Annotated in this window: 51 protein-coding genes and 1 tRNA gene (2 of these 52 running past the window's edge); 35 read left to right on the forward strand and 17 right to left on the reverse strand. The window is 63.3% G+C overall.

All coding sequences use genetic code 11. The annotated features are described in order from the left end of the window. From HY556_01665 to HY556_01680, 4 genes are all read left to right on the forward strand, one after another. On the forward strand, positions 1–502 hold the 3' portion of the coding sequence (locus tag HY556_01665) for a hypothetical protein (protein MBI4392493.1). Its footprint begins 497 nt before the window's first position; 502 of the gene's 999 nt are visible here — the last part of the coding sequence; its start codon lies beyond the left edge, outside the window; it ends in the stop codon at positions 500–502. Continuing rightward, positions 499–1,224: an SMC-Scp complex subunit ScpB gene (gene scpB, locus HY556_01670; protein ID MBI4392494.1), complete on the forward strand. Its 726-nt coding sequence runs from the start codon at positions 499–501 to the stop codon at positions 1,222–1,224. Before HY556_01665 ends, scpB begins: the two co-directional genes overlap by 4 nt. 281 nt (positions 1,225–1,505) lie before the next feature. Further along, positions 1,506–3,587, forward strand: coding sequence for a hypothetical protein (locus HY556_01675; GenBank protein ID MBI4392495.1), 2,082 nt, complete (start codon positions 1,506–1,508; stop codon positions 3,585–3,587). 39 nt (positions 3,588–3,626) lie between these two features. Continuing rightward, positions 3,627–4,814, forward strand: coding sequence for an HD domain-containing protein (locus tag HY556_01680; protein MBI4392496.1), 1,188 nt, complete (start codon positions 3,627–3,629; stop codon positions 4,812–4,814). Between the two features lie 135 nt (positions 4,815–4,949). Here HY556_01680 and HY556_01685 read toward each other — a convergent pair whose 3' ends face one another. From HY556_01685 to HY556_01695, 3 genes are all read right to left on the reverse strand, one after another. After that, positions 4,950–5,840, reverse strand: coding sequence for a hypothetical protein (locus HY556_01685; GenBank protein MBI4392497.1), 891 nt, complete (start codon positions 5,838–5,840; stop codon positions 4,950–4,952). Positions 5,841–6,023: 183 nt separating this feature from the next. Continuing rightward, a complete protein-coding gene (locus HY556_01690; protein ID MBI4392498.1) occupies positions 6,024–7,052 on the reverse strand; it encodes a carboxypeptidase regulatory-like domain-containing protein in 1,029 nt (342 codons plus the stop codon). Between the two features lie 180 nt (positions 7,053–7,232). After that, complete coding sequence (locus HY556_01695) at positions 7,233–9,167, reverse strand: hypothetical protein (GenBank protein MBI4392499.1); 1,935 nt, start codon at positions 9,165–9,167, stop codon at positions 7,233–7,235. A gap of 227 nt (positions 9,168–9,394) precedes the next feature. On the opposite strand from HY556_01695, the gene HY556_01700 reads away from it, so the two are divergent. Next, complete coding sequence (locus tag HY556_01700) at positions 9,395–10,579, forward strand: site-2 protease family protein (GenBank protein MBI4392500.1); 1,185 nt, start codon at positions 9,395–9,397, stop codon at positions 10,577–10,579. A 130-nt stretch (positions 10,580–10,709) separates the two neighbouring features. Next, positions 10,710–11,357 carry a DUF115 domain-containing protein gene (locus tag HY556_01705; protein MBI4392501.1) on the forward strand — a complete coding sequence of 216 codons (648 nt, stop codon included), beginning with the start codon at positions 10,710–10,712 and terminating at the stop codon, positions 11,355–11,357. Here the strand turns inward: HY556_01705 and HY556_01710 are convergent. Next, the gene (locus HY556_01710; GenBank protein MBI4392502.1) at positions 11,348–11,779 is read right to left on the reverse strand and encodes a divalent-cation tolerance protein CutA; all 432 of its coding nucleotides are present in this window, start codon (positions 11,777–11,779) and stop codon (positions 11,348–11,350) included. The genes HY556_01705 and HY556_01710 overlap by 10 nt on opposite strands. A gap of 117 nt (positions 11,780–11,896) precedes the next feature. Between HY556_01710 and HY556_01715 the strand changes: the two genes are divergently transcribed. From HY556_01715 to HY556_01730, 4 genes are all read left to right on the forward strand, one after another. Then, on the forward strand, positions 11,897–13,378 hold the full coding sequence (locus HY556_01715; protein ID MBI4392503.1) for a site-2 protease family protein: 1,482 nt from the start codon (positions 11,897–11,899) through the stop codon (positions 13,376–13,378). Between the two features lie 134 nt (positions 13,379–13,512). Then, on the forward strand, positions 13,513–13,899 hold the full coding sequence (locus HY556_01720) for a DUF3198 domain-containing protein (GenBank protein ID MBI4392504.1): 387 nt from the start codon (positions 13,513–13,515) through the stop codon (positions 13,897–13,899). 1 nt (position 13,900) lies between these two features. Further along, the gene (locus HY556_01725; protein ID MBI4392505.1) at positions 13,901–14,701 is read left to right on the forward strand and encodes an RNA methyltransferase; all 801 of its coding nucleotides are present in this window, start codon (positions 13,901–13,903) and stop codon (positions 14,699–14,701) included. A gap of 183 nt (positions 14,702–14,884) precedes the next feature. Next, positions 14,885–15,142, forward strand: coding sequence for a translation elongation factor-like protein (locus HY556_01730; GenBank protein MBI4392506.1), 258 nt, complete (start codon positions 14,885–14,887; stop codon positions 15,140–15,142). A 97-nt stretch (positions 15,143–15,239) separates the two neighbouring features. Here HY556_01730 and HY556_01735 read toward each other — a convergent pair whose 3' ends face one another. The 4 genes from HY556_01735 to HY556_01750 form a co-directional block, all read right to left on the reverse strand. Next, positions 15,240–15,911 (reverse strand): hypothetical protein, encoded by a 672-nt coding sequence (locus HY556_01735; protein MBI4392507.1) that lies wholly within the window; start codon positions 15,909–15,911, stop codon positions 15,240–15,242. A 134-nt stretch (positions 15,912–16,045) separates the two neighbouring features. Beyond that, on the reverse strand, positions 16,046–18,349 hold the full coding sequence (ppsA, locus tag HY556_01740) for a phosphoenolpyruvate synthase (protein MBI4392508.1): 2,304 nt from the start codon (positions 18,347–18,349) through the stop codon (positions 16,046–16,048). After that, the gene (locus HY556_01745) at positions 18,346–18,780 is read right to left on the reverse strand and encodes a helix-turn-helix domain-containing protein (protein MBI4392509.1); all 435 of its coding nucleotides are present in this window, start codon (positions 18,778–18,780) and stop codon (positions 18,346–18,348) included. The genes ppsA and HY556_01745 overlap by 4 nt, the downstream gene beginning before the upstream one ends. Positions 18,781–18,974: 194 nt before the next feature. Further along, positions 18,975–19,493, reverse strand: coding sequence for a 50S ribosomal protein L16 (locus tag HY556_01750; GenBank protein MBI4392510.1), 519 nt, complete (start codon positions 19,491–19,493; stop codon positions 18,975–18,977). 438 nt (positions 19,494–19,931) lie between these two features. Here HY556_01750 and HY556_01755 point away from each other — a divergent pair, with 438 nt between their 5' ends. Next, complete coding sequence (locus HY556_01755) at positions 19,932–21,038, forward strand: hypothetical protein (protein MBI4392511.1); 1,107 nt, start codon at positions 19,932–19,934, stop codon at positions 21,036–21,038. A gap of 60 nt (positions 21,039–21,098) precedes the next feature. Further along, positions 21,099–21,470, forward strand: coding sequence for a response regulator (locus HY556_01760; protein ID MBI4392512.1), 372 nt, complete (start codon positions 21,099–21,101; stop codon positions 21,468–21,470). Positions 21,471–21,557: 87 nt separating this feature from the next. Here HY556_01760 and HY556_01765 read toward each other — a convergent pair whose 3' ends face one another. The 3 genes from HY556_01765 to HY556_01775 all read right to left on the reverse strand — a co-directional run bounded on the left by HY556_01765 (position 21,558) and on the right by HY556_01775 (position 23,010). Beyond that, a complete protein-coding gene (locus tag HY556_01765; GenBank protein ID MBI4392513.1) occupies positions 21,558–22,469 on the reverse strand; it encodes a polymer-forming cytoskeletal protein in 912 nt (303 codons plus the stop codon). Between the two features lie 56 nt (positions 22,470–22,525). Beyond that, complete coding sequence (locus HY556_01770; protein ID MBI4392514.1) at positions 22,526–22,705, reverse strand: hypothetical protein; 180 nt, start codon at positions 22,703–22,705, stop codon at positions 22,526–22,528. A gap of 110 nt (positions 22,706–22,815) precedes the next feature. Beyond that, the gene (locus HY556_01775) at positions 22,816–23,010 is read right to left on the reverse strand and encodes a hypothetical protein (GenBank protein ID MBI4392515.1); all 195 of its coding nucleotides are present in this window, start codon (positions 23,008–23,010) and stop codon (positions 22,816–22,818) included. A 303-nt stretch (positions 23,011–23,313) separates the two neighbouring features. Between HY556_01775 and psmA the strand changes: the two genes are divergently transcribed. The 13 genes from psmA to HY556_01840 all read left to right on the forward strand — a co-directional run bounded on the left by psmA (position 23,314) and on the right by HY556_01840 (position 40,584). Continuing rightward, a complete protein-coding gene (gene psmA, locus HY556_01780; GenBank protein ID MBI4392516.1) occupies positions 23,314–24,033 on the forward strand; it encodes an archaeal proteasome endopeptidase complex subunit alpha in 720 nt (239 codons plus the stop codon). 8 nt (positions 24,034–24,041) lie between these two features. After that, a complete protein-coding gene (locus HY556_01785) occupies positions 24,042–24,746 on the forward strand; it encodes a ribosome assembly factor SBDS (GenBank protein ID MBI4392517.1) in 705 nt (234 codons plus the stop codon). A gap of 11 nt (positions 24,747–24,757) precedes the next feature. Further along, positions 24,758–25,759: a hypothetical protein gene (locus HY556_01790; GenBank protein MBI4392518.1), complete on the forward strand. Its 1,002-nt coding sequence runs from the start codon at positions 24,758–24,760 to the stop codon at positions 25,757–25,759. 21 nt (positions 25,760–25,780) lie between these two features. After that, a complete protein-coding gene (locus HY556_01795) occupies positions 25,781–26,599 on the forward strand; it encodes an exosome complex exonuclease Rrp41 (protein MBI4392519.1) in 819 nt (272 codons plus the stop codon). Further along, the gene (locus tag HY556_01800) at positions 26,599–27,396 is read left to right on the forward strand and encodes an exosome complex protein Rrp42 (GenBank protein ID MBI4392520.1); all 798 of its coding nucleotides are present in this window, start codon (positions 26,599–26,601) and stop codon (positions 27,394–27,396) included. Before HY556_01795 ends, HY556_01800 begins: the two co-directional genes overlap by 1 nt. 134 nt (positions 27,397–27,530) lie before the next feature. Then, entirely contained in the window at positions 27,531–27,842 is a 312-nt protein-coding gene (rpl37A, locus tag HY556_01805; protein MBI4392521.1) for a 50S ribosomal protein L37Ae, read from the forward strand. Further along, positions 27,839–27,976, forward strand: coding sequence for a DNA-directed RNA polymerase subunit P (locus tag HY556_01810; protein ID MBI4392522.1), 138 nt, complete (start codon positions 27,839–27,841; stop codon positions 27,974–27,976). Before rpl37A ends, HY556_01810 begins: the two co-directional genes overlap by 4 nt. Before the next feature lies 1 nt (position 27,977). After that, the gene (locus HY556_01815) at positions 27,978–28,292 is read left to right on the forward strand and encodes a hypothetical protein (protein MBI4392523.1); all 315 of its coding nucleotides are present in this window, start codon (positions 27,978–27,980) and stop codon (positions 28,290–28,292) included. Further along, positions 28,292–28,735 carry a prefoldin subunit beta gene (locus HY556_01820; protein ID MBI4392524.1) on the forward strand — a complete coding sequence of 148 codons (444 nt, stop codon included), beginning with the start codon at positions 28,292–28,294 and terminating at the stop codon, positions 28,733–28,735. Before HY556_01815 ends, HY556_01820 begins: the two co-directional genes overlap by 1 nt. A gap of 256 nt (positions 28,736–28,991) precedes the next feature. Further along, positions 28,992–31,385: a hypothetical protein gene (locus HY556_01825; protein ID MBI4392525.1), complete on the forward strand. Its 2,394-nt coding sequence runs from the start codon at positions 28,992–28,994 to the stop codon at positions 31,383–31,385. A 63-nt stretch (positions 31,386–31,448) separates the two neighbouring features. Next, positions 31,449–33,908, forward strand: coding sequence for a hypothetical protein (locus tag HY556_01830; protein MBI4392526.1), 2,460 nt, complete (start codon positions 31,449–31,451; stop codon positions 33,906–33,908). 284 nt (positions 33,909–34,192) lie between these two features. After that, positions 34,193–39,196: a hypothetical protein gene (locus HY556_01835; protein MBI4392527.1), complete on the forward strand. Its 5,004-nt coding sequence runs from the start codon at positions 34,193–34,195 to the stop codon at positions 39,194–39,196. Between the two features lie 152 nt (positions 39,197–39,348). Next, on the forward strand, positions 39,349–40,584 hold the full coding sequence (locus tag HY556_01840) for an MBL fold metallo-hydrolase (GenBank protein ID MBI4392528.1): 1,236 nt from the start codon (positions 39,349–39,351) through the stop codon (positions 40,582–40,584). A gap of 447 nt (positions 40,585–41,031) precedes the next feature. Here HY556_01840 and HY556_01845 read toward each other — a convergent pair whose 3' ends face one another. Next, positions 41,032–42,138 (reverse strand): hypothetical protein, encoded by a 1,107-nt coding sequence (locus HY556_01845; protein ID MBI4392529.1) that lies wholly within the window; start codon positions 42,136–42,138, stop codon positions 41,032–41,034. Positions 42,139–42,269: 131 nt separating this feature from the next. Between HY556_01845 and gatD the strand changes: the two genes are divergently transcribed. Next, positions 42,270–43,568 (forward strand): Glu-tRNA(Gln) amidotransferase subunit GatD, encoded by a 1,299-nt coding sequence (gene gatD / locus HY556_01850; GenBank protein ID MBI4392530.1) that lies wholly within the window; start codon positions 42,270–42,272, stop codon positions 43,566–43,568. Then, positions 43,565–45,511, forward strand: coding sequence for a Glu-tRNA(Gln) amidotransferase subunit GatE (gatE, locus tag HY556_01855; GenBank protein MBI4392531.1), 1,947 nt, complete (start codon positions 43,565–43,567; stop codon positions 45,509–45,511). The genes gatD and gatE overlap by 4 nt, the downstream gene beginning before the upstream one ends. Before the next feature lie 65 nt (positions 45,512–45,576). Here the strand turns inward: gatE and HY556_01860 are convergent, their stop codons facing one another. Then, positions 45,577–46,278, reverse strand: a complete 702-nt coding sequence (locus HY556_01860; protein MBI4392532.1) for a DUF1405 domain-containing protein — start codon at positions 46,276–46,278, stop codon at positions 45,577–45,579. A 125-nt stretch (positions 46,279–46,403) separates the two neighbouring features. Between HY556_01860 and HY556_01865 the strand changes: the two genes are divergently transcribed. Further along, positions 46,404–46,613: a hypothetical protein gene (locus tag HY556_01865; GenBank protein MBI4392533.1), complete on the forward strand. Its 210-nt coding sequence runs from the start codon at positions 46,404–46,406 to the stop codon at positions 46,611–46,613. A 114-nt stretch (positions 46,614–46,727) separates the two neighbouring features. Next, on the forward strand, positions 46,728–47,903 hold the full coding sequence (locus HY556_01870; GenBank protein ID MBI4392534.1) for a thiolase family protein: 1,176 nt from the start codon (positions 46,728–46,730) through the stop codon (positions 47,901–47,903). 96 nt (positions 47,904–47,999) lie between these two features. Here HY556_01870 and HY556_01875 read toward each other — a convergent pair. Both HY556_01875 and HY556_01880 read right to left on the reverse strand, forming a co-directional pair. Next, a tRNA-Phe gene (locus HY556_01875) sits at positions 48,000–48,089 on the reverse strand. A 178-nt stretch (positions 48,090–48,267) separates the two neighbouring features. Further along, the gene (locus tag HY556_01880) at positions 48,268–49,047 is read right to left on the reverse strand and encodes an alpha/beta hydrolase (protein ID MBI4392535.1); all 780 of its coding nucleotides are present in this window, start codon (positions 49,045–49,047) and stop codon (positions 48,268–48,270) included. Positions 49,048–49,124: 77 nt separating this feature from the next. Here HY556_01880 and HY556_01885 point away from each other — a divergent pair, with 77 nt between their 5' ends. Then, positions 49,125–50,015 (forward strand): 3-hydroxybutyryl-CoA dehydrogenase, encoded by an 891-nt coding sequence (locus HY556_01885; protein ID MBI4392536.1) that lies wholly within the window; start codon positions 49,125–49,127, stop codon positions 50,013–50,015. 173 nt (positions 50,016–50,188) lie between these two features. On the opposite strand, the gene HY556_01890 is transcribed toward HY556_01885, so the two are convergent. After that, positions 50,189–50,575, reverse strand: coding sequence for an ACT domain-containing protein (locus HY556_01890; protein MBI4392537.1), 387 nt, complete (start codon positions 50,573–50,575; stop codon positions 50,189–50,191). Between the two features lie 126 nt (positions 50,576–50,701). Here HY556_01890 and HY556_01895 point away from each other — a divergent pair, with 126 nt between their 5' ends. The 5 genes from HY556_01895 to HY556_01915 all read left to right on the forward strand — a co-directional run bounded on the left by HY556_01895 (position 50,702) and on the right by HY556_01915 (position 56,994). After that, complete coding sequence (locus HY556_01895; GenBank protein MBI4392538.1) at positions 50,702–51,994, forward strand: 3-isopropylmalate dehydratase large subunit; 1,293 nt, start codon at positions 50,702–50,704, stop codon at positions 51,992–51,994. A 224-nt stretch (positions 51,995–52,218) separates the two neighbouring features. Further along, entirely contained in the window at positions 52,219–53,514 is a 1,296-nt protein-coding gene (locus HY556_01900) for a hypothetical protein (GenBank protein MBI4392539.1), read from the forward strand. A 49-nt stretch (positions 53,515–53,563) separates the two neighbouring features. Continuing rightward, positions 53,564–54,520 (forward strand): hypothetical protein, encoded by a 957-nt coding sequence (locus tag HY556_01905; protein ID MBI4392540.1) that lies wholly within the window; start codon positions 53,564–53,566, stop codon positions 54,518–54,520. A 63-nt stretch (positions 54,521–54,583) separates the two neighbouring features. Next, positions 54,584–55,624, forward strand: a complete 1,041-nt coding sequence (locus HY556_01910; GenBank protein ID MBI4392541.1) for a zinc-binding dehydrogenase — start codon at positions 54,584–54,586, stop codon at positions 55,622–55,624. A gap of 197 nt (positions 55,625–55,821) precedes the next feature. Next, complete coding sequence (locus HY556_01915) at positions 55,822–56,994, forward strand: winged helix-turn-helix transcriptional regulator (GenBank protein ID MBI4392542.1); 1,173 nt, start codon at positions 55,822–55,824, stop codon at positions 56,992–56,994. A gap of 5 nt (positions 56,995–56,999) precedes the next feature. Here the strand turns inward: HY556_01915 and HY556_01920 are convergent, their stop codons facing one another. Beyond that, positions 57,000–57,671: the 3' portion of a 2-dehydropantoate 2-reductase gene (locus HY556_01920; protein ID MBI4392543.1), read on the reverse strand. 243 nt of this gene lie beyond the right edge of the window; the window shows 672 of its 915 coding nt (coding positions 244–915); the start codon falls outside the window, past its right edge; the stop codon is at positions 57,000–57,002.

Genomic DNA, 57,671 nt, shown 5'->3' on the forward strand with positions numbered 1-57,671 from the left:
GATCGACACCGCCGGTTGGAGCGCCGACGACGTCGACTACGCCTTCACGACCACGGTCGTCGGCGGCCGCCAAGCGCCTATCGACGAGAAGGTGCGGCACAAGGGCGACAGGAAAGTGACGCTCTACGAACTCGTCGAGGCCTTCGAAGAGGCGCGCGGCGAGGCGGAACTACGCCAGATTCTCACCGAGCGCCGGGAAGCGGAGCGCATGAAGTGGAAGTTCGATTCCCGCGCCGACGTGAACCACAAGGTCCACAAGGAAGACCTCGAAGCGGAAAAAGCGGAGGTCTGGGCGCGCATCACGCGCCTCAACGGCGCCCCGATCCCGATAACGGACATCCGCGGCAAGAACCGTGAAGACCACATCAAGACGCTGATATCGGTCCTGTTCCTCGTGAGCGACAACAAACTCAAGATATGGCAAGAGGACTTCCCGTACGGGATGATCTACGTCCAGAACCTGCTCGTTGAAAAGCACGACGCGGAGGCTGCAAGGAATTGAGCACTGAGACGGAGAACCAGGTTTCGTCCGCAGCGGACGAGGTGACGCGCATCGTCGCCAAGCGGCCGCCGGCCGGGAAAGAACGGCAAGTAGTCGAGGCGGCGCTCTTCTCTGCGGGAAAGCCCGTGCTCATCGACGAGATATCCGAGAAAACAGGTGTCCCGAAGGCGGACGTCCGGCACGCGATCAAAGCGCTTGAGAAACTTTACGCTTCATCCGATTCCGCGCTCGAAGTGTCGCAAGCAGGCGACAAATGGGCAATGCAATTGAAGGCCGAGTACGCCCCGCACGCGACAAAACTCGCGCCGATGGAGATACCGGTGCGCACTTTGAAGACGCTCGCGCTCATCGCCTACCATCAGCCCGTGAAACAAAGCGACGTCGTCGACATGATAGGCGCGCGCTGCTACGAGCACATCAAGGAACTGCACGATCGCGGCCTTGTGAACTGGCGCGAGCACGGGCAGACGAAGATACTTTCGACGACAGCGAGTTTTCCCGAATACTTCGGCATCGCATCGCTCGAACCCGAGGAGATAAAGAAGTTCCTCGCGGCGCGAGTGGGCCTCAAATTGACGGAGAAGAAGCCTGTGGAGGACGCGGCACTGGAGGCCCCTCCGCAGGAAGACAAGCCGATTGGCGCCGAATCGGACACTCCCCCGCCAAGTGACGATGCCACCGACACCGCGCCGTCGAAGCAAGAGATCGTCGCCGAGCACTGAACGGACGCGTGGACGCATTTTCTGACCGCGCGGCTGAAGCGCCGCCTCGACGGTGCCGAAGACCCGTCATCATATCGTATGCACTCGTCGATTCGAATAGAAGTACGCGAAAGATAGTGAGCAAAGTTCAAGCTCCGGCGCATGGCTCGTCGGGCGTCCTGGACCGGGACGGCCGCCCGGCCCGCTTCGAGTGAGTGCGGCGGGCGGGGCGGTGACCATCCCGCTCTTTCCGGGAGAGTCGTTAAATGCCCAGAGGACATCGGAGATCGGAGGCAAGAAAGATGGCGACAAGCATCCGGAAGGAGCGCAGGCCGTCGGGTATGCTCGTCGTCATCGCGCTCGTCTTTTCCGCATTGGTCCCGTTGGTTCCCGCTGCGACCGCGACGGGGGCGGCGGATCTACGCGTTTCATGGATCTCGATTTCCCCATTGAACCCAATGCAGGGCGAGCAAGTCGCTTTCACGGCCACCGTGGCTAATCTTGGGAACGCGAGCGCATCCGATTTCAGCACACGCTTCATCTTGAACGGGACCATCTGGGGGCCAGACGTGTTCGTAGGGAATCTCGCAGCTGGTTCTTCCATGAACGTGTCGGCGTTTTGGACCTGGACGGCGATTTCGGGGAACCATTCCATCATGGCGAGCGCCGACGTTTGGGGGAACGTTTCGGAAACCAGTGAGGCGAACAACAATTTCACAAGGGCATTCCTCGTTGATACGGTCGGTTCCCACAAACCGGATTTCGCGGCTGTAGGCGTCTCGGTGTCGCCGCTCGCTCCGGCCGGCGACGATCCGGTCGTGTTCACCGCCCAAATCCGCAACGATGGAAATGCGTCGACCAGTTACCTCCGGTACAGCTGGTACCTGGACGGATCCAATGCGGGCGGAGGTGAGCTATACGGTACGATGTCACCGGGGCAGTCTGTCTATCCGAGTCTTTGGGTCCAACTCGGTCCTGGAAACCACACCGCGACAATATTCGCCGACCCCTTCGGCCAGACCGACGAGTGGAACGAGACCAACAACAATGAATCGGGCGCGGTCTACGTCTCGCCCGGGGCTCCCGACCTACGCATCTTGGCCATCTCGTCGAGCGACGTGGCGCCGGCGGAAGGCGACACTACGGCGTTCACCGCCTGGGTCGAGAACGTCGGCAGCCTCCGCGCCGAGAATCTGACGGTCTTTTTCGAGATTGACGGCGTCTACCTCAGCGAAGCGAGGACCGGGACGGTTTTCGCCCACGGTTCGGAAAACGTCACGAGCGCCAATTGGACCCCGCCTCCTGGTAATCACACCGTGCGCGTCGTGGCGGATTACTATTCAGAGGTCCGAGAATCGGACGAGGCGAACAATGAATTGAGCGAGACCTTCTTGGTGTCGACGCAATCTCGCGCAGATCTTATCATCGCTTCCATGGTCTTGACGCCTTCCTCGCCAACGGCAGGGCAATCGGTGTACCTTTCGGCCCTCGTCAGTAACAACGGATCCGCTTCCGCGGGTCCGTCCCTGGTCAGCTTCTTCGTCGATGGCTTTTTGTCGCTTGGCGAGCGGTCCGTGGGCCCGCTTTTGCCAGGCGACGCGCAATGGGTGACCAGTTCGTCATGGTCGGCCCAACCGGGAGGGCATGGAATTTCGGCGACGGCCGACTCCCGGGCGAATGTCACTGAGTCGAATGAAGACAACAACATGGGGACTTACTCTTTCGGCGTCGATCCGGGACTCCCCGACCTCGTGGCCAAAAGTGCCTCGGTATATCCGTGGCCGCCAGGCGCAGGGTCCTACGTTTCCTTCAGCGCCAACGTCACGAACCTCGCCTACGCAGGTACGGGCTCCTTCAAGGTGAAATGGCTTCGGGACGGGTTCCTCCTCGCCGAGCAGTCGGCGAGTCCCATGGGTGCATGGGAGACGAGGGCATTTTACGCCGGGTATTTCGCCTCGGTGTCGGGCTGGCACAACGTCACATTCATCGTGGATTCCACATCGAACGTCACGGAATCCGCCGAGTGGAACAACGTCGCCAAGACCGACTTCTACGTGGAGGGCGTGGACGTCTCTCCGCAATCGCAACGGCAGGGCGTGCTTCCCGGCCAGACCGCTTACTACTGGCTGCAGGTGTGGAACAACAGGACGACATCGGACTGGGTGCATCTATCCGCGTCTCTCCCGCCCTCCGGATGGGCCGCGGCGCTCGACCACTATGATGTGTATCTCACGCCAGGAGGTTCTACGTTCGTCCGCCTTGGCGTGACCGCGCCCCTCGTCCCCGTGTCAGGACTCGAGGCGGCCGTAAGCATACAAGCGCAGTCCGACGGGCGGCCCGAATTGACCGACTGGGCATGGACGTACACGGCCATCCCCATTTGATGCCCGTTTCCGGGAAAAACCCCTTATCCCTCGGGGGCCATGTCGGCCGCGTTGAAGCGTCTACGCGATCCCGTCTACAATTACATCCGCCTCGATGAAGTGGCGGAAGCACTCATCGATACGCCCGAGTTCCAGCGCCTTCGTCACGTGAAGCAGCTCGGGACGGCGTACCTCGTGTTCCCGGGCGCCCATCACACGCGTTTCGAGCATTCCCTCGGTGCCCATCATCTCGCTCGCCTTGCAAGCGAACAGTTGGGCCTTACGCCCGACGATGGGCGTCTCTTGGAGTATGCGCTTCTTCTTCACGACATCGGCCACGGTCCGTTCAGCCACGTCAGCGAGGAGCTGTTCCGGGACGAGGCGGGTAGCCACGTGGACGTGGGAGCTTCGCTCATCGAGAAAGGCCGCCTTGGGGACATCATCGAGCGTGCGGGCCTCGACAAGAAGGTCGTGATATCGCTGATGCGGGGGAAGGGCCCCCGCGGCGGACTCGTGTCGGGACAGGTGGATCTCGACCGGATGGATTATCTCGTGCGCGATTCCCATTACACCGGCGTCGCGATCGGCGTCGATTCCGACCGCATCATCTCGAAGCTTCGCCTGGTGAAGGACGGCGTGTGCGTTCTTGAGGACGGCCTCCTCACGGCCGAGATGCTCCTCATCGCGCGTTTCAACATGTACACAAGCGTCTACTTTCACCGGACGTGCCGCATCGCCGAACTCATGATTCGGCGGGCCATGGGGGACGGCCTTGCGGCCGGGGAATACACGGCCGCGGAGCTTTCACGGATGGACGACATCGAGTTGGTCTCTCGCTTCAGGTCGAAGTCCTCCGCCGGTCACCGGATGATGGAGAGGCTGGCGTCTCGAACCCTGTACAAGGAGTGCCACGCGTGGGGGACCGGCGAACTTCCCTCGTCCTTGATAGCGAGACTCGCCGGCGAGCACACGGCGCGCTCCGCCTTGGAGACCGAGATCGAGACGGCCGCGAAGCTCAAGGCCGCCGAGGTCTTGATCGACGTCCCCGCGCTTCCCACCCAAAAGTCAGGCGGGATGGACATCCTGCGAGACGACGGCACCGTCGTCCCCATCGGACGCCTCTCGAAACTCGTCTCAAACCTTGAGGCGGCCGAGGCCGATTATTGGCGAATGAGGGTCCTCGCGCCACGCGGGAAGGAGGAGGTCGTGGCGAGGGCGGCGAGGGGCGTCTTGGAGAATCTGGATTGAGACGGTTCCAGCGGTGATCCGCCGTTGCGGGCGTGGGTTTCGGCGGTTTCGCCCGTTGTTGAACTAACGTGCACGCTCGTTGCACGTTCCAAAGACATGAGCGAGTGTGCCTCCAAGTCGCCGAAATCCGTGGACTTAGGTGCTCGCCTTGCCGTCGAGCCTTTCGAGTACCGCTAGCGCCGGTTCGGTTTCGCGTAGGAGTCGATCGCGTAGCCCGAGCGCGCGCCGCACTTCCCGTTCGTCCCGGTAGATCCCCGCTTGTTGAAGTCCCATGGCACCCGGGACGAGTTCCGACCACCATACGTAGTCCTCGTCGAAAATGCCGATGTCCCGCATGAGGTCAGGCGGCAGTTTCTGGGTCATCGCGATGCGCACGTCGATGCCGCCGCGCGCCTGCGCCACCATGAGATCCCGGACTTCGGCATTGAGGTGCGTCGGGTCCTCGAGGAAAAAGACACGCGTGATCTTGACGCCCCGTTTCGTCGCCTTGAAGTTCTCTTCGAGGTAGGCTCGTCCAGACCCTTCGTTCCAGTAATCGGCAAGCTTCACGAAGACCGTTCCGAACATCGAGGTCTTCGTGTGGGCGAGCATCGTGCTCACGACCGAATTGAATTCTTCGGGCCCCACCTTGAAATAACCGTCACGCAGGTTCTTCACGTCGGAGTTGCACTCCGAGACCACACGTTGTGCCCGTTCGATGAAGAATCCATCGTGGGTTCCCACGAGGGCCGAGTAACTGTCCACAAGTTCAGGGACCGATTTCACCAAGAACCCGTCTTGGAGCGCTCCGTGCTCGAACCCTAGGGCCTTGGTAAGGTTCTGGCCGGTCAATGTGAGCTGGAAGCGCAATTCGATGGTGAGGAGGACGAGTGACACAAGGAGAGAGAGGAGGAGCGACGTGACGCTGTCTTTGGAGACGAACCAGGCGATCAAGCCGACGATAAGGGCAAAGAACACGTCGAAGAAGAGGAATTTGACGAACTCCACGTCTCCCAGCGCCCTCACGAGGTTTCGATCTTTCGACATCGTCAAGCCGTTCCTTGGGAGTCGGTCGACCCCCTGGCGACCCATGGACGCCGGGATCAATAAGTCATTCATTTGCGGCTCGCGACGCGTGATCACGCGGCGTTTTCGCCTACTTTCAACCCGTCACGCCGCCCGATGAAAACGGTGGCCCGTACCGTCTTCGCGATGCCCTGCTCCCGGTTCTCAATCGAGCACGCTGTAATCGGCGCTCGCGGCCTGCCCGTAAAACGTGCTGACGTAGAGCGTGAAATGCTGTTGCGCCGCAGCTCCGAGTCCAAGGAAGCATCTTCCGGAGTTCGGGTCGCAAACGACCGCATGTCCTGCGCCTTGGAGGAATATCCTGGCTCTCAGGTCCTCGCCGTTCGAGTTGATCCGGTGGTCCTTTGCTTGCGACGTCTCGTGGTCGACTCCGGGGACGATGACGAGCCGCACGGGGCCTTTTCCCCCCTTCACCGCGTACGCGTCCGATTCCGTGAGGTTGTCGCCGCCGTTCGGCTCGATGTTGAGTTGGAGTTCGCCGCTCGTCATGGCGGGTGCGTTCTCCCAGACGAGCTCCATGACGATGGTCTGCCAATCCTTGCCGACGCTGAAGTTGAACGAGTATGCGGCGTTCGTCGGGGACTGGAATTGTCCGATCCCGCCGGTCTCCGCCACGAGGGTCACCGGGGCAAAACAGTCGCCGGTGATGATGATGTAGGTGAGCGTGCATTCGAAGAAGCCGGGGAATTCCTGTGTGTCGACGGCGAGCCGGGGGCGCTCCAGTGTCGTGAGTACGAGTTCCACCTTGGTCTCCACGTCGCCCGCCACACTCACGGTCGTGGTCTTGTTGGCGTGTCCGTCGCTTTGAACCCGCAGGAGGTGAGTCCCAGCGCCCACGCGCGCGAAACTGAAACTTCCATCTGGATTGGATTTCGTGGTGGCGACGTCGTCGAGTATCACGGACGCGGCGGCGACCGGCGAGTAGTCTTCGGAGACGACGATCCCCTTGATCGCACCGACTTCGAGGGCGTCGTCTTTGGAGCTCATCCCTAGGGAGGGTTGCGCGCTCCCTGATTCCGCGGACGTAGCCGATCGGGCAGCGTCGGCGAAGCTTGCCGGTGCGACGAGGTCGCCATCTGTGGGCGCGACACAACCCGCGAGCGCCGCAAAGGCGAGGCTTAGGAGCGTGAATGCCACGACCGGGTGGTTTGCGGCCTTTGGCTCGCGCCTCATATGGTCAACTTGAAGGGTAGACATGTCTTGAACTTTTTGGCTTTACGGTTGGAGAGAGATCGGACCTGAACGAATGAAAAGTCGACGCTTTCCGTCGAGCGCCCTGGGGCCGGATGGACTGACCCGTGAGCGGCTCCAGCTGCCGGTCCGGCCGGTGCCGCGTGGCTAGTGCCACTGATCTCACACCACGCCATAGACATCCACGTCCCTGACGATCTCCACCGACGTGTCCCCGTTCGAGTGGGTCACGTAGCTCTCGACCGTCGTCGTGACCGTGACGCCATATTGGATTCCCGCGCCAAGGAACGAGACGTAATCGCGGGCAAGTAGTTGTCCGGTCGTAGTCTCCTCACCCGTGACGCACTCCAGCGGGATCTCTATGGGCCCCGTGAGGTAGAGCTCGACGGTCTGTCTGCCGGAAAGAGCCGCAAGTCCGACGCGTTCGAAGTTGTTGAAGCGCAACACGCCGCCAGGCCACGAGCCGTCGGCCGTCAAGGGGACTAGGGTGACCTTCGGAAGGCCGGGCAACTGGGTCCGCACACAGTTGCCGCGGAACTCGCTTTCCGGCGACGACGGGTCGTTGTCCGTGTACTGGTTCGGGTCCTCGTTCTTTCCCGCGTCGGCGAATCCCTTCGAGTAGGGCTCCAACACGTCCGGCACGCGGCCGATCCACGTGTCCCCGTTCTTGTCCGACCATTGGCCCACGTGACCGTAGAAATCGTAGAGTTGGCCAGGCGTGAAGGTGCGTTCGCTGTGGCGGCCGGTCTCGCCCGATGGCAGGTTCGCTCCGATCTTCGCTGGGCCGTAGACGCCGCCGATGAAGGTGCCGCAGATGCAGCCCGAGGAATAGGCCTGGACGTCGAGCCAGGCGTGCCAGTCCGAGGCGTAGCCGGAGTAATCGTTGCAGCTACCCCGCGGCTCGGAAAGCGAATCGGTCGCGCATGTCCCGTTGAATGGATCCCCCCCGAAGGTGGCGTTGCAGGGGGTCGAAGGGTCAAAGCAACCGTAGCGGTCGGCCGGGTCGTTCGGTTCGTGCTCCGCCAAGGGGAAGAAGCGGGCATTCGCCTCGGCCGTGTCGTCGTTTTCGAGCGGTGGGACGGAATCGCGCACGTCTTTCAGTGCGGGCGTCGCTTCTCGGGTCGCGTTCTCGTCCGCTTGGCGTATCGCGTCGCGTCCCACGGCCGCGAAGCCCGTGTAGAGCGAATCGACGCTCGGGTGGAGGCTCGAATACCGGTCCACGTCGACGAATGTCGCCTGCGAGACGTCGTACCCCTGCTCGATCAAAGGCTCGCGCCCTGCCCCCTCCTCGAAAACGGCCACGACCACGGCGGTTTCGCGCACCAAAGCGTCGTCCGCGTGATTGCTCCCGAACCCCGTGCCGCCCACCCAACCAGTGTTTCCGGGGCAACCGGTCGGCCACTCGGGGTGCGAACCGCCGTTCGAAGCGCCGGCGCTGCGGTCATCGAGCTTGAAGTCCGGGTGCATGTTGTAAGCACCGTCGAACCCCTGCACCTTCGTCCCCGCCTCGGTGCCGTCGGGAACCACGATGTCCGGGATCAAGTAGACGTCGGGCCGGTCGCCGAGTTCATCCGAGTGGTTGCCGGGCACGATCCACGCGACGAGGTTGAACCTCCCGGCCTCGCCGCTTGCGCCACCTCGCCACAGAAACTCGTCGGCGGCCCCGTTTCCGTGACGGGGGTCCTCCTCGCAAAGGTCGTCGATACGGGAGTCGCCGTCGACGTCGTTGAACTCCCCGTACCACGCCATGAGGCCGGAACTGCCGGGCAAGAGGAACGACGAGGAGCCTCCGATGATGGAGCGGCTGTAGCCGTTCACGGCCACGTAGCTTCCGCCTTGCGTCGTCATGTATTGCACGACCGAGTCGAGGAGCCGGTTGCCGCCGCCGACATCGGTCCCCGTCGCGCCCAAGTCGCCCTCGGCGTCACCATCGGCGTCGATTGTCGCGTCCTCGACCGGGTCTCCCGCCGGTGTCACAATCCTCGACGTCACCTCGTGGTCGGGTTCGAACGTGTGCCCCTGCTCCGCGTCCGCCAGGTACGTGTACCGGTGCGAGGCGAGCGCTGGACCGGCGGCTTGGGCGATGATGATCGTCACGCAGATAGCCTTGAGAATCGTCCGTTGCCACCTTCTGTTGCTTCCCACAGTGTCATCCTCCCACGCGTCCGGTCCGAGGCCCGAACATACGCTTGTCAATGACAAAGGTGGACATGTCTTGAATTTTTTGGCATTACGGTTAGAGCGAGAAAGCGATCGCAGAGCGCGTCGCGGCCAACGCATCGTCCAACTTTAATCCGAGAAGCGGCTTCACGCCGTGACGCGTTTTGACTGAACTCATCCCCATCGACCGATTGCCGCTCATCCGCGAGAAGGTCACCCGGCACTTCCCGGTGTACGACGCGCACTGGAGCGAGAACGCGGTCTATTTCTTCGTCTCGGTGGAAAAGACGGTGCTGGAGGAGAACTTCAAGAAGTTGAAGACCGAGCTACGCGGCGAAGACCTCCTCCCGATACTTCGCTACCACGCGGGCGAGTACCAGATCTTCGTCGTGAGAAGGCCGGAGCTTGCCGCAAAGAAGAACACGGTCAACATCATCCTCTTCGCGGCCACATGGGTCACGACGTTCCTCTCGGGAGTACTCGCGAACTTTCTCTACGAGCACGCAAGCGAGGACTTCACGAAGACCAGCACCGATGAACTGGTCGCCCTCCTCTTTTCCCAGGACAACATGGTGAAGGGCCTCCTCTACTTCGCGATCCCCCTCATGCTCATCCTCATGCTACACGAGCTTGGGCACTACTACACGGCGCGTAGACACGGGGTCGCCGCCACGTGGCCGTACTTCATCCCGTTCCCACCGGCCCTCGGCGGGGCCTTGAACATCGGCACGATGGGGGCGTTCATCTCGATGCGCGAACCCATCCCGGACAGGAAAGCGCTCTTCGACATCGGCGCTTCGGGCCCGCTCGTCGGGTTCGCCGTCGCCATCCCGATCACCTTCCTCGGCCTCTACCTCACGGCCCTTGACCCGTCGTACTTGCCGGAACTGAACCCCGGCCTCTCCGGCATCACGCTCGGCACGCCGCTCATCTACGACCTCCTCGCGATCCCGTTCGCGTTCGCCCCCAACCAGATCATCCATCCCATGGCGTTCGCCGGCTGGGTGGGCCTTTTCGTCACGGGCATCAACCTGCTTCCCGCAGGGCAACTCGATGGAGGACACGTGGCCGCGTCGTATCTAGGCGAACGCTCCCGTTGGCTCTCGTTCGCCGCCGTCGCCATGCTCATCATCTTCGGTTTCGGCCTGCCGGCCATCGAAGGCGTCATCGGCGAGATCCCGCCTTACACGGGGTGGCTCCTCTTCGCGCTCCTCATCACGTTCCTCGGGATCGAGCATCCCCCGACCCTCAACAACCTCAGCGAGCTCGACACGAAGCGGAAGATCGCCGCCGCGTTCGTCCTGGTCGTCTTCATCCTCACGTTCACGCCGACACCCGTGCAGGGTTGAAGTACGGCGCCTATGGGCGCTCCCCCGGCCGTCCATCGCTACGCCTTGCCCCCGCGTCGCGGATTCTACGACGCTTGACCCAAAGGCATTAACTTCCCCCAAGGGTTGGTGGACAAAGACGGGTTTCACCATGGACTGGAAAGACTGGGCCCCACTGTACGACCGCATCAGATCGGACTTCGGTTATCCGCTCGAAGCCGACGAAAGGGCCGCAGAACGCCTCGACGAGCTCCTCGCGGAGGGCTCGAAGCCGCTTCCCGACATCGCTTCCGTCCTCAAAGGCGAGGACGTCGTCATCGTCGGCGGCGCCACGTTCGACGCGGCGAACATCCCGCCGGATTCGACCATCGTCGCCGCCGATGGGGCCACGGACGCGGTGCTTGCCGCAGGCGGGATACCGGACGTCATCGTCACCGACCTCGACGGGCGCGTCGATCTACAAGCGCAGTGCAACACCGGCGGCGCAGCTTTGGTCGTCCACGCCCATGGGGACAATGTCGCCGCCTTGGAAACCTACGTCCCGGATTTCGCGGGCAAGGTGCTCGGCACCTGCCAGTCGAAGCCCGTCGGGCGAATCGTCAACTACGGCGGCTTCACGGACGGGGACCGCGCGTGCCTTCTTGCAGAACACTTCGGCGCGGCAAGGCTCTTGCTCGTCGGCTTCGACTTCGAGAACCCGTCCCCGAAGCCGGGAAGAAGCGCCGAGACTAAGGCGCGTAAGCTCGCGTGGGCGAGGACCATCATCGGAAACGTCAGGATACCGGTCACCTATCTTTGAGCACGCCTTCCGACTCGGGTCGACGGCGTGCCGCCCCGGCCGCGTCGTTTCGCAATTGCCCTCTTTCCCTGCCGACTCTTTCCCTTCCGGGCTTGTCGCCGCGGCGTCTCGCGGCCACTTGCCTCCGCATCCATCCATGCCAGGTACTCCCGGTTCCCCGCTGTGATCTTCCACGCGACGACACAAGGGACTTCGTAAGAGTGGCGTCGCGTGATCTCGGAGATCGTCCGGCGGGCGTTGGCGTCCGACGTCTTGTAGATGACGGCGACCTCGCGACCCGACTCGAGTCGCCCCCTCCACCGGTACAACGAAGCTACTGGGAAGGAGTTGGCGCACGCGACGAGGCGGGCCTTGAGAAGCGCTCGCGACACCTTGTCGGCCCCGCGTTTCGTCGCAAACGTAGCGTAGATGGAGACGGCCACGAGGCGTAAGACGCGGGCGTGGGGAAAAACGCTTTGACGCTTTCTCCCGGTGCGCCCGCTCGGCCGCGGCATGCGCCATAACACATCTTTTTAAGGGGGAAGCGCCGATAGGCCGCCGTGGTTTCCGCCCTAGTGGTTTTCCTGGTGCTTCTAAACCTCTACCTCTTGGGCATCTATCTCCTCCACCGTCGGAAACTCCTGGGGCCCGGGAAAGCCGAACTCATCGGCCCCATACTGATGCTCCGAACGAAGAAAGCGAACCAGTTGATGGACGTCGTCGCGCGCCCAAAGCTCTTCTGGAAGGTCTTCGGCGACGTCGGAGTGGTCGCGACGGTCTTGGCGGGGGTCGTCACCCTCGTCTTCATGGCATACAACGTGTCGCGCGTCCTGGCCCGGGACGAGAACGTCGCCCGCTACGCGCCCCAACCGCAGCAACTCATCGGCATCCCGGTCATCAACCCCGACATCCCCCTCTATTACGGCGTGCTCGCCCTCGCCGTCGGGCTCATCGTCCACGAATTCGCGCATGGCGTGCTCTCGCGCGTAGGCGACGTCCGCGTCAAGTCCTCAGGCCTCCTCATGCTCATCGTGCCGATCGGGGCCTTCGTCGAGCCCGACCCGGAGGACCTGGAAAAACGCACGATGCGTGTCAAGAACCGCATGTTCGCCGCGGGCCCCATGGCGAACCTCACCATCGCGCTCATCACCGCGTTCCTTTTCTCATCCGTCTTCGTCGCCGCACTTTCCGCCCCCCCGCAGGCCGCCTACGTCGTCGGCGTCTCGCCGGACTCCCCGGCCTTCGAAGCGGGCGCCGTCCCAGGCGCGTACCTCCTAGAATTCGACGGAAAGGCGGTCACCAACACGCTGTCCTTCAGCGCGTTCATCGCGGAGAAGAAGGCGGGCGAGACCGTCCTCGTGAAGGTCTTTTACAGGGGCGAGGCGGCGACGCGTTCCGTCGTCCTCGCCGACAAGTACGCCTACGCGGCCGCGCATGACCCGCCGAACGCGCGCGACGAGGATCGCGGAAAGGCCTTCTTCGGCGTGTCGACTTTCAACTCGACCTATCCCGGCACCGCGCGCGAGATAATGATGGATCCACTCTCTCGCGGCCTCGTCGGCTTCGCGGCCTACGTACAGCTCCCGTTGGGCCTCCCAGCGGCCTTCGACCCTCTCCAGCTTTTCAAGAGCCCCTTCACGGACATATTCAGGAACAGTTTCGTCATCACGGGGCCGATGAGCGTCCTCCCGGAGGACGTGTTTTGGATAAGCGCGAACTCGCTTTATTGGATCTTCTGGATCAACTTCGCGGTCGGGACTTTCAACGCGATCCCCGCGGGGCCGCTTGACGGCGGCCAGATGTTCAAGTCGTCGGTGCGCGGGTTCCTAAGAGGCTTCTACAAGGTCGACAGGTCCCGAATGGTCATCGAGGCACCGACGGAAGAGGGGGCGAAGGCCGTCGTCATCGTGAAAGGCGCTGATGCGGAGACGCAAGGCCGGCTCGACAAGGCGGACAAGGTCACGGGCCTCATCTCACGCGTCATGGGCGCTTTCGTCCTGTTCCTCCTCGTCGGCATCATCGTGGGCCCACGCCTCATTTGACGTGGCCGGCGCCAAGAAAACGAGCCGTCCATCTGACACGCGGGGCCGGCGGAAGGCCAAGTTTCGCCCTTCGGGAGCTCTCCGGCTCCAGAAAAACTTTAAAAGAGGCGTCGTTTATGCGTCGCGGTGCCCCCATGGGTTTCCTCGCCAAGTTCTTGAAGAACAACATGCTCGTCATCTCAGCGCTGGTCTTCGTCGTCGGCCTCGCGGTGACGCTTTGGAGCTGGTGGGGTTCAGCCATCTCGAAGGACTATTTTGCCGAATACCTGGCGCAGATCGACGCGACGGGCAAGTGGAACCTATGGGTCCAGATAATCAGCCCCCTGGTCCTTCTCACGGGTGCTTGGTATCTTGGCGACCAGATAATCACCCGCCGCAAGTTCGGAGAGATGATAGCCACCCAGAAGAAGAGCGAGTTCGTGACAGCGAAGAAGGAGCTCACGGACATCGCCCGCAGGCTTCCGGACCGCTACAAGGCGAAGATCGAGGCGAAGGAAGCAGAGCTCACGTCGAAGCGGTGATGTGACGGCCGTGGGGACGCGGGCCCCGCCAAGATCCGCCGCTGGGCCCCGACGGGACCTCTCGGGCGCCGAAAATTCGAAGCCGGCGACACGTTTCCACGTCGTCATCGTCGAACCGAAGCACCCTGGAAACGTCGGCAGCATCGCGAGATCGATGAAGAACTTCGGGCTCGCCTCTCTCTGGCTTGTCAACCCGCCGGAGCTCAAGCCCGAGGCCTACGTCATGGCCGTCCATGCAAGCGACGTCCTGGACAATGCGCGCGTGTTCAAGTCCATCGACGACGCGCTCGCGCTCCTTCACCACACGGTGGCGACCACGGCGCAGGTCACGTGGAACGACCGCCACCACTTGAGAAACCCCCTGACGGTGCGCGAGTTCGCGGCGCGCGCCAACGATATGTCGGGCGACGTCGGGATACTCTTCGGCCGTGAGGACGCGGGCCTTTCGAACGAGGAGGTCGAGAAGTGCGACACCGTCGTCACGATCCCGACCTCGAAGGATTACGATTCGATGAACCTGAGCCACGCAGGGGCGGTCGTCTTCTACGAGCTCTTCAACGCCTCGGCGAAGACCCCGCGCCGGCGTCATGCCGCGGCCGGCGACAAGACGCGGCTTTTCGACTATTTCGACCAACTGATCGACGCGTTGGAGTTCCCGGCCCACCGCCGTAAGCACACGGCGATGTCTTTCAGGCGCGTTCTCGGGAGGGCACAGCTCTCGAAGTGGGAGTACTATCGCTTGATGGGCGTCTTCTCGAAGACGTTGAAGCGGTTGAAGCGCCCGGGGACAGGGAAAAAATAGGCGTTTTTCGAGCGGGAGGCGCGCGGCCGCGGCGCCGCGGCCTCTTCCGGGCGAAGGCGCGCGCCAGGCGTCAATATCAACCATTGGCGGCGAGCACGGGGCCCCGCATCGAAAATCTCAACCCGCACAATCGACGGCCCTGCCCGCAGGTTCAAGTACTAAGAAACGGACAATTGGGAGCGTATGACCGAGCTCATGATAGGCAAGGTCAAGCACTACTATCCGAAGGTCCACGCGGCTGTCGTCGAGCTTGAGCGCGGAATGCTCAAGGTCGGGGACAAGATCCACATCGTGGGTAGCGAGACGGACATCTGGGAGACGGTGAAAAGCCTCCAACTCGACCACCGGCCCGTGCCACAAGCGTGGCTTGGCCAATCGGTGGGCGTCTTGGTCCCGGAACGGGCGCGTGACAACGCGCGCGTGTTCAAGGTCGTCGAATAGGCGGCCTCGCTTAAGATGGGGATGGGTACGGTTCCTTCGTGCCAGTTCGCCTGCGCAACGTCCCCGGCAAGCGGCCGGGGCCGCGGGTGGCCGGGCTTCAGACTTCTATCATTTTTCTTTCCGGATCCTTCGGGTGGGACAACCCCCTGTACCCGTAGTTCGGAGGCCGGTAATGGCCCTCCACCGGGGAGAGGAGGAAATGCCGGCGCGCGAGCGTCGCCTCCACGAAGAACGCGTTGACACCCGCCTTTTCACAATACACGAGCTCATACCCCTTGGCCTTCCCGAGGCGTGCCAACGCCAAGAGGCTTGCCCCGAAGTAATCGGTGAGCGACCACTTGAAACCGGGATCGTACGCGATCGAGCGCGACTCGCCGGGCGGGATGTGGGCATTGTACTCGATGACGACGGCGCGCGGCCGGTGTCCCAGTGCTTTCCAGATCCAGTAGTCGTTCCCATCGACGTCGATGGAGAGAAGGTCGAAGACGCGCGGGACCTTGTGGCGCTCGAAGACCGCGTTCACGTTCTCGGCCGTGATGAACTCACGGTGCACCTTTGCTTGCGTCTTGTCGGGACGGCGGGCCGCGCCCGTGGACGCCCTAGTGTCGTCCCCAGCGCCCCCGATGGCAGTGCCGCCGCTTGCGTCCATCATGACGCCGTGCCAGCCGGCGTGTAGAAGGTGCGCGGTGTTGCACTCGGAGCCGTCGCCCACGCCGAACTCGACGAAGAAACGGTCGGTCGTCCTTATCCGGCGGAATATCTCCTCGATGACGCCGTCCTCACCGTTTTGGGAAGCGACCCTGCGCTCGAACCCTTCGAGCGGCGCGGGCGGTCCCCTCGTCCCGAGAAGGCCGTGGAAGAGCCCCGGTGGCCTTGCAGGCTTTCCTGCCGTCGTTTCACGCCCTATCGAACCGCGTCTTTCCTCGCCTTCTCGAGCAGTATCTTCGTCTCGGTGCGGGCGATCATCTCCCTCACGCGTGCCAATGCGTCGATGTTCGTCGAGACGGAGGTGATCCCCCACTTGATGAGCTTCTCGACGAAGGCGGGGTTGCTTCCCGCTTGGCCGCAGATCGACGATTCGACGCCGCGCTTCTCACATGCGTCGATCGTCATCTTGATGAGTTTCGCGACCGCCGGGTGGAACTCGGTGTACATCTTTGCGACGTTCTCGTTGTTCCGGTCCACCGCCAAGGTGTACTGTGTGAGGTCGTTGGTGCCGAAGCTCACGAAGTCCAACCCCTCGTCAAGAAGCTCGTCGATGATGAGTGCCGCCGCGGGGATCTCCACCATGATGCCGAAGACCACGTGCTTGTGCGGCTCGAGGCCGACCGCTCGCATGACGGCCTTCGCGCCCCGGATCTCGTCCGGGTGCTGTACGAGCGGGAGCATGACGCCGACGTTCGTGAGGCCAAGTTCGTGGAGTTTCTTTATGGCCTTGAACTCCGCCGTAAGAAGCTCCGGCTGGTCGAGGCCGCGTCGTATCCCGCGCCAGCCGAGCATCGGATTGTGCTCGTGCGGTTCCGACTCGCCGCCTTTCATGAGTTTGAATTCGTCCGTCGGCGCATCGAGGGTGCGCACCCACACCGGGCGCGGGTACATGGGGTCGGCGACTTTCCGGATGTTGTCCACGAGGTAGTCCACGTAGACGCCTTCCTTGCCCGCTTTGATGAGCGTCAGAGGGTGCGTCCCGAGGCCGATGACGATGTGTTCGATGCGAAGGAGGCCGACACCGTCGGGTTCGACCGCGAGTGCCCGGTCGATCGCCTCTGGCATCGAGATGTTCACCTTGACGCTCGTCGCGGTCACAGGCTTCGAGGTCACGCGGGCGGCCGCGGCCTCGGTCTTTTCCTTCGGCTTTTCGCTCGAAGCGACCTTTCCGCCGTACACCATCCCCTTTTCCCCGTCGACCGTCACGAGCATCCCCGTCTTCAGGACCTTCGTCGCCTGCTTGGTCCCCACGATGCAGGGTATCCCGAGTTCGCGGGACACTATCGCGGCGTGGCAGGTCATCCCGCCTTCGTCCGTGACGATCGCCACAGCGCGTTTCATGGCGGGCACCATGTCGGGCATGGTCATCGTGGTCACTAGGATGTTCCCGTCTTTGCACTTGTCAAGCTCGCTTGCGTCCTTGAGGTAAACGACCTCGCCTGCGGCGGTCCCAGGGCTTGCTCCTAGTCCCACGAGGATGGGTTTCGAGTCGCCGTCGGCACCTTCCTTCTTCGAGGCGCCGATCCCCGCTGTGGGGCTCGCCTTCTTCTTGATGGTCGTGATGGGGCGGGCTTGGAGGATGTAGAGTTCCCCGGCCTCGAGCGCCCATTCGATGTCCTGGGGACTTCCGTAATGTTTCTCGATGTTGAGGCCTACCTTGAAAAGTCGGGCGAGTTCCTTGTCGTCGAGGACACGCGCCTGCCTCCGGTTCGCGTCGACGCGTTCGGTGATGGTGCCCCCGGCCTTTCCCCGCACGAACTGCGTCTCCTTGCTGGCGATGGTCGTTGCGATGATCTGTCCGTCGGCGCCGCAGACGTAGTTGTCCGGTGAGACGGCGCCGGAGACCACACCTTCGCCAAGCCCCCAAGCGCCCTCGATGATGACCTTGGCCTCGCCGGTGGTCGGGTGCTTGGTGAACATGACGCCCGATTTCTCGCTGTTCACCATCTTCTGGACGACGACCGCTATCGCGACTTTCCTGTGGTCGAACTTGTTCTTGACGCGGTAGAAGATCGCCCTCGGCGTGTAGAGGCTCGCCCAGCATTTCTGGACGTTCTCGAGCAGGTTCTCCTCTCGAGTGTAGAGGAACGTGTCCTGTTGGCCTGCGAAGCTCGCCTCGGGGAGGTCTTCCGCGGTGGCCGACGACCGAACGGCGACGAAGAGTTCGCTCTTCTCCTTTGCGGAGAGCGTCGCGTACGCCTGCGTGACCTCCTTCGCCTGGTCCTCGGGCATCGGTGTTTTCAGGATCAAGGCGCGCACCTCGTCGGCGGTCTCGTGCAGCGCCTTGGTGTCGTCGACGCTCGTCGAATCCAGCATCTTGAAGATCTTCTCGCCGGCGCCGGTCTTTTGGAGGAAATCCGTGAAGGCGTGGGCCGTCACCACGTAAGCGGGAGGCACCGGCAGTCCTAGCTGCAGGAGCTCGCCGAGGTTCGCTCCCTTGCCGCCGACTTGCACGAGGTCTTTCCTGCCGACGCTTCCTGCCCAGACTACCCATTTCATCGTTTCACAAGCTCCTGGAGGATCTGCTTCCGTTTCAGTTCGTAACCGTTGATGGATGCGATTATGACTTCGGAGGCGACGTTTCGTGGAAGACGAAGGGCGTTCCCGAGCATCGCCATGTAATCGTGGTCGGGTTCCAAGTCTTGGCGCTCCCGGTCGGCGAGGTGTTCACGCACGCCGCGGGCCAGAGCATGCATGCGTGACAGGGTCACGATGAGCCGTGTGGACGGTGTGAGCCTGTCCGATTCTATCCGTGAAAGGGTCTCGCGGCGTATCCCCAGGAGGCGCGCCATGTCCGTCTGAGTGAAATCGAGGCGGTCGCGCAGTTCTCGCACGAGGCCGCCTTGTTCGTCGGCGAGGACGATCCGGCCCGCGAGGTCGATTTGGGCCTTGAGCAGGTTTTCTGGCAAGAGACCTGGTTCGGGCCGCATGGTGACGGATTGCATCACTTTGTAGAAAAAGGTTTGCGCGACGCCCGGAAACTTGTGACGGCAACATCACATTCGTGGGCAATTGGGCCAGCGTGCAGGAAACGCCACAAATGTTACAAAAGTCCGTGTTCGACGCACCGGTGGTGCATTGATGGAAAGCGTTTGGTCTCAATGGCCTAGCCCGCGAGCCCCAACTACTGAACGAGCTCGGCCCCGCGCTCAACAAGGATGTGGCATGGCGTCGGGAGCTTCATGTTCGCCTTGCGAAGGGCGTCCTTTGCCCATTGGAAGTGCTCCACTTGGCACTTGACCGTCATGATCTTCCGGCCCGGCGTCACCCTCGCTGCGGTCCCGACGGCCTTGCCGAATGAGCCGCGCATCCCTTGCGAGACACGGTCAGCGCCGGCGCCCGACGCCTGCTTGTTCTCGCGAAGCACGTGGTGCGGATACAAGCGGACCTTGAGATGGAAACCTGTGGCGCCGGCGTACTTCGTGAGGACCCTTGTGGCCGAGATACGCGCCGCCTCCAACGCGATGTGGCGGATCTGGCAGGTCTCGTCCGCGACGAGCGTCATCTCGACCGGAAAGTTCGCCTTCGAGTTCCCCATGTCGAATTGGGTGATGCGGCTCCCGGGGACGCCACCCATGTACTCGCGCCGTGTGTAGGCCATCTGGCTGACTTCGCGGTACATCGAGCCGGGTTTTCGTGGCATGACTGTTCCTCCATCAAGACGCGCTCTAAAGCGGTCTTATCTTGGGGATGGCGGGAAAGTGCTTCCCCTTAATAAGCGTTCCGTGTAGGTACTTGTACGTACTACATGGATCTTCCGGCAGCGTTCATGCGGGCATCACGTTGTGGTCCGCGCGTGGACTTCGTCTGGAATCCCCATGGCGTCCCCAGTATCCTCGCCGTGGCCACGAGGTGTTGACGGGCGCGTTGATCTTGCGGCGCTCGATCGTCGAACGACCCGCGACCCCTCGGTCCGTTTGAAGGCTCTTGGAAGAGGTTTCCGCCAAGTCGATTCCTATTCATATCGGTTATCGGGATGTGCTGCCGATGCCAGGGTCCCTCCCGACGCTAGGGTTAATAGAACTCGGCCCCCTGGTGTGCCGTGGGCTTCGTTTTCACTTGGGTTGGACTCCCCGGGTTGGTGGTTCTGCCCGTTGCGGCAATCCTTTCGGTCACGGTCTGGCGGGCCGCGCCTTGGCGCCTTCAGAATCGTCTCCTCGCGTTGTTGGTCTTCCTTGAGGGCGCGGCCGTCGGATCCGCGTATGGCTTCCGGATGTCGACCGACGTCCCGGAACACGCATTCGCGTTCAACGTCGTTGGATTAGCAGCCGGGTTCGCGCTCCTTCCAATATACCTCCTATTCCTATCTACACTATCCTCGTCGCTCGCCCGCCCATTGGCCGTCTGGCACGTGAGGCCGGTGCTCGCTGCCTCAGCCGCGATCGCCCCCCTAGTTCCTATCTTGGCACCATCGCTTTTCCTTGGGGGCCTCACCCCCGGCACTCTGAACCCATGGGTCGGAATCGTGGGTCCTTACTACTTTCACTTTTTCGGCATCCTCGTTCTGACAATGGTGTATGGTCTCGGCGTCGCCTACGCGGCCTACGTCGAGGCCCCACCGGAGAGCGCATCAAAGGCCCGTGCCAAGGCGTACGTCGTCGCCTTCGGGACGCGTGATGTCTTTTACGCGGCGCTCGCCACGGCCCAACTCTGGTTGCCTCGTCTTGGCGACACCCGGTACGTCGTCGTGAACACCGGATTTCCGGTGGTCACTCTGCTCTTCCTCGCCCTCCTCTCGTACGGAATCCTCCGCACGCAGCTTTTCGATGTGAACCTGCGCATCAAGTGGGGCATCAGCCGGGGGACAGTTGCCGCCGCGTTCGTCGTCGTGTTCGTGGTCGGCACGAAGCTTGCCGAATCTTTCCTCGAGACGCAGTTCGATTGGCTGGCCGGCGGCCTCCTGGCAGGCTTGATGCTGTTGGGGCTCGCTCCACTCCAGCGCGCCGCCGACCGCGTCGCCGAAGCCGCGATGCCCGGTGTCAAGAACACGGGGGACTACGTCGCTTACCGAAAACTGCTCGTCTACCGTGGCGCTGTCGAGGCCGCGATGGAGGACGGCCTCATAACCGAGAAGGAGCGGGCGGTGTTCGCGAGGCTCCGCCGCGACCTACAGATCGGTGAATCGGACGCCAAGAACATCGAGTCGGAGGTCGCGGCACAGTCGAAGCCCGGCGTTCCCGGCGCTTGAGGCTTTTGGAAAAGGCTATCATCCATAGAGGACCGTTCGAGTGGTGGAGACGGAAGTCGAATGCCCCTCGGTCGCGCACTCATCGTCGACGACAGCCGCGCGATACGCATGTTCATGAGCGACAAGCTCAAAGCGGCGGGGTTCGCGGATGTCCTTGAAGCGAAGAACGCCGAAGAGGCCCTGAAACTTTATTACGACTACAAGCCCGAAGTCGTCTTCCTCGACATGGTCATGCCCGGGATCCCCGGGAACACGCTGGCGGAACACATACTTGAGAGATTCCCGGAGGCTAAGATCGTCGCCGTGACCTCGCTCGGTCGCGAGAGCGAGGAAGTCACCCGCTCCATGGCGGCGGGCGTGCGCCACTTCCTAAGGAAGCCCATCACCGATGAAGGATTGGCCGAGATATTGACGGCCCTCAAGCTGAAGTGACGCGGGCGACCGACGGTACCTCCAGGGCTTGGCCGCGCTTCGTATTCGAAAACTGCAGCTTGCCCGTTTTCCATGAGGCGCGTCGTCTCATTCTCGGGATGGGCCTGTCTCCGATGGGGATCGGCTCCCGGAACTCAGGCCGCGCGCGGCCTCGACGCTTCCAGAGATCCGCGCCCCTTTCTCAAGATACAGCTCGCCGCCGCATGAGACGTCACCCACTACCGCGTCGCTGCGAAGGCGCAGGTCGCCGCCGGCCCGCACGTGCCCGCGAACGCATGCTCCTTTCCCGACGGTCACGTCGCCGGTCGCAGAGAAATCCGTCTCCGTCTCGACGCCGTCGCCGATGAGGAGGTCGCCGATTGCGAAGACCGAGTTCAGTACGAGAGGCTCGGTAGTCTCGCGCATCGTCGTGCCCTTTCGGCCGGGCGTCTCCATCGAGGACGTTGTCGGTCCGCGATCCACCATCGCCACCGCTTCCTCGGCCGAGCTCGAATGCCCGGTCGGGGATCCCACCGACGGGAAGACGATCGAAAGGGTGGTCAGTGCGTCCTCGTCCTCCGCCGTCGTCACGGTCCTTCCCGTGTCCTTCGCTTGCCAGCCGACGCGCAGGAAAGCCCGGAGGATCTCGTCCGCGTTCCGTGTCGGGACATCGATGTCGATCCAATCCAGCGCACGGATTCTCTCCGAGGCCGATCCCCCTTCGACGACAGTGGACGCATTGAGGCCGAAGGCGCTCGGTCTACGCGGTTCAACTGGTTCCGCCGATGTGGCAAGCGGCTTCTTCGCGTGCGCGACCGTATCGATGAGGCTCAAGAGGTCCGGCGGCGGCAAGGCGGCACTCCCCCAGAGACCACTTGGCCTTGATGCGGCCGGCCGCGCCCGGGAAAGCGTGGCCCCGATCGTGAAAGTGGAAAAAAGTCCGAGGAAGATGATGAGGAAGATTAGGACGCCCAGGGGGACGGGGACACCGCCGACCTCTGACCCAAGAGGGCCAGGCATGCCTTTCCATTCCCCGGGGGTTATATCTTCTTTGTTTTATGATTCCGGGGGACACGTCAACCCATGTAGGTGCCTAGGAGAACCGCGCCGCCGTTGTCGGTCATCTCGAACGTCACTTCGTCGAAGAGGCCGGAATAAGCAAGCCGCTCATTGCTCAATCCGACGAACGCGGGTCCGCCGAATACGGTCCCGGCGATGCCGAGGGTCCGGAGCTTGGCGTCGCCGCCTCGGCTCACAAAGAGGATGACAGGGTCGGCGTTGGCGGTCCCCGACCCTTACCGACCGTACGCAAACGGCGCCCCCGGCACGGCCAATGAGAAGTCGCCGTTGAAGAGCCGGTTCGGGCCTACTGTGCCCAGACGCGGGCGTTGTCGTTCTCGCGGCCCAACGCCTCCGGGAAAGTCGAAACCCCGTGGGCTTCGACGTCGTCTATGACGATGGAGGAGGGCCGGCTTCTGGACGACGATCGGCCTCCCACGATGATGGCACCGTCATCCGTTGACATCGCGCCGTCCGGCTCGACGGTCGTGACGTCCGCCACGCGACCACGGCCGGCCGACCGTTCCGCGTCAGCGAGGCCCAGAGGCCGAGGCGGCGCACTCTTGATGGACCTTTTGTAAAAGGTCCCGCGCAACCCTTTTATACCGCGCCCCGTTTCCACGGGTTGCGAGTGACCAGGGCTAAAAGAGTTTTTTAGCACCGGATCGCCCCGAAGACGCGCGTCGCGGAAAACGCCGACCGCGCGCCTGACTGGATATGGCTCTTGCCGGTCCATAAACGGGGATGGAACGAATCCCATTGAACAACGCCGCGGCAAACGCGGCAACACGAAAGGAGTGAACGTATGCAGCCAGCACAGATGTACGACAGGGCCATCACCGTCTTCTCCCCCGATGGCCGCCTGTTCCAGGTCGAGTATGCCAGGGAAGCGGTCAAGCGCGGGACGACGACGGTCGGCGTGAAATTCAAGGACGGCGTCGTCCTCATCGTCGACAAGCGCATAACAAGCCACCTCATCGAGCCGCAGTCGATCGAGAAGATCTTCAAGCTCGACACGCACGTGGGTTGCGCGACGTCGGGGCTTGTGGCTGACGCGCGCGTCCTCGTCGACCGCGCCCGCATCGACGCCCAGATGAACCGCGTCACCTACGACGAGGCGATCGAAGTGGAGACGCTCGTCAAGAAAATATGCGATTTCAAGCAGACCTACACGCAGTACGGCGGTGTGCGCCCCTTCGGCACGGCGCTACTTGTCGCGGGTTGCGATTCTGAAGGCGTGCATCTCTTCGAGACCGACCCGTCTGGTGCCCTCATGGCTTACAAGGCCTCGTCCATCGGTGCGGGCAGGGCCACTGTCATGGAAGTGTTCGAGGAAGAGTTCCGTGACGGACTCGAGAAGGACCCGGCGATACAGCTCGGACTCAAGGCGCTGTATCGCGCGACCGAAGGCAAACTGAACGCGCCTGCGCTCGAAATGGGTGTGGTCACGCAGACAGAGAACTTCCGCAAACTGACCGGTGAAGAGGTCAAGCGGTACCTCGACGCCGTCGCGCGTCAACAGTAGGTGAGAACGTGGTCACCCTCGAGAAGGCGATAATCGCTCGGCTCGAGAGCCACGGCCACAAGTTCGAGATACTCGTAGACCCGGACTTCGCCCTCAAGTTCAAGGAGTCGAAGGGGAAGACCGAGCTCAGCAGTTCCGAGCATCTTGCCATCGACGCGATCTTCAAGGACGCCAAGAAAGGCGACCACGCCGGCGAAACGACCGTGAAGGAGACGTTCGGGACGAACGACGTGGCCGAGGTGGCAAAGCAGATCCTCCACAAGGGCGAGATGCAACTCACCACCGAGCAGCGCCGCGTGCTCCAGGAGCAGAAGCGCAAACTCATCGTGAGCACCATCGTGCGAAACGCGATCAATCCCCAGACGGGGACACCGCACCCGCCGCTGCGGATCGAGAACGCGATGGACGAGGCGAAGGTCCACGTGGACCCCTTCAAGTCCGTCGAAGAGCAGGTGAAGGAGATCCTCGGCCACTTGAAGCCGCTCATCCCCATCCGCTTCGAATCCGTGAAGGTCGCAGTGCACCTGCCGGCGTTACAGGCCGCGAAGGCCTACGGACTCGTCAAAGGGGCAGGGACGCTCGTCCGCGAGGAATGGCAGGCGGACGGGTCGTGGGTGGGGGTCGTCGAGATGCCGGCCGGTATGCAGACGGAATTCTACGACAGGTTGAACGAGAAGACCGGCGGCGACAACGAGACGAAGCTAGTGAAATGAGAGTGCTATCCATGACTGAACAAGGAACAGCGAAGGAAGTCGTCATCCCGGGCGACCTGGTGGACGATTCGGGGCAGCTACGCCCCGGGGCCAACACGTACAAGGAAGGAAACCGCATCTACGCGATGCGCCTTGGCCTAAAGGCGGTACGCGGCGACACAGTGAACGTCATCTCGCTCTCCGGGAGATACGACCCGCAGCGCGGCGACATGGTGATAGGCACCGTCGTCGAGACCGGCCCGTCGAACTGGTACATCAGCATAGGAGCGCCGTCCGATGTCGGCATGCACGTGAACGACGTGCCGTGGCGCGTCGATTTCGGTGAGACGGCGAAGTTCCTCAACACCGGCGACACGGTGCTCATCAAGATATTCCACGTCGACGAGATCAAGAAGGTCCAGGTCACCATGAAGGACCGCCAATGCAGGAAGCTCACGGGCGGCCTCGTCTTCGAAGTGGCGCCGTCCAAAGTGGCCCGGATCGTAGGGAGGAACGGCTCGATGATCGGCCTCGTGAAGAACGCGACGTCGACAAGGATGTTCGTGGGCCAGAACGGCGTCATCTGGATCGACGGGGAACCCGCCGACGTGGCGCTCGCGACCGCGTGCATCCGCAAGATCGAGGCGGAGGCGCATCTTTCCGGCCTCACCGACTCGATCAAGGCGCTTCTTGCCGACGCCAAAGGCTGGGAAGTGGTCGAACGCGCCGAGAAACTTGCGCAGGAACAGCGCGAACAGGAAGAGCGCGAGTCGCGCGAGGAACCTCGCGGCGGCTACGGGCAAGGCGACCGCGGTGACCGGCGCGGCGGCGGAGGATTCCGCGGCGGCGACCGGAGGGGCGGCGGTGGCCGCGACCGACGCGGCGGTGGAGGATACCGTGGCGGCGACCGGCGCGGCGGCGGTGGCCGCGACAGGCGCGGCGGCGGAGGATTCCGTGGCGGCGATCGGCGAAGCGGAGGAAACAGGGGCCCGCCGCGCGACAACCAAGAAGGCTCCGGCGGAGAAGGACAATAGATTTCCAAGAGTGTGAATGGATTGAAAGCACCAGAAGGATTGAAACTGTTTGACAACGGGCGCAGGATCGACGGACGCCGCCCCGATGAACTGAGACCGATCCGCATCGACGCGGGAGTGTTGAAGCGCGCCGACGGAAGCTGCTACCTCGAATGGGGCGGCAACAAGGTGATGGCCGCGGTCTATGGACCCCGCGAAGTCCACCCGCGCCACGACTCGAACCCGACGAGGGCGATCGTGCGCTGCAGGTACAACATGGCCGCCTTCTCCGTGGGCGAGCGAAAGAGGCCCGGCCCGGACCGGCGTAGCCAGGAGATCAGCAAAGTGACCTCCGAGGCGTTGGCGCCCGTGATCCTCACACAGCTTTACCCCCGCACCGCGGTCGACATCTTCGTGGAGATAATCGAGGCCGAAGCCGGCAGTAGATGCGCGGGCCTTACGGCCGCGAGCGTCGCGCTCGCCGACGCCGGCATCCCCATGCGGGGCCTCGTTGCGGCCTGCGCGGCGGGAAAGGTCGACGACCACGTCGTCTTGGACCTCGGCCGCGAAGAGGACAACTACGGCGACAGCGACATGCCGATGGCGGTGATCCCGAAGACCGGCGAGGTGGTCCTCCTCCAGATGGACGGACACTTCACGGACGAACAGTTCGAGACCGCGTTCGACCTCGCGCACCGCGCGTGCTACGAGATATTCGAATTGCAAAAAGACGCCCTTCGAAGGAAGTACAAGGACGTGGTGCCGCAAGGCGAGGACGAGGGCGAAGAGGGCCAGGAAGGCGGGTTCGAGCCCGTCGAGGAGCCTAACGCGGCCGAAGAGATCGTGGAGCGTGAACGCTGATGGTGGAATCGCACATGGTGAGCGAGATCAAGCGCGACTACATCCTCCAGATGGCCAAGAGCGGCAAGAGGTACGACGGTCGCGCATGGGACGAGTACCGCCCGATACGCATCGAGACCGGCATCGTGCAGCAGGCCGAGGGGTCCGCGCGCGTCCATATCGGCGACACGGAGGTGGTCGTAGGGATCAAGTGCGAGATCGGCACACCCTACCCAGACTCCCCGAATTCTGGCGTGATGACGACGGCTGCCGAGATGCTGCCTATGGCGAGCCCCGACTTCGAAAAGGGACCGCCGAGCCAGAAATCGATCGAGCTCGCCCGTGTGGTCGACCGCGGCATCCGCGAGACCGAGACCATCGACTTCGACAAGCTCTGCATCGAGCCGGGCGAAAAAGTCTGGATGGTCTTCATCGACAGCCACATCCTCGACTACGACGGGAACCTCATCGACGCGTGCGCCCTCGGGGCGATGGCGGCCCTCATGACGGCGAAGGTGCCGAACATGAAGAAAGGCCTCAACATCCCTGACGTGCCGCTTCCCATCAACCACTGGCCGATAACGTGCACGGCGATGAAGATCGGAGACAAGATCGCCTTCGACCCGAGCCTCACCGAGGACCAGGTCGGATCACCGCGCCTTTCCGTCTCGATTGACGAGAACGGCGACATCCGGGCGATGCAGAAGGGAGAGGAAGGCGGCTTCACGAAGGAAGAGGTGAAGCACATCATCGCGATGTCGCGTGTCAAGGGCAACGACATCCGCAGGATGCTTCAAGACCACGTGAAAAGCCTGTAGGCCGTGGACCGGTCCATGCCGGGCAACGTCCGGGAGGACGCCGCGGCCAGGCCGTCTCCACTCCTCCAAACCCTTAAATATGGTAACCATAATAGTCGGCCCTCCAGCCCCTCCTCGGGCTGTCGGTGACTCTCATGGCCCAGAGAACGAAGAAGGTCAAATCGGTCGGCCGTTTCGGCGCCCGGTACGGTGTGTCGATCCGGCGCCGCGTGCGCGAGGTCGAGGCAAAGCAACGGCTCTACCACGCGTGTCCCGGGTGCGGAGCATTGAAGGTGAAACGCGTCTCGACTTCCATCTGGCAATGCAGAAAGTGCGACTACAAGTTCGCCGGTGGGGCCTACATCCCGGACACGCCGGCCGGAAAGATAGTGTTCCGCACGATCCGCGACATACTGGAAGGGCGAAAACCCGTCCCGATAGTCGTAGAGGAGGCGACGGACCGATGAACTACCGTTGCGGCCGCTGCAGGAAACCCGTAGAGTTCGACGCGAACAACATCGGCATGCGCTGCCCCTACTGCGGCTCGAAGGTGTTCTACAAGGAGCGCCCGACGGTCGCAAAGAAGGTCAAGGCGTTCTGACATGAGCCGGGCCACGGGTGCCACGCTTCTTTCTTCCCCTCCGAGCGGCGGGTTCAGCGCCGACCTCGAGGTCGCCTTCGACTCCCAGCGCGAGGCGCGGGTGGCATACGAAGCGCTTCTTCCCGAATTCTCCTCCGAATTCCCGCGCGTCAAGCGGGCGTTCCAGATCAAGGGCTCGAAGATCGTCCTTCGTCTTGATGCGAAGGACCCCGCGTCGCTACGCGCGGGACTAAACTCCTACATGCGGTGGATGAAGACGTCCATCGAGGTCCAAGAGGTCGCTCGTCGCGCTAGCCTGCAAGGAGGCGACGCCTGATGGGGATGTCCGCGGACGACCTCCCCCCGCAGATGCGCCAACAGTTGCAGCGCCTCCAGCAGATGCAGCAACAGGCGCAGATGATAATCCAACAGCGTCTCCAACTCGAGATGCAGGTGCGCGAACTCGACAAGACGCTCGAAGAGCTGGAAAAGATCGCAAGCGATGCGCCGATCTACCGCTCGGCCGGGGCGCTCCTGGTGCGCGCCAAGGGCCGCGACGAGGTGAAGACGGAGCTTGGCGAGGAGAAGGAGACGGCCGAAGTCAAGCTCCAATCCCTCAAGAAACAGGAGGCGAAGGTGAAAGAGAGCCTCACGGCGCTACAAAGCGAACTCCAGTCCGCATTGAATTCGCTCCAACAGGGCGCGGGCGGGTCCACGCCGAGGCCCGCGGCTCCGGCAGGGACCCCTGCGGGTTCGTCGCGGCGTTCTTCCAAGCAGTGATTCATCGCGTGCGGCTCTTCGCCACAGAGTGTTTGGGTTCGCCTTGCACCATAGGCTAGCGCGTGGGCGGCCGGAAAAAGTAGGCCGCCGCCATTACTCCGAAACGGAGCGACGCGGCCACAAACAACACATATACTTATTAAACAAAAGTCGTTCGATGGTCCGCTTGCGCTCGTCACCTCGTCGGCGTAGAGCGTCCGGCCCCGCTCGGCCGGCGGCCCGCCGACGTGTACGGCTCGCCCGCGTGGTTGATGCAATGGGAAGGGAAGCGGATTTCGTCCTAGCCGGTTCGATGCTCCTGATCGTCACGTTCCTTGCGACCAGCCCTGGCGCCACGGCGGTCGGCGCCGAGCCCGGGGTCGCACTCTCCGTCGACACGAGTCCTTCCGTCTCGGAAGTGGCGATGGACGCGTCGGGCGCTTACGCGGCGGCTTCCTATTCGGATCGCCCGGACGACCTTTCGGACGACGAGTTCGTCGTGTACAGCTTCCTTGGGCAGAAAGAGTACTGCCGGGAGCAGGACAACAGCACGGCGGAGGAAGGGCGCACCAGCGTCGCCTTCGCGCGCGGTGCGGCCGGGCAGGCGGGCCAGTTCATAGTCGCGGGCGGGCCGAACCGGCACGTGACGGGTTACAGTTACAATTGCGTCCGATCCGGGACGCAGAGTTCGGCCCTTTGGCAGTTCGACATCGAGACCGGTGGGACCGTGAACGGTGTCGCTATCTCCGACGACGGGGCGCTCATCGGTGTCGCGACGACGTCATCGAACAACGCCTGCACAGGCATCGTCGGCGGCTTCCTCGGCCAGGCGACCATCTGCCGTGTCTGGGTACTTAGGAACAAGGGCACGGTCGGGACGGAGGCGTTCAACTTCACCGCCTACGGGCACGTCGCAGGCGTCGTGATGAGCGGCGACGGGAAATGGGTGCTCGCCGGCGGGGCGCGCCTCGTCCAAGGCGGCTCCGGCGGCGCCGTCTACCTTCTCGACACGACGGCGATCCCCGAGGGCTCGCGTCTTGCCGGCTCGACGGCGGTGCGCTTCGCGAACAACTACACGCTGCCGATAGTCGCGCTCGCGATAAGCAAGGACGGCGGTCTCTTCGCGTACGGGCTCACCGATGGGTCGTTCATCCTCGTCCGGAACAAGGGTTCGGCGATCTCCGCGCCCGACGATTCCTGGCAATCCAACAAGAAGACGAGCGGCGGGGCGAGTGTCCCGGTGACGACCCTCGCGCTTGACGCCACGGGCTCGCGAGTGATGGTCGGTTACGAGAACGGCGACGTGGAGTTCTACCAGGTGGCGGCAAGCGGCAATTTCCGGGCGGACAAGACCGGGACGTACAAGGCCGCCTCCCGGGTGAACGACGTCGTCATCGCCGACGACGGGTCGTATTCGTTCGCCGCCGCGGACAAGCTTCACGGTTTCTACAAGGAATCCGCCACCCCACTTTGGAGCCTCGTCACAGGCACAAGCGCGCCGACCACCGTTGCGACCTCCGCGGACGGCCTGTTCTTCTCGGCAGGAGCCGGGACCCGTTTTCTCGGTTGGAAGCAGGTCGTCGACCTCACGGTGAGCGCGGTTTCCGCCACGTTGAGCGCCAAGGCGGGCGAGACGGCGTCGTTCGAGATCAGGCTGGTCAACGCCGGAAGCACCGTCGAGGTACTCGCGCTCGGGACGAACGCGAAAGCGGCGTACTCGCCCAGCCTGTCGCAAGACCGCTTGACGGTGCGCCCTGGCGAGACGGGCGTCGTGTTCCTGAACGTCTTGGTCCCCGCCGGAGAGTTGCCCGGCAAACTCCAGTTCAACGTCTCCGCGAGCTCGAAGACGGTGTCGAAGGTCGTGTCGTTGACCTTGAACGTCGGCGCGACGAGCGACGTCGAACTCCTCACCGACACGCGCGACGTCGGCTTGAACCAGGGCGAGATAAAGACCGTGGACATCGTGGTTCGAAACACCGGGAACGCCGCCGACAGTTTCGAACTCTCGGCCTCGCAGCCTCCGACGAAGGAAGGCCGCTGGCGGATAACAGTGGAACCGAGGACCGTCAGCGTCCCGATGGGCGACCAAGAGACCGTCGCTCTCACGATCGAGGCTCCGCGGGACGGCGTCGACGGCGAAGTGAACATCGTCACCATCGTCGCGAAGAACCCCTCCGGAAGCGCCTCGTGGACGCTCACGGTGACGGCCCGCATCAATCCCCGCTTCTCGGGGCTTCTCACCGCAAACCCCTCGACGGTGACCATCAGCCACGGCGGCTCGCAGGTCTTCAATATCACGGCGGAGAACAACGGGAACACCATCGACAACTACCAGGTGAACGCGGTGCTCACGGGCGCCCAGGCGGACCGCTGGACGGCGACCTTCGACACGCCTGCCTTCGAACTCAACGCGAACCAGAAGAAGACAGTGAAACTCACGGTGACGGCGCCGAATGCGGCGCAGCCGGACGACGTCGTCACGATCGACGTGCAGTTGAAGTCGCTCGGGAAAGGCTCCATCGTGCGGGTGCTCCAATTGAAGGCCGTCGTCGGCGCCGCGGAGAAACAGGGGAACGGACTCCCCGGGCCCGAAGTCCCACTACTCTTGTCGGGGGTCGCCATCGTCGCGATCATGAGTGTCACGGCGCGTCGCCGCCGAGGACCGGATTAGAGCACCATGCCGCTGCCCGTTGTAGGAAACCTTAAGGGAAACACGCGCCTCGAAAGCGGCACGATGAGAGAACGCGTCGTGTATTTCTTTGGGGTCGCGTTGCTCGTGGCCTTGGCAGTCACTGCGCTCGCGCCCGGCGCCGAGGCGGCCCTGCCGCCGGAGAAATGGTCGGCATCGACGGGCTCGCCCAACGGCTCGGCGCTCGCGACGTCCAAGTCCGGCGACTTCGTCATCGCCGGGTACCAGGAGATCGGGACCGCCCGCATTCCCGGCCCCGCAAACATAGACTACGATTGTTACCTTCTGAACGTCGTGACCGGTGTACTGGCGGCACTGCCGGACGATTCGGAGTCTCTCGACGGGATGAAGGCCGTCGCGATGTCTGGCGACGGGAATTTTTCCGCGTGCGGCGCAGGCTACGACGGTTCGGTGGGCGGCCTGAACCTGCCTGGCGCGCCTCCCAATCCCGTGCCATCGACGGATTTTTGGTTCTTTGACAACCGCAAGGTGAGCGCGTTCGGGAACGGCGAGAACCAAGACTTTGCCGGGAGCAGCGTGGCCGGCAAGCTCAACCCCGAGTGGACGAAGAAACTCCCAGGCACGATCAACGCGATCGCGATCAACTGGGACGGCACTATCGTCGTCGTCGGCACGGGCCTCGCCCCGTCAAATAGCACCGTCTACGGGTTCAACAAACAAGGCGACGATGTCTGGCAGTACAAGACCAAGGGCTCGGTACTCTCGGTCGCGATGAACAGCACCGGCGAATGGATCGTGGCCGGGGCACGCCGCAATGAGGAGAGCGGGCCCGACCAGGGGAAACCGTTTGGGGAGGTCCTCATTTTCAACGAGAAGTACCGCGCGCCGGTGAACACGCCTGCGGCGGGTTCGCGCCTTCTCTTCAACTACACGATCAAAGAGACGGTGGGCGGCGACATCACGAGCATCTCGGTCTCGGAGGACGGCAAGAAAGTGGTCGCCGGTACGGCCGGCGGCAAACTCTACTATTTCCGCAACGGTATGGATTCTAACGGAAACGGCGAAGTGAGCCCGCCACAGGTCATCAACATCGGAAGGAAGATCTATCAAGTGAAGGTGGCGGCGAACGGGAGCCACGTCGTGGTCGGCGACGAATCGTTCGTTTCGCTCTACAAGTTCGAAGGGGACCTGTTGGTGAAGGCGTGGGACGACCAGGTCTTCAACCCCGTGGTTTCGGCCGACATCACGCCCGACGGCAAGTACATCGTCTCGGTCGGACAAGGTGCCATGCACGCCTATGTGAACGAGAGCTCGCAGGCGATATGGGCCGTGTCGATGCCGATCCCCCGCGTGGCCATCGCCTACTACAACAACAACCTCACACGGGTCGCCGCTGCGCCTGATAGCGTGTCCGGTGGAAACGGCCAGTTACGCTCCTTCGAGCTCGCCTACGAGACGCGCCTCGTCATCGTCAACGACGAGCACGTTCCGTTCGAGGTCATCCCCGGCGCCGAGAACCACATCGCCGTGCAGGTGCGTAACAACGGCAGCGCGTACGAGTCGTACGAAGTGACGATCGGCAACGCATCCGGCCTCGGCGTGACGCCGAACATCACGAAGTTCTCGATGCGTCCGACCGTCGATGCGTATCCCACGGACATCGAGGTCAACATGACCCTCATCCCGGACTTCGTCCTTCCCGGCGTGTACCGGTACAACGTCTCCGTCTACGCCTTCGAGTCTAACACGACGACGAACGTCACGGTGAACGTCTCGATCATCCCTCAGAACCGTCTCGAGCTACGAGTCCCCGGCGGCGACTTGGGCGGGAAACCCGGCGAATCGGTGAGTGCGCTCATCACGGCGAAGAACCTCGGCAACGACCGCCAAGTCGTCACGTTCGTCGTCGGCCAGAAGCCGCCTGGTGCCTCGAATTGGACGGTGCGCCTCGATCCGGAGACGACCTCGGTCCAGCCCGATTCCACCGCGTCGCTGAATGCGATCGTCACGATCCCGGCGGGTGCGGCGGACGGCGACATCAATGTCATCACGCTCACGGGTTACGCGGCGGAGGCCGTGGCGAAGGTGCAGTTCAAGGTCATCGTCAACCCGCAGTTCGACGTCCGGCTGGAGGCGAGCCCGCCCACGCGCGTCGTGAACCCGGGAAAGACGGCGACGATCGTCGTGAAGATAACGAATACCGGCACCCTCCAGGATATTTACACGATCACGCAGCGGCTCGACATAGTCGGTGTGGCAGGCTGGACGTCATCGTTCGACAAGAACCAGTTGACGCTTGCCCGGGGCGCGTCGGTGTCGCGTGACTTGACGGTTCGTGCCCCGGACGCATCGACCACCGGCGACAAGTTGTCGGTCAGCGTCGAGGCCGTGGGCGCCGGAGGCTCGAAGGACGCGGTCACGATGTTCTTCAACGCGGAGCCGGCCACGACCACGGGGCCTATCCCGACCCCCGGGTTCGAGCCGTTCGGCTTGATCGGGGTGGGCATCATAGGGGCATTGTCGACTGGTCGCCGCCGGAAATAAGGGGGCCGGCCGATCGGCACCGCGGGACCGGTAGCGATGTCCGCGGTCAGCCCGTCCGCGTCGATGCTCATTTCGCGACCGCGTGAAAACATTGTATTTTCACCCAGTTCTAAAGTGAAGACTTTTGTCATTGTCCCATCTGTTGGTACAAAAATCGCGCCTCGTGGATTCAATCGCGTGACTCATCCAAAATGGTTATATATCGTCCAAGCGTCCAAGGCGGCATAGGCGCTGCTGGGGTCGTACAGTAAGATAAGCACGGGTGAACCAAAATGAGCACAGGGATGCGTAAAGTTGCCGTAGCGTCAGCCGCGATTCTCCTCCTCCTTCCGGCGGTGGTCATTCTTGCCCCAGCGCAGCCGGCCCAAGCCCAGACCCAGACCTTGCCGGAGAACAACCCGGCCCTGATCAAGGCCGCTTGGAAAAACCTCCCCACGGTCACCCAATTGAACTTCAAGGAACGCAAGAATGGCGACAACTCAAAGGACGCGTCGACAACGAACGAGTTGAACATGGATCCGCGGCGCCTCAACACGTCCGCCACCGGGGGGGAACCGGCGACCGGTCCGTTGCTCCAATTCCGGCAACCGGACATCCAAACGCCGAATGGGCCCCAGAACCTCCAGCCAGAGAGTCTTGCCATCCTTGGCGTGGAGTTCAACGGCGTCACCGAGTATCCGATTACCATCGAACCTGGTTCATTGTCGCTCCGGTTGCCATATCGCGTCACGGCCGGCACCGGCGACGCGACCGTCACGTACAACGTGCGCGTGAACACGTTCTACAGGACGGCCACCAGCACGGAACCGATCTCTCGCGACCTCATCACGAAGTCCATTACAGGCGGCCAAACGTCCACGGACGACGAGATATCTTTGTCCTCCATGACGCTCATCGGGGCGCCGTTCCAGATCCCGCGCGATTCATTGATCTTCATGAACGTGAGCTTCGAGGGCGGCCTCAACACGGCCACGGGCCAAGCGGTCGCTTCGGGGACGTGGAGCGTCTATACAAATGGCGTCGACCCCCAGAATCCCGACCCCGCGAATCCTTGGGTTTCATGGCTTACGATTCGCTCGCCAGACGCCATCCAAGTCAATTCATGGATCGAGGATCCGCAGGGCAACGTCAAGACGCAATGGTCCCCGGGCGACCCGCAGGCGCAGCGGACCGTCCGCCCGATTTTCGCGGTGAAGGACGCTTGGGGCGGGAACGACAATCCCCACAGGAACGACAGCTCGCCCGCAGGCCAGGCGCAGTGGACCGCGAACATCCTCGACCCCAACAATCGACTCGTGCCGCTTGGTGCCAACGTCACGAACTGTGACGGCGTCAAGGGGGACAACAGCAGCGCATGCATGATCAAGTACGACTTCACGGAGGATCGCTCGATCCGGACGTTCCAGCTTTACAAGTTCGGCAGCGTCCCGCAGATGTGGAACTTCACGACCGACGCGTTGCCGGGTGAATACACGTTCCGCGTGACGGGCAAGTTCCCGCATCGCGATGGTGTCGATCTCCAAAGCGAGGCCAATACGAAGTTCACGATAGGTGGGTACTCCGTCGACGTCAAGGCGTGGCCAGGAGACCGGGACACGCACACCGTTTTGGCCTCAAGCACGACCACTTTCCTTCTCAATGTCACGAACACTGGGTCGGTCGTCGACACCTATACGGTGACGGGTTCGATCCAGCTTCCCGTAGGCTCCGATTGGCAGATAATCCTCTCCGGGGACAATCTCTCCGCGGGCGTCGTGACACTCGGGGCGGGGAAGTACACGCTTGTCAAAGCGCTCGTTTCGCCCCCGGCCAATGCCGTGAAGGATCAGATAAGCACGGCGAAGGTGCGCGTTGCAAGTGCGTCGGGCGCGACGTCCGAGATCCAACTCACGACGACCGTCACGGACAGCAAGCAACCCGGCGTAGCGCTTTTGTTCCTTCGTGAAACCACGAAAACGGTCATTGCGGGAAACAGCACGGAGTACACGGTCCACGTCTGGAACCGGGGCAACGGCTTCGACTCGTTCAACATAACGATAACGAGCGCGGTACCGCCCAAGTGGACCATCACGCCGCTATCGCAACAGGTCCGCAACGTCGCGGCAGGAGAGCTCGGCGAGTTCAAGATCAGGGTCGCATCCGCGAGCGACGTTACCCCGGGATCCTTCATCACGACGCAGATCCAAGCGCAGTCGGTCTCGGGGCCGGTGGCGGTGGCGGATACCGTGTTGAAAACGACAGCGACGTCGGTGAGTGCATTCACCTTCACCGTCTTCGACATCAACAACCCCGTGGCAATCGACGGGGCCAAACGCTACATCCAGATGAACCAGAGCGCCGGCTTGGGCGGCGGAAACGCCGTCACCAACGGTCTGAACCGTGCGTACTTCAGGTTCACGTTGGCCAACACTGGCACCACCATCGAGGACTATCGCGTGGAGATCATAAGCAATGAAACCGACCTCAGTGATGACCAAAACGGTCTGTGGCCGGAAAATCCCGTCCTCGTGATTGGGGCGAACTCGACGGATTGCTGTTGGAACTCGAGGCAGGACGATGGCGTCCTTTTGCCCGTCAGGCTGGCGCCCGGTGAGGCGGCGGCGATCTACATGCTCGTCAAGAGTTGCGACGCGACGGTGGCCGGCAGTTGCGCCGGATCCGAGGATGCGGATGAAGAGGGGTCGCTCTTCGCAAGAGTCAAAACCGGCGTCTGCGGCAATCCACAATGCACGGAGTTCAGTACGAACGTGCCGACGCGAACCATCGAGGCAACGGTCGAAAGGCGTCTCCAGGCGAACGATGGCGACCTCGTCCCCGCCATGATCTTCACGCCCGAGTTCCTGAACATCACGACCGTCGACAACAAGCGCATCATGAAAGTGGTGCCTACAGAGACGTCCAAGTTCGTGGATCCCGGGCAGACCGTGACCTTCACGGTGTTGCTCACCGACATGTTGCCTAACAGCGTCACGACGAACTTCAACCTCGTCGGGGCGATCTCGGGCGGCATCGAGGGCCTACGCGCCCGCGGCTGGGCGATAAACGTGACACAGGACAACCACACGCGCGACAACGCCACTGGCACGCAAACGCAGGTGAACGTGCGCGTACGCGCTCCGGCCGATGCGCAACTCCTCGAAAGCGCGCCGATAGTCTTGCAAGCGCTCGCGCCGGGTCTTCCGTCGCCCGCGTCCATCTCGCTCACGGCGACCGTGGGACAGAAGTTCCGATCGGCCCTTGACATACCCGTTGCGCAGCGTAGCGTGGAGATCCACGCCGGGGAGACGGCGCCTTTCAGTCTGACCATCCGCAACGAAGGCTCGAGCAAGGACACGTTCGACATCAGCGCCACGCCTGCGCCCACGGGGTGGACGACGTCGTTCTCGCAGTCGCAGGCCACGATCGCGCCGTTCCAGAACGTCACGGTCACGGTCTTCCTTCGCTCCCCCGCGAACGTCCTCCCCGGCACATACGGCGTCACGGTGAACGTCGCCTCCCAGGGCGATGCGGCGAACGCCAGTCAAGAGGTGTCGTTGCAGGCGAACGTCATCTCGTCCTCGGGCCCGAACGACCTCCGGTTCAGCGTGGACCCGCCGGCGACGAAGCCGGTCGAACCCGCCGGCACGGTCACCTTCCTCCTCACGATAACGAACCCGAGTCCGGTCCCGGTGAATACGATAACGAAACAGATGATCACGCCTTCCGGATGGCGTGGGACCTTCACGGAAGGCGAAGCGGGCTCTACGGCGATCTCGGTGCCGGCCGGAGGCGTGAAGAACGTCTCCTTCATCGTCACGCCGCCGACGAGCGTCCTTTCGGGTTCGACGGGCACTTTCCTCCTGAGATCCGAGTCGGCCGACAACCCCGCGAACTGGGGCCAGACCTTGGTCAACGTCACGATCACCGGCACTGTCGCCGTCGCCATCGAGACGCCGGAGCCCGTGAAGCTCATCGAGCGCGGGTCGTTCGTCCTCTTCCCGGTCCGCGTGAGGAACATCGGGACCGCGCCGGACAACTTCACGGTCGCCGTCGACGATTCGGTCCTTCCGACGAATTGGGCCGTGAAGATCCAGAACGTCACGGGACGCGAAGTGGGCCTTGTAGCCGTGCCCCCGAAGGGCTCGGACGTGGTCTACGTGAACCTCTCGGCGCCGCCGGCGGTGCCGAAGGGGACCACGGTGGACCTTGCCTTCACCGCCAGGGCCAGTAGCACCGCCCCCGCGACGGCCACGCTGCGCGCCGTGATGCACGATTACGGCGTCAACATCTCGACCGCGTCCGATGTGGTGCGCGGTGCCCCGGGAGACCGTTTGACGGTCGCGATAACGGTGGGGAACACCGGCAACGGCAACGACCTCTTCTCGCTCACCTTCGAGTCCGGCACGCTCGTAGGGTTCAACATCACGCTCTCGGATCCCACGTTGAACGTCGCGAACGGCACGTCGAACATCACCACGATGACCATCGACATCCCCCGGCGCCAGGACGTGACCGTGGGTGGCGAGATCGTGGTCACCGCGCGTTCGCTCGGTGCCGAGAGCGTCAACCTCGACGAGGCCCGGACCGTGCCGCTCCAAGTCGACATCTTGCCGTTCGTCTCCGACGACGTCGACGACGACGGCCTCATCGAACTCGCGATCGACGAGGATCGGTCGAACGAGAACGGGTTCGAGTCGTTCAAGGAGATGTTCCCCCGTACCGACCCGCAGAACATCTTCACGACCGTAACGGACGTCTTGAAGGTGAAAGCAGGGTTCAACGAGGCGAGTTTCCTCCTCGACACCGACGAGGACGGTCGGGCCGACGTCTTCTGGGCGCCAAGCTCCACCGTGAGGACCCTCGTCGCCGGCTACCCGGACCTCAACAAGGACGGGACCCAGGAGTACCTCTTCGACGCCGATGGCGACGCGAAGGTGGACAAGCTCTACGATCCCGTGACCAAGTCGCTGCACGAGGTCACCGCGAAGGACTTCGCCGGGAAGGGCACGACCCAATACCTCATCGACACTGACGGCGACGGCCGCCCGGACAGGTACTTCGATGGCGTCTCGCTCGTCACGAAGGTCGACCCGGCGCCCCGCAGGGCGAACACGTACGCGGTGGACACGACGGGTGCCGGCAAGCCGACGAAGTTCTACAACACGGAGTCGGGAGCCATCACCGACGCGTCCACGGAGACCATAGGCGACCTATTCACGACCTACTGGTACTTCGGCGTCCTCTTCGCGCTCGCGGTCCTCGCAGGCATATTCGTGGTACTGCGCCGCCGCAGGATGCGCGTCAAGTAGGGGCGAGGCCCAAGGGACGGCGCAGACGAGCCCTCTCCTTCGCCGGGTGCCGGTGGCGGCGGCGAGAGCCTCGCCCGGTCGGGGCGAGGTCGTTTCGAGGCTACGGGTTACGGAGGAATCTATATTGCCGGCGCGCCCGTTATCCGGCTTAGATGAAGATGCATTTTCTCGGCGGCTCCGCCGAAGTGGGCCGCCTAGGCATGGTGCTCGACGCCGACGGCACGCGGCTTCTCTTCGACTACGGGATTGCCCCGACCGACCCGCCGAAGTACCCGGTGCCGGCGCCGCCGGTTGATGCGGCGCTCCTGAGCCACGCGCACCTTGACCATTCTGGGATGATGGCGGCACTTGCCGGCGACCAGGGTGTGCCCATATACGCAACGGGGCCGACGCGACCGCTCACGGAACTCCTCGCCAGGGACAGCCTGAAAGTCTGCCGCATCGAAGGCTACCCCCAGCCATACTCCATGGCCGACATCGAGACCATGGGCGAGGTCTTCGAGACCGTCCCCCTCTCCGAAGACTTCGACGTCGGGACGCTCTCGATCCACGGGGAGAGCGCAGGGCACATCCCTGGAAGCGCCATGTTCGTAGTGGACGGGGGCCGCGAGCGCGTCGTCTTCACCGGCGACATCAACGTCATCGACACGAACCTCATGAAGGGCGCCCGCCCGGTGGATTGCGACACGCTGGTCATCGAGTCGACCTATTCCGGGCGGGAGCATCCGGACAGGAAGACGTTGCAGCAGCGCTTCCTGGCCCGGATCGGCGAAGTCAGGGACGCGGGCGGCATAGTGATCGTCCCGGCGTTCGCCACGGGCCGCACCCAGGAGCTTCTCATGATGCTGTCGGGGAGCGGTTACGAGGTCTGGCTCGACGGCATGGGTAAGCAGGTGACGGAGATGATGCTCGACGACGCCTCCGACCTTCGCGACGCGAGGGCGCTCCGGAAGGCCGCGGGGGAGGCGAATTTCGTCACGAACCCCCACAGGCGGCACCTCGCCATGTCGGGCGACGTCATCGTCACGACGTCCGGAATGCTCGAAGGGGGGCCGGTGCTCAACTACATCGAGCGGTTCCACAACGACCCGAAGAGCGCGATATTCATGACGGGTTACCAGGTGCGCGGCACGAATGGGCGGATGCTCATCGACGACGGTGTCATCGACATCCGGGGTGTCAAGGAGAAGGTGAATTGCCAGGTAGAGTTCTTCGACTTCTCGGCGCACGCGGGCCACGACGAGTTGGTGCGCTACATCGAGGAGTGCGGCCCGAAACGCGTCGTGCTGTTCCATGGGGACAGCCGCGAGCCTCTTGCCGACGAATTACGCAAGCGCGGCTTCGAGGTGCTTCTTCCCCAGACGGGCGAGATGATGGACATCGCGTAAGCGGCCGGAGATCGCTCGCGAAAGGGATGCGGGGAACTCGATACGGGAGCAGCTTGGCGGTCTCCAAGAGGACTCGAGCTGTATCTCGTTCTCGGGCCGGATATCGTTCGAGGGCCGGTCGAGCGTGATGCAGCGAGCGTCCGCTCGCACCCGTAAAACCGCGGGCCTCCCAGCCCGCAAGAATCGACGCACGGCGCAGGTCCCCGGGACGCGAGTCCGACGGGGGCGGCGATGAGCGTCGACGATCGGGGCGGGACCGACGCGGCGGACCTGCCCCCTACATCCACCCGTACTGGGCGCACGAAAGGGATTGCCTTTTAAGAACTTTTCCCGCCTCCTGGAGGTTCGGTGGCCGTTTGTCCAACGTCGAAGCGTTGTCTTGGAAAAATGACGGCGAGGTGGGGGCTGAGATTGGATGCAGGGAACACGGGGCCGCTTTCCCGCCTCTCACTTTGGGACGGACAGGATGTACAGGAGGAGGAGGTCCACGACGAAGAGCAGCACTATCATCATCTCCAGGACGAGGCTACGCCGGTTCTGGACCTCCTGCGAAGCTATCGTGTAGAGTTCTGAAAGCGTCGTCATCTTCTTCTCCACCGCGTCCTCCCATTCGCCAAGGTGGAACCGCTGCGTCAATCCCAGGTAGATCTTCGCGAGGTAGTAGTCGCCGAAGAGCTTCCCGATGTTGTCGATGTCGTCAGTCACGCGCGTGAGGTCGATGGAGGCCTCTGAGAGCTCCTTCTGCACTTTCTGGGGGGAGAACAGGAGGTCCTTCCCCTTGAAGAGACGGTCGAGGTCGCCGTATGCCCGCCCGAGGATCCGGTCCAGGTAGGCGTCGTATGTGCGCAGTTCCAACAGTTGGACGTTCGCCACCTCGATGACGACCAAGACGTCCTCGTAGCGCCCGCCCGGCTCCACGATTATCGCGCCGTCCCAGTCGATGACGACGAGGTCGTCCTGGTAGTAGCGGAACCAGTAGCGGAGGTTGTCGCGGACCTCTTCACCGGAAAGCCTGTCGGGCGACGGCTCGTCGGAAAGCAATGCGGCTAGAAGCTGCGGCCGGTCCTCGAGGAGCTCCTCCACGCTTGCGCCGGTCTCCGTGAAGCAGAAGACGGTGTAGGTCTCGGGCTCCACGCGGACGTTGTAAGGTTCGAGCAGGTACGGACGCACGTTCTCCTCGATGGCCTTGAAAAGGTCGTCCGTCAAGGACTGGAGCGTCGTCTCGCGGTCGCCGATCTTTACCTTGAGCGTCCCGTACGTCGAGACGTCCCCCAGGCCGGGCACGTTGAGCGGCGTGCGAAGCGCGAACGACACGGCGCCGATGTCGAATATCTTGGCCGACGCGTCGAAGGTGACGGGCCCGACGCTCGTGTCGAGCGTGAACGGGCGCAGCTTCACAAGGATCGGGCGCGGAAGCTCGACGTACTTGGGCGCGGCGCGCGAGATCGTGACGCTCGGTATGGCGGGCGAGGCGCCCAAGACCGATTGGACGCTTTCGAGCCTCACCCTGGCGCCGAGGTCGTAACAGTAGAAGTAGACGACTTCGCCCTTCACATTGGCACATGTCCTATTCGTTGTAAGAGGTAATCAAGCCTCCCAAAGGGCAGCTGTCGTACAACACTTGACGCCGCCTGGACGCCCAACAAAACATTTTTCACACCCGCCAATCTATCGCCACTGGATCCATGGGACCGACGAGCCAAAGGGAGGTGCATCTTCGTCGCTGCGGCGCCGCCGTCGGCGACATCGTCGAGGTCGACTCCGGGCGCGGCACCTACCGCGGTGTGCTCATGCCGCACCACGGTTTCTCGGGCGACGACATCGTGACGCTCAAGTTGGACTCCGGGTACAACGTGGGCGTGAGACTCGACGACGGCTCCCGCGTCCAGCTCATCGAAAGGGCCGCGCCGCGAAGCCCCATGACGAGGAAGATCCTGGGCGCCAAAGGGCTCCCTCGCGTCTCGATCCTCGGCACCGGCGGCACCATAGCGTCGTACGTCGACTACCGGACGGGGGCCGTCCACCCGGCGACCACCGCGGAGGAGCTCGCTTTCGCGGTCCCCGAGATGTTCGAGCACGCCGACGTCACGGCGCGTGTCGTGTTCCAGGTCTTTTCCGAGGATTTCACGCCGAAGAATTGGAGCACCCTTGCCGAAGAGGTCAAGCGTGAGTTCGATGCGGGAAGCATCGGCGTCGTCATCCCCCACGGCACAGACACCCTCGGTTACACGGCCGCCGCCCTTTCCTTCATGGTGTCCGACCTTCCGGGCCCCGTCGTCCTCGTCGGGTCCCAGCGGTCGAGCGACCGCCCTTCAAGCGACGCGGCGGTGAATCTCCTCTCTGCCGTGCGCGTCGCTGCGGAGGCAGATCTTGGCGAGGTCGTGGTCGTGATGCACGCCTCCATGGCGGATGACGCCGCCATTATCCTACGCGGCAACAGGGCCCGCAAGATGCACACATCCCGCCGGGACACGTTCAGAAGCGTCGATGCGGCCCCGCTTGGCGAAGTCACGATAGACGGTCCGGTGGTGGATCCGGGGGCCACGCGCCGTTCCAAAGGCCCCGTGAAGGTCGCCTCCCGCGTCGACGACCGCGTGAAGCTCATATACTCGCATCCAGGCCTCAAGGCGGCGGACTTCGAGACGGTGGAGCGCGGCGTCGTCATCGCCGGCACGGGACTAGGCCACATACCCCAGGCCCTCATCCACCAAGTGGAAAGGCTCGTCGCTTCGGGGAAGGTCGTCGTGATGGCAAGCCAATGCCTCGGGGGGCGCGTCAACATGAACGTCTATTCCACGGGACGCGACCTCTTGAAAGCAGGCGCCGTGAGCGCTTTGGACATGACGCCGGAGACCGCGCTCGTGAAGCTCATGTGGGCCCTCGGCCAAGCGAAGGACACCGCCGGGGCGATAGGGCTTTTCACGGAGGACGTCGCGCGCGAGTCGGATCCGCGCTCGCGAGTCGATGCGGACGGTGTCGAGTGACGCGAGTCGGGCACAAGACGGCCGACGGCAAGGGATCCGTCCCTGCTGGACTTCTCATCGGACTCGAGATCCATCAACAACTTGACACGGACAAGCTGTTCTGCCGTTGCCCGTCGACTCTTGACGACGGGGAGGGCATCCAGGTCTCGAGGTCGCTACGGCCCACGCAATCCGAGATGGGCGAGGTGGATCGCGCCGCCGTGGAAGAGGCGAAGAAACGGCTCGCCTTCGAGTACATCGCCCCGCCGGCCGTGTCGTGCCTTGTGGAACTCGACGAGGAACCGCCCCATCCTGTGAGCGAGACCGCGCTACAAGTCGGGCTCGAGGTGGCAGCGGACCTTTCATCGTCGCCCGTGGATGAACTCCAGGTCATGCGTAAGATCGTCATCGATGGGAGCAACACGACGGGGTTCCAGAGGACGGCGCTTCTTGCCCTCGGGGGGCGCGTCGAGACGACGCGGGGACCTGTCGGGATACAGACGATCTGCCTTGAGGAGGATTCGGCGCGGCGCCTCGGACGAAAAGGCGACGTGGTCACTTTCAGGCTGGACAGGTTAGGGATACCGCTTCTTGAGATCGCGACGGCCCCCGACATCAAGGACGGGGACCACGCCCGCGAGACCGCGGAGGCGCTCGGGCGCACGCTCCGTAAGACCGGCAAGGCGAAGCGCGGGATCGGCACCATACGGCAGGACGTGAACATCAGCATCCCAGGCGGGGCCCGTGTCGAGCTCAAGGGCGTCCAGGAGCTTCGGACCCTGCCAGGCGCAGTCGATTCCGAGATAGCGCGCCAAGAGATGCTCATCCGCGTGGCGGCCGAATTGAAGCGCCGCGGCGCCAACACTTCGGATCTCTCGGCCCCGATCCGCGACGTGTCAAGCGTCTTCAAGGCATCCGCGTCCAAGGTGGTGACGGATGCCCTTTCGGCCGGTGGCTCGGTGCATGCGCTTGCATTGCCGCGCTTCGAAGAGCTTCTTGGGAAGAAAGGCCAACCCGGTTTCCGGCTCGGCGCGGAGCTTGCCGGAAGGGCGCGGGCACGCTCGGGGGTCGCCGGGCTCTTCCATTCGGACGAATTGCCAGCGTACGGGATAACCGAAGAGGAGGTCGAGGCGATACGCTCGCTCCTCGGGTTACGTGGCGAAGACGCATTCGCCATAGTCGCCGCAAGCCCCCGCCAGTGCACGGCCGCCCTCGAAGCGGCAAGGGAAAGGGCCATGCAGGCGATGGAAGGGGTCCCGGAGGAGACGCGCGAGATCCGGCCCGATCTCTCGTCCCATTACCTACGCCCCCTGCCCGGTAGGGCAAGGATGTACCCGGAGACGGACATCCCGCCAAGACGCGTCACACCCGAGGACCTGGCGGCCGCCGATCGGCGCCGTACCGCGCGGGAGAACGCGGCGAGGGAGCTCGAGGCCTTCGTCGCCGGCATGGTCGCCCCCGGCGACCTGGTGCAGCTTCAGAACACGGGAAACGTAGAACGCTTCGCGAAGGTGGCGGGGCAGCTCGGCGTCGGGGGCGCTGCCACCAAGGAGAGGGGGGCCTTGCTTGCGCGCATCTTGCTTCACACGGTCCCCGAGGTCGAGGCCGCGTCCCAGGAGGGCCGACGCGTCGGCGACGCCCTCTTGGCGGAGGTGATCGCCGGTGTCGAGGCGGGCCTGTTCCCGAAGGACGCGGTGCTCCCCGTCCTCATCGAGGTGACGAAGACGGGCGGTAGCGTCGGCGCCACCGCCTCGAGGCTCGGCCTCTCGACCGTCGGTGAGGAGGAGGTCCGACGCGTGGTCGCCGCGGTCGTCCAACGAAACGCCAAACTCGTGAAGGACCGTGGCGAGGCCGCGCTAGGGCCCTTGATGGGCGATTGCATGAAGGAACTGCGGGGAAAAGTCGATGGGCGCGTCTTGGGGCGCCTCCTCGCTGAAGAGATAAGGCGATCCGCGGCGAAGTGAACGACGCGCTCTGGAGGCCGCCACGCGACGCGCCCGTGGGGCAGGCGTTGGCGAAAGGCGCCGCGTCATGGTGAGTCTTGTGGGCTTTGCGCCGCGTTCCTCTTGGATATCACGAGGTACGCGGCGACCCCAAGGGCCGTGAGCCCTACCGTCACCCCGCCGAGAAGGTCGTTGTCCACACATGGCACCGTGATGGGCCGCGTTCCGGGACACCCGCCGAAAGCGAAGCCCGTGAAACCGTAATCCATGTAGAGTTCGACGGCGAAGGCGGCCAGGATGACGAAGATGCCGTTCGGGACCCGCACGAGGCCTTTTGCCAGCACAAAAGCCTCGACGACCATTGCGACGTGCAGCCAGAAGAGGTAGAAGTTCAGGTTCGACAAAGGATCTCGGAAGATGTGGAACGCTGCCTCGTAGTAGGTCAAGACGAAACCGGTCCAAGCGCCTACCTTTACGAGGTCGATGAACGCGAAGGCCTCCAGCAACCGGTTCCTCACGCCGAACTCGTCGAGGAGGAGGACGAGCGCGATGAGCCCGACGGAAAGGGGACTGTCCGGCACGAACGGCCACAAAGCGGGAGGAGTGATCGCGAACTGCGGCGCGTAGTAATAGAAGCCGTACGCGACGCCCGCGACGTTGACGAGGATGAGAATACGCCGGAGTCCCGCGCGTTCGCGAAATTGCGCGAAGAAACCGAGGATATCGTCGGTCGAGAGCGATCGGGGCGCCTCGGGAAGCCACGACCTCTTTGCCGCGCCGTTTTCCACGCGGCGTAATCGCGGCACGGGTTAAGAACAGCGACTGAACAGGTCACCCATCAAGTGGCCGCCGGCGTGCGGAGGGTTTATTACGTAGTTACCCCCCATAAACTACCTCGGTAGGACGAGTCCCGGTGGAGCCGAAATACCTTGGCGATATCGCGAGCATGACGGTCCACCGGCCGGCACGCGTCTCCCCGAAGTGCGGTGTGCCGGAGATCCCCAACCGCTACAAGCTCGGCATCCATTCCGCGGAGCTTGTGAAACACCTTGTCCAAGCGGAGAATTGGCGCATCTGCCCGTCGTGTCTTGGGACGTTCGACGACGTGCATGACGATCGTTGAAGGCCGCGCACGAATGCGAAACGGGCCGCGCGTGACTTGCTCGTGTTGCCCTGCGCCTCCTGTGGCGCACCTATTTTAAGGCGCTTGTCGATACCCGGCGAGACTGAATCTGGCATGAACCGAGCGGTCATCGTTGGAGCCGTCCGTACCCCTGTCGCCAAGTTCAATGGCGCCCTCAAGGACCACAAGGCGACGGAATTCGGAGCGCTCGCGGTGAAGGAGGTCGTCCGCCGCGCACGGATCGAAGCTAGCGCGGTGGACGAGGTGATCCTCGGAAACGTCATCCAGGCGGGCCAAGGCCAGAACCCGGCCCGGCAGGCAGCGCTCGCGGGCGGACTTCCGGATTCCGTGGCGTGCTTCACCGTGAACAAGGTGTGCGGTTCGAGCCTCAAGGCAACGATGCTAGCGGCGCAGGCGATTAACGCGGGCGATGCGGAACTCGTGATCGCGGGTGGGATGGAGAGCATGACGAACGCGCCGTACCTACTCGACCGGGCCCGCTTCGGGTACCGGCTCGGGCACGCGGAGGTCCTGGATTCGATGCTCAAGGACGGCCTCCTCGATTCCTACGCCGGCTACCACATGGGCGTCACAGGCGAGATCGTCGCGGACGAGTTCAAGGTCACTCGCGAAGAAGCGGACGCGTTCGCGCTTCGTAGCCACAAGGCGGCCGCCGCGGCCACCGACGGCGGCCACTTCAAGGAGGAGATCGTGCCCGTCCCCTCGAAGACGCCCGGGGGCGCCGCTTTCGTCGCGGACGAAGGGATAAGACGCGACACGAGCATCGAGCGTCTTTCGAAGCTGCGGCCTTCGTTCAAGGAGGGGGGGGTCGTGACGGCCGGAAACTCCTCCCAGATCAGCGATGGCGGCTCCGCCGTGGCGGTCGCGTCCGAGGCGTACGCCAAGTCGCGCGGTCTCGACGTGATGGCGAAGATCCTCGAGTACACGACGAGCGGGACTTCGCCGGAACGCGTGATGGCCGCGCCCATACCGGGCGTCAAGGCGCTTCTCAAGAAGACGGGTCTCACAGTGAACGATCTCGACCTTTTCGAGCATAACGAGGCGTTCGCGACCGCAAGCGTCGCAGTGATGCGCGAATGCGGGGTCGCCGAGGACCGTTTCAACGTGAACGGGGGCGCCGTGGCGCTCGGACACCCGTTGGGGGCGAGCGGGACGCGGGTTTTGACGACGCTCCTTTACGCTCTAAAGACGCGCAAGAAGTCGCGAGGGCTCGCAACACTTTGTCTTGGCGGTGGCAACGCTGTCCAGATGATCGTGGAACGGCCTTAGCGCATGAGTCGCGCACCAGCGCCGACGCTTCGAGACCTTCCGATGCGAACGCTTCGTGGCCTCCGAGGCGCAAGGCGACAATTCCGGTGAGTCGTGCGCGGGGGGCGAGATTAGAACTCGCGTTGACCGAATCGGCCAGACCCGGTCTTCAGCCAGGCTCGTTTGACCAACCTCCGACACCCCCGCGACTCAGCGCGTGAGCGATTGACCATATCGTTCGGGTGATATCGTCTCCTTCCCGTTCGAATCGAACGAGTGCAAGGGTTTATGCTGTAAGAACCGCAATTGCTCTTTATCGGCCAGACTCGGCCTTCATTCGGAGGCCGTCTTCCAAGCTGCGGCACCCCCGCAGCCGTTTTGCGCTCTAGCGTGTGCTCGGCGCGTTACGACCCAAGAACGCTTCTAGAACTTCCGCCATGAGGCGCGGCCTCATCGGGTGCCAGAAGTGCTCGGCGTCCGGCGCCACGAACAGCTCGCCTTTGGGGAGCATCTTGTAGATCTCCACGGGTTGGTCGATGCCCGTGAACTCGTCCCGGTCGCCGACGGCGACGAGCGCCGGGACGGTGATGCCGCGGATTCCTTCTGGAGGGATGCCGCCTGTCTTCAGTTCCTCGCGCCAAAGGTCGCGTAGCTTTGCGACCAGCGGCCTCCAATAGTCGGGACCACCGAGCGATGCGTGTTGCGCCCTCATTGCGCCCACCCATTCGCTGTCCTGCGCCGCTATCTTCTCAACGTCGAACGCCGCGTCGGATCGCTTGATGTCATCTTGGTCGAACCTGTAGCCGGTTCCACATGGGACGATGGATGAAACGAGGTCGGGACGCTTGATCGCAAGGCGCAGCGTGATCGCGCCGCCGAGGCTGAAACCGACGAGATTCACGGGCCCACCGATCTCCTCCACGACGGCTATGGTGTCGTCGACGAGCATCTCAAGCGTCAGCCGGGAAGCGCGGTCTTGCGACCGGCCGTGACCACGGAGGTCGACAAGATGCGATTCGAACCCGCGTTTGAACGATTTCACGACACTTCCCCAATGGCGCCCACCGGTCCCGGTGGCTCCATGAAGGAAGACCACCTGCGGTCCTGCGCCGACCGTCTCCCACGTAATCGTCGCGTCGTCGCGCTCCACCGTCCGCCACGCCACGAGGCGCAAACGCGCCGATGCCGCATCTAGCTGTCGTTACCTATTAATGGAGACTTGGGAATGACGCGGCGATACGCATGGAAGTCAAGAAGATGGCTGTCATGGGCGCCGGTCAGATGGGCGCGGGGATTGCACAGGTCGCCGCACAGGCGGGCTACCACGTGGTCGTTCGCGACATCAAACAGGAGTTCGTGGACCACGGCCTGAAAAGCATCCGCGGGAACCTGGAGCGCGCGCAGTCCAAGGGAAAAATAACGGCCGCGGACGCGGAAGCGACGCTGTCTCGCATCCGTGGAGCCGTCGAACTTTCGACCGCCGCGCTCGACTGCGACCTCGTCATCGAGGCCGTCATCGAGAACGCGAAGCTCAAACGCGAACTCTTCGCGGAACTCGACAAACTCCTGCGGCCCCACGCGATATTGGCGTCGAACACTTCGAGCATCCCCATATCCGACCTCGCGGCGGCCACACGTCGCCCGGACAAGTTCATCGGCATGCATTTCATGAACCCCGTCCCTGTGATGAAACTCGTCGAGGTCATCCGCGGCGCCGACACGTCGGACGATACGACGAGGTCCATCGTGGAGGTCGCAACGAGGATGGGGAAGACGCCCGTGGAGGTCCACGACTTCCCTGGCTTCATCTCGAACAGGGTGCTCCTCCCAATGATAAACGAAGCGATCTTCGCGTATCAGGAAGGGGTCGCGACACCGGACGCGATCGACACCATCATGAGACTCGGCATGAACCATCCGATGGGCCCCTTGGAGCTTGCGGATTTCATCGGGCTCGACACCTGCCTCTACATCATGGACGTCCTCCATGACGGTTTCAAGGACTCGAAGTACAGGGCAGCGCCGCTTCTACGAAAGAAGGTGCTCGCCGGGCACTTGGGGAAAAAGACGGGGAAAGGCTTCTACAAGTACAACGAGAAGGGCGAGAAAGTCGGGACCGCCTTAGTGGGGTGAAAGGAGGCGCCGGCCGGATGGGCCGCGCGGCTCGACGGCAAGCGACCCGGGGGCGGCGGCCCCGTGGGATCGGAAGAATGCGGTTCCCTGGAGCGTCCGCCCATTGGCATAGATGAAAGTAGAAAAGGTAGGAGGGGGAGGCACTTGCCGCCCCCACGGTAGAGTCTTTAGACCTAGTGCCCGAGGACCTTTTTCGCACTGTTGACATCGTCAACGGTGAAGCAGAGTTCCGTCTCGCTTGGGGAAGGCGGGGCGAGCGGGTAGCAGGCCTCCACGTTGACCCCGCTTCGGGACAGGTTGTCGCAGATCCGGCCGAGCTCGCCCGGCGTGTTCCTGACGCGCGTCGTGACGCACTCGTTGGCGCGGTACCGGTGCCCGCTTGTCTTCAACCACCCCTCCGTCTTCGTCTCCTCGTTGGTGACGAAGCGGAACGTCCCGAACTCGCCTTGCGGTTGCAGGGCAAATCCCAGGATGTTGATGTTCGCACTCCCCAGGGCCTTCGCGACGGTCGCGAGCGTGCCCGGCTTGTTCTCGAGGGTTATTACAAACTCTCGTGTCATTCAATCACCCGGCCGTCGACGGCGATTCTCCGTCATAATGGTAGTGACGCTGCATCGACAAACGCAGAAGTTTTCCATATTCTCTACGAAATACGCTGTAATCATCTGTATTTCGTGCAAATATATATGAACGTGGTGCGTATTCGGCGTAACGTGCCAGGCAAGACAATGGCCGAGAAAGCGCTCGCGAAGGCCTCAGGCCTAGCGCAAGGCGCGGTCTCCGCGGGCCACATCGTCACCGCGAACGTGGACGTGGCGATGAGCCACGACAACTCGGCCTTGATCAAGAAGATATTCGGCGAATTGGGGGTCGCGAAGGTCTTCGATCCATCGCGGATGGTCTTCGTCCTCGACCATAAGAGCCCCGCCGACGACCTCAAGATCGCCGAGAACCACCAAACGATACGCAACTTCGCGAAGGAACAAGGCGTCGACAGCTTCTACGACGTGGGCGAAGGAATCTGCCACCAGGTACTCCCAGAGCACGGCCACGTGGGGCCCGGCATGCTCGTCGTCGGCACCGACAGCCATTCGACGACCTACGGCGCGTTCGGCGCCTTCGGGACGGCGGTAGGGGCCACCGAAATGGCCGCCATATGGGCGACGGGGGCCCTCTGGATGCAGGTACCGCCCACGATCAAGATCGAGATGAAGGGCACCTTACAAGACGGCGTCTACCCGAAGGACGCCGTACTGAAGATCATCGGCGAGATCGGCGCCGACGGCGCCAACTACAAGGCCGTCGAATACCATGGCGAAGCAGTCGCGGCCTTCGGGATACCCGAGCGCATGACGCTTTGCAACATGGCCTGTGAAATGGGCTCAAAGGCCGCCATGGTGCCGCCGGACGAGACCACGCGCGCGTTCGTCGAAGCGAGAGGTGGGCCTTGGGCGCCCCTTCGACCGGACGCCGATGCCGCATACGAGCGCACGGTCAGATTCGATGCCGCGGGCCTTGAACCACAGATAGCGGCCCCCCACACAGTCGACAACGTGCACCCGATCTCGAAGTACCGGGGCCTCGAGATCCAACAGGCCTTCATCGGGAGCTGTACGAACGGCAGGCGCGAAGACCTTGCCGAGGCGGCGCGCGTTCTCAAAGGCCGCCACATAGCGCCCGGTGTCCGCCTCATAGTCATCGCCGCGTCACGGCAGAATTACCTGGACGCGATGGCGGACGGGTCGTTCGATTCGATCGTGCGGGCCGGCGGCACCATCATGAACCCGGGCTGCGGGCCGTGCCTCGGCGGGCACCAGGGGATACTCGCACCGGGCGAACGCTGCATCTCTGGCGCGAACCGCAATTTCAAGGGACGCATGGGGTCCTCCGACGCCGAGATATACCTCGCCTCGCCGGCGACGGTGGCCGCGTCCGCGCTCGAAGGGCGCATCGCAGACCCACGCGATTATCTCAACTAAGGTGCGCGTGCTATCCCCAAGTGGCGGTCACGTGCCTCTTCGGGCTGACGCCCCACGTTACCCCTAAGCCCGCGACGTACCGTCGTCACATGGGGGTGGATTCCATCGCCCAAGATCCCTCCCCGAAGCCCTCCCGGCTTTCCCATTCAGACTCATCCAAATTCACGCCAGTGACAGGCGAAAAGGCTTTAGGCGGCCGGGCGGTAATTTCACGGCTGGAAGCAATGGGGCGCTCGGCGACCGCGATAGTCGTGATTCTCGTACTGGGCTCCATAGTCGGCCTGCCCCAAGGAGCGGCAGCCACCGCACAACCGGATCTTCGGGTAGTCTTTGCGGGGATGAATCCGACGCTACCGACGGCGGGTCAGAGCATCGTCATCACAGCGAACGTCACGAACATCGGCGCCGCGAGCGTCCCCGCTAACACGACGTGGATCGTCAAATTCTACATCGACGGCGTTGAAGTGGGTTTCAATTCCACGAACGCGACGCTCGGCGTGGGCGCGTCCATGGTCTTCAGGAACCCGGGTTGGACATCGACAGCCGGAAGCCACGTGATCAACGTCACGGTCGACCCCGATGGGAACGTGACGGAAGCCTCTGAGACGAACAACAGCGCGGGCACCGGTTGCTTCAAGGTCCTGACACCGGCCGGTCTCATCGACAGCCGCTTCGAGACCGGTTCCGCATGGTGGGCGAAGAGGTTCTGGCTTCCGGCCACCGCTTCGGTCACCTTGAGCGTCATTACCAGGTTCAATTCGAGCTTCGACGCCGCCAATTTCGGCACCGGCCTATGGGTGCGAGACGCCAACGACGGCCTATGGGTGGCGTTTCCAGCGGTCGGGTGGAGCACACGCTCCTTCACGCACGTGCAGTCGCGCACGGTCCTCGGCGAGACCTCGGAGCACGAGGACGCCGCGTCGCCGCCCTACACGTCGGCGCCATTCGTGCATTCACGGACCATCACCCTTCCGGCCGGTAACTACACCTTCACTGGGATAGGGGCTTCCGACCGGATAAGGAACGTCACGCTTTCCCTCTCATCGTCGATCGCCACGTTCTCCGGGAACGAAACAGGCGGCGTCGGTGTCCGTCTGTGGCGGGAGTGGCAGTTCACCGGCGACTTGGTGGGAAGCGTGGAGCGGCACGAGGACCATTCGTTCATCCATGATGCGTCCACGGCCAGGACGATCCTCAATGCGTCCGTCCCGTTCAACGTGACGGGCCGCTTCTTCGGTGCGATAATCGGTGTGGGGCAGGTCATCGACGTGGGCTATTCCGGGCCCGGCCCGTTCCACACGTTCGCGTCGGGGTTCATCACGGCGCATTGCGTGTCGTTCGACGGGGCGCACGCCGGGGCGTGGACCATGAACGTCCGCCGGTATGTCGGTGTGGGCCAGGAGGTCTTCGCGCCGGCCGTGTTCGATTGCGCCTTGGAAGACACCGCATTCTCTGCGACGTCGTCGAACGCGGTCGTGGCGTTCGCGGCCGACGTCACGTTGCCCCCGCCAGATTGCTGAAGGCCGCTCCGGTGGCAAGGGTTATCCCGGGGGCCGGGTTTTCCGACCCGTGCGGGGCTCATCCCGGGCCGGGTCTATCGCGGTGACTTTCCTACTTGCGGTGCCGGGTCTTTCAGCGGGCGGCGTCGCGCCTTCCTCGATCCTCGCCTCCCACGATGACACGGTCCCGGGGTGGTGGCTCGTCGGCCTTCATCTTCCCGCAGGAGGGCACGTGGGCATATCAGTCACGGCATGGTCCGAGGACGTCCTGCACTCGTACGACGTCGGAAGTGGCATCTGGGTCCTCAAAGCACCGGGCCGCGTCCTCTACACGATGTCGACGGTCGCCTTCTCCGAGCCTCGAAACGTGGTCCACGTCGAGGCCGACACGGACGGCTTCGACCACTACGAGCATGGAGCGCAGGGCGGCCAGGTGATAGATTCGGCCTTCTTCCAACACGCCGCCGCGCCGTTTCTTCCGGCCGGCGATTATTTCGTTGTCTCGGCCTTGGCCGCGACAAACGTGGCCAGGGTCAGGTACGAGGTCTCCACCGAGCCCGGTGCGTACGTGACTGCCGAGGCCAACGCGTCGCGCGTGGACATATTTCGCGAGTGGGCTTTCCGGGGCACGGTCGTCGTGAGCGAGGAACGGAACGTCAACGACCGTTTCAACGGCGGCCTTCCGGTGCAATTCGAGGAATCGCACACGGCTCGCGCCGTGGCCAACGCGACGCTCGCCTACGCCTCGCCGAATAGGTTGTTCGGCGCGATGATCGCGGCAGGCCAGGTCGCTGACACGTCGGTCCAAGGGGCCCAGTGGAACGGACTCATGAGATCCTCACCATCGTGTTGGGCCATGGTGGACGCGCCTCCCGGCGACTACCTCTTCCGCATCGGCCATTACGTGGCCGCCGGGCGCGAGACGGGGCAACGACACACATTGACCTGCGGCGGTGGCGACCCGGCGGGTGCGGCCGCCGACTTCGATGCGCTCGTCGTGTTCGCGGCCGACGTCGCGTTTCCGTGACCGCGCCGATGAGGTTGGCGCGCGCGGCGAAGGGGTTTTACGCCCGTCGACGCTTCGAGCGCCGTGGCCGAGACGATGAAGGCCGTGGTCATAGACGAGCACGGCGACATTGAGAGACTGCGTTTCACGGACGTGAGGGTGCCGGTCGTCGGCGATGGCGAGGCGCTTGTCGAGATCCGCGCGGCCGCGCTCAATTTCCTGGACGTGTTCGTCCGTCGCGGGATCCCGGGCATCAAGTTGGCGATGCCGCACATCCTCGGCGCGGATGCGGCCGGCATCGTGCGGCGCCTCGGGGGGGAAGGCGCTGACGTCTCCGAGGGGGACCGGGTCGCGATAAACCCCGGCCTTTCGTGCGGGGCATGCCTACATTGTGCGCGCGGCGACGACAATGTGTGCGTCGATTACAAGATAATCGGAGAGCACGTCCCCGGCACCTACGCCCAGTTCATTTCGGTGCCGCGTAAGAACCTCATCAGGATACCGGCTGCGATGCCATTCGACGATGCCGCGGCCTTCCCGCTCGTCTACATGACTGCATGGAGGATGTTGAAAACGAGAGCGGGCCTTCGCCCTCGGGAACGCGTGCTCGTGCTCGGGGCCTCGGGCGGCGTCTCTTCGGCGGCCATCCAGATCGCAAAGCACCTGGGGGCCCTCGTCGCCGCCACGGCCGGCGGCGAAGAGAAGATGGAGCGGGCCGCAAGGCTCGGCGCCGATTTCGTCGTCGACAGCCGGTCCGACTGGGGGAAGGCGGTCTACGATTGGAGCGGGCGTAACGGCGTCGACGTCGTGATCGACAACGTGGGTCAGGAGACGTGGAAAAGTTCCATCAGGGCCCTCGCGCGAGGGGGAAGATTGGTCACATGCGGCGCGACGACGGGCCCGTTCGCTGAAACCGATCTCCGCCACGTTTTCTGGAAGCATCTTTCCATCCTCGGGTCCACGATGTGCAACATGCAGGAATTCCGTGATGTCATGCAACTCGCCTTCGAAGGCAGGCTCAAGGTGGTCGTGGACAGGGCGATGCCACTAAGTGAAGCCAAGGCCGCGCAACTCATGCTCGAGGAGCGCCGGCATTTCGGGAAGATCGTGCTCCATCCTTGGTGACGGCCGGCGGGCTTTGATTTCGGATGTAGGCGTGCGTCGGATGGCGAGATATTGCTCCGTTCTGGTGTCGGCCGATTAGCTTTGTCGTCGGAAAACGTACAAAAAACGACAAATTTGGTGCCAAGATATCAACCTTGAGGGTGAACGTTAAAGGTTTCATCCACAAATCCCTAATAGGGCCAAACGAAGGTGATTAAGTGAAGGGCATGGAGCGAAGACTCGGCGTCTCAATCCTTGCGTTGGGGCTCATCGTGGGGTCGGCAAGTGCACTTCCCGCGGACGCACCGGCCGCACCCACGGGGCAAACCCACGACGCGGTCACAAAAGTCAAGGCGTTGCTCGAAGGCGCGACCTCGGCCGCGAGCGCTGCCACGTCGGGCGCTCCAGGCACTGCCGCAGGCGCAGGCGCTGCGGCCAGCTCGATCCTACGATCCATTGCAAACGCCGTATTGCACGCTGCCGGCACCGTCGCGGCAGCAATCTCGGACGCAATGATGACCGTCGTTGGTGGCGCGTCGCAGGCCTCGAGGCTCGTCGGCGCCACGGCCGCCATTGCGGGGACCTCTATCGCGTCATCGCTCGCCTTCGGAGGATCCACGCTGGCCGGCGCGGGAAGCGTCGTTCTGGAGATAGGAGCCGCAGCGCTCGCTTCCGTCGTTACGTTCCTGTCGAACGCAGTCTCGATCGTCTCAATCTCACTCGCCTCCGCTGCCGCGGCGCTCGCCGGCGTTCTCACGAACGTTGCAAGCGTCGTGGCCTCCCTCTCACAATCCGCAAGCAAGGCGCGCCTGCAGGTCGACCCGCGGATCGCGGTCTACGGCGGCGCCGCGGTCGCCGGTTCCGCAGGCCTCTGGGCGGTTGCGGACTGGCTCAAGAAAGCGGGGGTGCTCGCCCCGCTTTACACGCGCCTCGCCCCATCACGACTGCTCGACAACGAGGTCCGTCAACGGATCTTCAAGCTCATCGAAGAGAACCCAGGCGTCCACGTGAGCGCGATCCGTGCCGAGATGGGCATCGGCTGGGGGACCACCGTCTACCACCTTTCGAAGCTCAAAGCAGCCCACATGGTGACGACCATGGGATCGGGAAACCAGGTCTGCTACTTCAAGAACGGATCCGGCGTCTCCGCGTCCGATCAAAAGGCGATCCCGCTTCTCAAGAACCCGAAGGCCAAGGCCATCCGGGAATTCCTCACGACAAACCCGGGCGCCACCCAGAAGCGCGTCGCAGACATGCTTGGCATGAGCGCGGCGCTCGTCTCATGGCACGTGGCAAGGCTCGAGGACGCTGGTCTCTTGGAACGCGTGCGCGACGGCCGCGTCACGAGACTTGCATTGAAGACCATCGATCCCGTGGCCGTCGCCGCGTGAGAGCATCAGTCCTTCTTCGTCGACGCCTCGATGCCCTTCACGAGCGCGTGCAGCGTGCGTAGCGTCGGCGTCTCGGCCTTCACGTTGCGGCCATACTCGCAAAGCTTCCCGACGATCTCGTCGATCTCGGTCCTTCGTCCCCGTTCGATGTCCTGGAGCATGCTGCTCTTGTTGTCGCGAGTACGCCTCGCCACTTCCCTCGTCCGTTCTAGAAGGTCCACGCGAGGCAGTCCGACCCCGATCCCATCCGCGACCGTCACGCCCTCCTTCACGGCGCGCTCCATCAATTCCTTCAAAAGAGCGTTGGAAAGCAGTTCACCGTTCTTGAGGCCCGTGATCGCCGTTATCGGGTTGATCCCGCTGTTCACTATCGCCTTTGCCCAGATCTCGCCGACCAGGTTCTCGGTGTACTCGGCCGGGATGCCGCATTCGGTGAACGCCGAGACGTAGTCGCTCGCCCAGCTCTTGCTCTGCCTGATGAGCGGGCCAAGGTAAGTGTAGCCGCGTCCTGCATGATGCACGTGCCCGGGCTCAAGGTAGGTGATACCGTGCGTCGTCACGCCGCCGAACGTCCGACCCTCCCCCGCGTACTTCACGAGGACCTCGATGTTGTTCAGGCCGTTTTGCAACGACATGACGGACGTCGTGGGCCCGATGAGGGGAAGAGCGCCCTTGAT

The sequence above is a fragment of the Euryarchaeota archaeon genome (assembly GCA_016207515.1).
Taxonomy (GTDB): domain Archaea; phylum Thermoplasmatota; class SW-10-69-26; order JACQPN01; family JACQPN01; genus JACQPN01.

Bases quoted from the DNA above. Each gene is read 5' to 3' on its own strand.
- psmA (MBI4392516.1), top strand. From the start codon at position 23,314: ATGCAGCCAGCACAGATGTACGACAGGGCCATCACCGTCTTCTCCCCC.
- HY556_01810 (MBI4392522.1), top strand. From the start codon at position 27,839: ATGAACTACCGTTGCGGCCGCTGCAGGAAACCCGTAGAGTTCGACGCG.
- HY556_01765 (MBI4392513.1), bottom strand. From the start codon at position 22,469: ATGCCTGGCCCTCTTGGGTCAGAGGTCGGCGGTGTCCCCGTCCCCCTG.
- HY556_01730 (MBI4392506.1), top strand. From the start codon at position 14,885: ATGACCGAGCTCATGATAGGCAAGGTCAAGCACTACTATCCGAAGGTC.
- HY556_01705 (MBI4392501.1), top strand. From the start codon at position 10,710: ATGGACTGGAAAGACTGGGCCCCACTGTACGACCGCATCAGATCGGAC.
- HY556_01890 (MBI4392537.1), bottom strand. From the start codon at position 50,575: ATGACACGAGAGTTTGTAATAACCCTCGAGAACAAGCCGGGCACGCTC.
- HY556_01790 (MBI4392518.1), top strand. From the start codon at position 24,758: ATGACTGAACAAGGAACAGCGAAGGAAGTCGTCATCCCGGGCGACCTG.
- HY556_01685 (MBI4392497.1), bottom strand. From the start codon at position 5,840: ATGTCGAAAGATCGAAACCTCGTGAGGGCGCTGGGAGACGTGGAGTTC.
- HY556_01840 (MBI4392528.1), top strand. From the start codon at position 39,349: ATGAAGATGCATTTTCTCGGCGGCTCCGCCGAAGTGGGCCGCCTAGGC.
- HY556_01820 (MBI4392524.1), top strand. From the start codon at position 28,292: ATGGGGATGTCCGCGGACGACCTCCCCCCGCAGATGCGCCAACAGTTG.
- HY556_01830 (MBI4392526.1), top strand. From the start codon at position 31,449: ATGAGAGAACGCGTCGTGTATTTCTTTGGGGTCGCGTTGCTCGTGGCC.
- HY556_01900 (MBI4392539.1), top strand. From the start codon at position 52,219: ATGGGGCGCTCGGCGACCGCGATAGTCGTGATTCTCGTACTGGGCTCC.
- ppsA (MBI4392508.1), bottom strand. From the start codon at position 18,349: ATGAAATGGGTAGTCTGGGCAGGAAGCGTCGGCAGGAAAGACCTCGTG.
- HY556_01760 (MBI4392512.1), top strand. From the start codon at position 21,099: ATGCCCCTCGGTCGCGCACTCATCGTCGACGACAGCCGCGCGATACGC.
- HY556_01690 (MBI4392498.1), bottom strand. From the start codon at position 7,052: ATGAGGCGCGAGCCAAAGGCCGCAAACCACCCGGTCGTGGCATTCACG.
- HY556_01675 (MBI4392495.1), top strand. From the start codon at position 1,506: ATGGCGACAAGCATCCGGAAGGAGCGCAGGCCGTCGGGTATGCTCGTC.
- HY556_01825 (MBI4392525.1), top strand. From the start codon at position 28,992: ATGGGAAGGGAAGCGGATTTCGTCCTAGCCGGTTCGATGCTCCTGATC.
- HY556_01745 (MBI4392509.1), bottom strand. From the start codon at position 18,780: ATGCGGCCCGAACCAGGTCTCTTGCCAGAAAACCTGCTCAAGGCCCAA.
- HY556_01680 (MBI4392496.1), top strand. From the start codon at position 3,627: ATGTCGGCCGCGTTGAAGCGTCTACGCGATCCCGTCTACAATTACATC.
- gatD (MBI4392530.1), top strand. From the start codon at position 42,270: ATGGGACCGACGAGCCAAAGGGAGGTGCATCTTCGTCGCTGCGGCGCC.
- HY556_01870 (MBI4392534.1), top strand. From the start codon at position 46,728: ATGAACCGAGCGGTCATCGTTGGAGCCGTCCGTACCCCTGTCGCCAAG.
- rpl37A (MBI4392521.1), top strand. From the start codon at position 27,531: ATGGCCCAGAGAACGAAGAAGGTCAAATCGGTCGGCCGTTTCGGCGCC.
- HY556_01895 (MBI4392538.1), top strand. From the start codon at position 50,702: ATGAACGTGGTGCGTATTCGGCGTAACGTGCCAGGCAAGACAATGGCC.
- HY556_01800 (MBI4392520.1), top strand. From the start codon at position 26,599: ATGGTGGAATCGCACATGGTGAGCGAGATCAAGCGCGACTACATCCTC.
- HY556_01720 (MBI4392504.1), top strand. From the start codon at position 13,513: ATGGGTTTCCTCGCCAAGTTCTTGAAGAACAACATGCTCGTCATCTCA.
- HY556_01885 (MBI4392536.1), top strand. From the start codon at position 49,125: ATGGAAGTCAAGAAGATGGCTGTCATGGGCGCCGGTCAGATGGGCGCG.
- HY556_01750 (MBI4392510.1), bottom strand. From the start codon at position 19,493: ATGCCACGAAAACCCGGCTCGATGTACCGCGAAGTCAGCCAGATGGCC.
- HY556_01815 (MBI4392523.1), top strand. From the start codon at position 27,978: ATGAGCCGGGCCACGGGTGCCACGCTTCTTTCTTCCCCTCCGAGCGGC.
- HY556_01835 (MBI4392527.1), top strand. From the start codon at position 34,193: ATGCGTAAAGTTGCCGTAGCGTCAGCCGCGATTCTCCTCCTCCTTCCG.